The 57671-nt window shown below is 50.3% G+C and carries 40 protein-coding genes and 2 pseudogenes (2 of these 42 running past the window's edge); 29 read left to right on the top strand and 13 right to left on the bottom strand.

Translation table 11 applies throughout. The features are described from left to right. The 4 genes in view from ABWH99_RS15560 to ABWH99_RS15545 are tightly spaced (at most 51 nt apart) and all read right to left on the bottom strand, a layout consistent with a single transcriptional unit that may run on beyond the window. A protein-coding gene (locus ABWH99_RS15560; protein ID WP_375582769.1) for a tail fiber domain-containing protein crosses the window boundary here: on the bottom strand, nucleotides 1-437 show its 5' end (the start). Its footprint begins 1057 nt before the window's first position; the window shows 437 of its 1494 coding nt (coding positions 1-437); it begins with the start codon at nucleotides 435-437; its stop codon lies off the left edge, out of view. Nucleotides 438-488: 51 nt separating this feature from the next. Then, nucleotides 489-2915 (bottom strand): LamG-like jellyroll fold domain-containing protein, encoded by a 2427-nt coding sequence (locus ABWH99_RS15555; protein ID WP_375582768.1) that lies wholly within the window; start codon nucleotides 2913-2915, stop codon nucleotides 489-491. After that, entirely contained in the window at nucleotides 2858-6985 is a 4128-nt protein-coding gene (locus ABWH99_RS15550) for a hypothetical protein (RefSeq protein WP_375582767.1), read from the bottom strand. The genes ABWH99_RS15555 and ABWH99_RS15550 overlap by 58 nt, the downstream gene beginning before the upstream one ends. A gap of 13 nt (nucleotides 6986-6998) precedes the next feature. Next, the gene (locus ABWH99_RS15545; RefSeq protein ID WP_375582766.1) at nucleotides 6999-7127 is read right to left on the bottom strand and encodes a hypothetical protein; all 129 of its coding nucleotides are present in this window, start codon (nucleotides 7125-7127) and stop codon (nucleotides 6999-7001) included. Nucleotides 7128-7852: 725 nt separating this feature from the next. Here ABWH99_RS15545 and ABWH99_RS15540 point away from each other — a divergent pair. From ABWH99_RS15540 to ABWH99_RS15520, 5 genes are all read left to right on the top strand, one after another. Beyond that, the gene (locus ABWH99_RS15540; RefSeq protein WP_375582765.1) at nucleotides 7853-8452 is read left to right on the top strand and encodes a YdeI family protein; all 600 of its coding nucleotides are present in this window, start codon (nucleotides 7853-7855) and stop codon (nucleotides 8450-8452) included. Nucleotides 8453-9096: 644 nt separating this feature from the next. After that, the gene (locus tag ABWH99_RS15535; protein ID WP_375582764.1) at nucleotides 9097-9849 is read left to right on the top strand and encodes a hypothetical protein; all 753 of its coding nucleotides are present in this window, start codon (nucleotides 9097-9099) and stop codon (nucleotides 9847-9849) included. After that, nucleotides 9810-11150 (top strand): mechanosensitive ion channel domain-containing protein, encoded by a 1341-nt coding sequence (locus ABWH99_RS15530; RefSeq protein WP_375582763.1) that lies wholly within the window; start codon nucleotides 9810-9812, stop codon nucleotides 11148-11150. Before ABWH99_RS15535 ends, ABWH99_RS15530 begins: the two co-directional genes overlap by 40 nt. Before the next feature lie 176 nt (nucleotides 11151-11326). After that, a complete protein-coding gene (locus ABWH99_RS15525; protein ID WP_375582762.1) occupies nucleotides 11327-12658 on the top strand; it encodes a PQQ-dependent sugar dehydrogenase in 1332 nt (443 codons plus the stop codon). Nucleotides 12659-13053: 395 nt separating this feature from the next. Continuing rightward, nucleotides 13054-13524 carry an RHS repeat domain-containing protein gene (locus ABWH99_RS15520; protein WP_375582761.1) on the top strand — a complete coding sequence of 157 codons (471 nt, stop codon included), beginning with the start codon at nucleotides 13054-13056 and terminating at the stop codon, nucleotides 13522-13524. A 190-nt stretch (nucleotides 13525-13714) separates the two neighbouring features. Here the strand turns inward: ABWH99_RS15520 and araD1 are convergent, their stop codons facing one another. Continuing rightward, nucleotides 13715-14677: an AraD1 family protein gene (araD1, locus tag ABWH99_RS15515; RefSeq protein WP_375582760.1), complete on the bottom strand. Its 963-nt coding sequence runs from the start codon at nucleotides 14675-14677 to the stop codon at nucleotides 13715-13717. Nucleotides 14678-14897: 220 nt separating this feature from the next. After that, complete coding sequence (locus ABWH99_RS15510) at nucleotides 14898-17822, bottom strand: PVC-type heme-binding CxxCH protein (RefSeq protein WP_375582759.1); 2925 nt, start codon at nucleotides 17820-17822, stop codon at nucleotides 14898-14900. A gap of 296 nt (nucleotides 17823-18118) precedes the next feature. On the opposite strand from ABWH99_RS15510, the gene ABWH99_RS15505 reads away from it, so the two are divergent. The 11 genes from ABWH99_RS15505 to ABWH99_RS15455 all read left to right on the top strand — a co-directional run bounded on the left by ABWH99_RS15505 (nucleotide 18119) and on the right by ABWH99_RS15455 (nucleotide 29494). Continuing rightward, nucleotides 18119-19522 carry a Gfo/Idh/MocA family protein gene (locus tag ABWH99_RS15505; protein ID WP_375582758.1) on the top strand — a complete coding sequence of 468 codons (1404 nt, stop codon included), beginning with the start codon at nucleotides 18119-18121 and terminating at the stop codon, nucleotides 19520-19522. 7 nt (nucleotides 19523-19529) lie between these two features. Beyond that, a complete protein-coding gene (locus tag ABWH99_RS15500) occupies nucleotides 19530-20522 on the top strand; it encodes a sugar phosphate isomerase/epimerase family protein (protein WP_375582757.1) in 993 nt (330 codons plus the stop codon). Between the two features lie 137 nt (nucleotides 20523-20659). Next, a complete protein-coding gene (locus ABWH99_RS15495; protein WP_375582756.1) occupies nucleotides 20660-21511 on the top strand; it encodes a sugar phosphate isomerase/epimerase family protein in 852 nt (283 codons plus the stop codon). Between the two features lie 192 nt (nucleotides 21512-21703). Continuing rightward, nucleotides 21704-21862 carry a hypothetical protein gene (locus ABWH99_RS15490; protein WP_375582755.1) on the top strand — a complete coding sequence of 53 codons (159 nt, stop codon included), beginning with the start codon at nucleotides 21704-21706 and terminating at the stop codon, nucleotides 21860-21862. A gap of 236 nt (nucleotides 21863-22098) precedes the next feature. After that, the gene (locus ABWH99_RS15485; RefSeq protein WP_375586585.1) at nucleotides 22099-22302 is read left to right on the top strand and encodes a hypothetical protein; all 204 of its coding nucleotides are present in this window, start codon (nucleotides 22099-22101) and stop codon (nucleotides 22300-22302) included. Nucleotides 22303-22487: 185 nt separating this feature from the next. Then, complete coding sequence (locus ABWH99_RS15480) at nucleotides 22488-23546, top strand: putative zinc-binding metallopeptidase (protein ID WP_375582754.1); 1059 nt, start codon at nucleotides 22488-22490, stop codon at nucleotides 23544-23546. 243 nt (nucleotides 23547-23789) lie between these two features. Beyond that, a complete protein-coding gene (locus tag ABWH99_RS15475) occupies nucleotides 23790-24650 on the top strand; it encodes an alpha/beta hydrolase (RefSeq protein ID WP_375582753.1) in 861 nt (286 codons plus the stop codon). 241 nt (nucleotides 24651-24891) lie between these two features. After that, on the top strand, nucleotides 24892-26223 hold the full coding sequence (locus ABWH99_RS15470; protein ID WP_375582752.1) for a hypothetical protein: 1332 nt from the start codon (nucleotides 24892-24894) through the stop codon (nucleotides 26221-26223). Nucleotides 26224-26236: 13 nt separating this feature from the next. Further along, complete coding sequence (locus ABWH99_RS15465; protein WP_375582751.1) at nucleotides 26237-27835, top strand: BCCT family transporter; 1599 nt, start codon at nucleotides 26237-26239, stop codon at nucleotides 27833-27835. Next, a complete protein-coding gene (locus ABWH99_RS15460; RefSeq protein WP_375582750.1) occupies nucleotides 27835-28695 on the top strand; it encodes a universal stress protein in 861 nt (286 codons plus the stop codon). Before ABWH99_RS15465 ends, ABWH99_RS15460 begins: the two co-directional genes overlap by 1 nt. A gap of 61 nt (nucleotides 28696-28756) precedes the next feature. Continuing rightward, the gene (locus ABWH99_RS15455; protein ID WP_375582749.1) at nucleotides 28757-29494 is read left to right on the top strand and encodes an NYN domain-containing protein; all 738 of its coding nucleotides are present in this window, start codon (nucleotides 28757-28759) and stop codon (nucleotides 29492-29494) included. On the opposite strand, the gene ABWH99_RS15450 is transcribed toward ABWH99_RS15455, so the two are convergent. Continuing rightward, nucleotides 29473-30894: an ATP-binding protein gene (locus ABWH99_RS15450; protein ID WP_375582748.1), complete on the bottom strand. Its 1422-nt coding sequence runs from the start codon at nucleotides 30892-30894 to the stop codon at nucleotides 29473-29475. The two genes, ABWH99_RS15455 and ABWH99_RS15450, sit on opposite strands and share 22 nt — an antisense overlap. A 220-nt stretch (nucleotides 30895-31114) precedes the next feature. Here ABWH99_RS15450 and ABWH99_RS15445 point away from each other — a divergent pair, with 220 nt between their 5' ends. The 11 genes and pseudogenes from ABWH99_RS15445 to argJ all read left to right on the top strand — a co-directional run bounded on the left by ABWH99_RS15445 (nucleotide 31115) and on the right by argJ (nucleotide 45351). After that, on the top strand, nucleotides 31115-32392 hold the full coding sequence (locus ABWH99_RS15445) for a DUF445 domain-containing protein (RefSeq protein ID WP_375582747.1): 1278 nt from the start codon (nucleotides 31115-31117) through the stop codon (nucleotides 32390-32392). A 291-nt stretch (nucleotides 32393-32683) separates the two neighbouring features. Then, nucleotides 32684-33661, top strand: a complete 978-nt coding sequence (locus ABWH99_RS15440; RefSeq protein ID WP_375582746.1) for an endonuclease/exonuclease/phosphatase family protein — start codon at nucleotides 32684-32686, stop codon at nucleotides 33659-33661. 50 nt (nucleotides 33662-33711) lie between these two features. Continuing rightward, nucleotides 33712-35142, top strand: coding sequence for a Ca2+-dependent phosphoinositide-specific phospholipase C (locus ABWH99_RS15435; RefSeq protein WP_375582745.1), 1431 nt, complete (start codon nucleotides 33712-33714; stop codon nucleotides 35140-35142). A 43-nt stretch (nucleotides 35143-35185) separates the two neighbouring features. Next, nucleotides 35186-37188 (top strand): annotated as a pseudogene (locus ABWH99_RS15430) (alpha-amylase family glycosyl hydrolase). A gap of 110 nt (nucleotides 37189-37298) precedes the next feature. Then, nucleotides 37299-38645, top strand: a complete 1347-nt coding sequence (gene trkA, locus ABWH99_RS15425) for a Trk system potassium transporter TrkA (RefSeq protein ID WP_375582744.1) — start codon at nucleotides 37299-37301, stop codon at nucleotides 38643-38645. Nucleotides 38646-38647: 2 nt separating this feature from the next. Continuing rightward, nucleotides 38648-40099, top strand: a complete 1452-nt coding sequence (locus ABWH99_RS15420) for a TrkH family potassium uptake protein (RefSeq protein WP_375582743.1) — start codon at nucleotides 38648-38650, stop codon at nucleotides 40097-40099. An 18-nt stretch (nucleotides 40100-40117) separates the two neighbouring features. Then, complete coding sequence (locus ABWH99_RS15415) at nucleotides 40118-40879, top strand: PhzF family phenazine biosynthesis protein (protein WP_375582742.1); 762 nt, start codon at nucleotides 40118-40120, stop codon at nucleotides 40877-40879. Between the two features lie 181 nt (nucleotides 40880-41060). Continuing rightward, nucleotides 41061-41885, top strand: a complete 825-nt coding sequence (argB, locus tag ABWH99_RS15410) for an acetylglutamate kinase (RefSeq protein WP_375582741.1) — start codon at nucleotides 41061-41063, stop codon at nucleotides 41883-41885. Between the two features lie 2 nt (nucleotides 41886-41887). After that, a complete protein-coding gene (locus ABWH99_RS15405) occupies nucleotides 41888-43090 on the top strand; it encodes an aspartate aminotransferase family protein (RefSeq protein ID WP_375582740.1) in 1203 nt (400 codons plus the stop codon). Next, nucleotides 43080-44126 (top strand): N-acetyl-gamma-glutamyl-phosphate reductase, encoded by a 1047-nt coding sequence (gene argC, locus ABWH99_RS15400; RefSeq protein WP_375582739.1) that lies wholly within the window; start codon nucleotides 43080-43082, stop codon nucleotides 44124-44126. Before ABWH99_RS15405 ends, argC begins: the two co-directional genes overlap by 11 nt. Nucleotides 44127-44139: 13 nt before the next feature. After that, nucleotides 44140-45351 (top strand): annotated as a pseudogene (gene argJ / locus ABWH99_RS15395) (bifunctional glutamate N-acetyltransferase/amino-acid acetyltransferase ArgJ). A 61-nt stretch (nucleotides 45352-45412) separates the two neighbouring features. Here argJ and ABWH99_RS15390 read toward each other — a convergent pair. After that, nucleotides 45413-45955 (bottom strand): hypothetical protein, encoded by a 543-nt coding sequence (locus tag ABWH99_RS15390; protein ID WP_375582738.1) that lies wholly within the window; start codon nucleotides 45953-45955, stop codon nucleotides 45413-45415. Nucleotides 45956-46143: 188 nt separating this feature from the next. On the opposite strand from ABWH99_RS15390, the gene ABWH99_RS15385 reads away from it, so the two are divergent. Then, a complete protein-coding gene (locus tag ABWH99_RS15385; protein ID WP_375582737.1) occupies nucleotides 46144-47892 on the top strand; it encodes a c-type cytochrome in 1749 nt (582 codons plus the stop codon). 13 nt (nucleotides 47893-47905) lie between these two features. After that, the gene (locus tag ABWH99_RS15380) at nucleotides 47906-49396 is read left to right on the top strand and encodes a sulfatase (RefSeq protein WP_375582736.1); all 1491 of its coding nucleotides are present in this window, start codon (nucleotides 47906-47908) and stop codon (nucleotides 49394-49396) included. An 835-nt stretch (nucleotides 49397-50231) separates the two neighbouring features. On the opposite strand, the gene ABWH99_RS15375 is transcribed toward ABWH99_RS15380, so the two are convergent. The 5 genes from ABWH99_RS15375 to ABWH99_RS15355 form a co-directional block, all read right to left on the bottom strand. After that, a complete protein-coding gene (locus ABWH99_RS15375) occupies nucleotides 50232-50885 on the bottom strand; it encodes a DUF2911 domain-containing protein (protein WP_375582735.1) in 654 nt (217 codons plus the stop codon). A gap of 159 nt (nucleotides 50886-51044) precedes the next feature. After that, entirely contained in the window at nucleotides 51045-54206 is a 3162-nt protein-coding gene (locus ABWH99_RS15370; RefSeq protein WP_375582734.1) for an AsmA-like C-terminal region-containing protein, read from the bottom strand. 199 nt (nucleotides 54207-54405) lie between these two features. Next, nucleotides 54406-55254, bottom strand: coding sequence for a DUF2490 domain-containing protein (locus ABWH99_RS15365; protein WP_375582733.1), 849 nt, complete (start codon nucleotides 55252-55254; stop codon nucleotides 54406-54408). Nucleotides 55255-55347: 93 nt separating this feature from the next. After that, nucleotides 55348-57315, bottom strand: coding sequence for a hypothetical protein (locus ABWH99_RS15360; RefSeq protein WP_375582732.1), 1968 nt, complete (start codon nucleotides 57313-57315; stop codon nucleotides 55348-55350). Nucleotides 57316-57411: 96 nt separating this feature from the next. Further along, a protein-coding gene (locus tag ABWH99_RS15355; protein WP_375582731.1) for an arginine decarboxylase crosses the window boundary here: on the bottom strand, nucleotides 57412-57671 show its 3' portion. The gene runs 1132 nt beyond the window's last position; only the last 260 of its 1392 coding nucleotides appear in the window; the start codon falls outside the window, past its right edge — the gene reads right to left on this strand; the stop codon is at nucleotides 57412-57414.

The raw sequence follows: 57671 nt of genomic DNA, 5'->3' as shown, positions 1-57671 counted from the left end.
TCCACCTCTAGTTTTTCGGCCGGGGAGGTAATGCCGATGCCGACGTTTCCACCTGGGCCATAATTTCCGGCCAGCGTCAGGGCAGGAACGTTGGTATAGTAGTTGGAGGGTGCATACAGGTGTACCTGTCCCCGATTCCCATCTCCCAGGTAGTTGGTTTGAAATTCAATGAATTTCCGGTTACCGATCCCCCAGGGCCCGTAGTTGACCGAAACCGAATTGCCCGGCTCCAGGGATACATTGCCATTGGCCTTTATATCGCCCACAATATCCAACTTAGCGGTTGGATTGCTGGTGCCTATCCCGATTTTATCAGTTGGATTGATGGCGAGCGTCAATCCGGCATCACCAGCCACGGCGCTGCTGAGGTCATTCCATTCGGTAAGGGCCAGGCCGTCACCGGATTTTTTGTCTGCTTGCTTTTTGTAAAGTGCCATTTTGCATCAATTATGTTTTGTTAAAAAGAACGGTTCCATCTCCTTCACCGGTCAGGCTTGACCGATATTGAAATACAGCGCCAGGTAGTAGCTGATCTGCTGCTTGTACCTTTTGAATTCCGGGAGTTGGGTATCAATGATTGTTTCGATTTTTGCAAAGAAGGTGCCTGGGTCCGAGATCTTGGCCAGGTAAGGCTCGAATTTTTTGATCAGCATGTAATTGCTTTCGATGCCCGATACCCGCATGGTTTTTTCCAGGGAAGGGGGTGCCTCGGGTCGGAACTCCGGCAAGATACGGCTCACGTAGGTGACCCGGTGCAGGATGCGCCAGCAAGGCTTGGCCTTGTCAATATTCCCGCGGGCCTGCCGAAGGGCCTGGGCGTTGGGGTCGGCGCTTTCGTCCAGCCATATCGGGTCGATGACCTTGGTAAACAAGTCCAGGAAATTTTTGCCTTTTGGCTCCAGATAGAAGCTCATGAAGCGATAGGCATCTACCACACCCGGCTTGATAAGTCCCTTCGCCAGGCTGCGTCCGTCTACACCTCCGTATTTGTAGCGCGGGGAGGTGGGTATGCCGACCTTGATATCCAGCCCGAAAGAAGTGCTCGATTTTTTGGTTTTGGATTTGGTGAGGGTAAAGCTGGAGCCGCTGGAGAACATGGTTTTTTGTTCAAAGGAGCCGCCCCCCTCGACGCCCATCGCCGCCCCTAAGCCTCCGCCCAGTGCCAGGCTGGTCTCATTGGCAAAGGTCTCCTGCTGGGTTTCTGCCACCTCGGTGGACTCCGCATAAAAGCCCCCTTCTACTGTCCAGACGTAGGTATTGACCAGGTTGCGCTGGCTACCCATTTTGGCCAGATCGTCTTTCAATTGGGTGTTGTTGTAGCCAACCTGGGTGGCGAGCTGGCCGGCGATCTGATTAAACCCGGAAGCAAACATGGGTCCCCAAACGGGAATGATGGTGCTGAGTTGAGCGATGCCCGTGGTTGCCGCCGCCGCATTGAAGTGGGCGTTGGTTTTGGCCACATCGAATGAGTCCTCGAAGTACGCCTTCAGTTCCATTTTTTCCCGCTCGATCTGTTTCTTCAGTTGGTAGGCTTCGCGCGGCTTGAAATAGCTGTACTGTCCATAGGCCCCTTGCGCCTGGGGATAGTGGCTGTCGGTGGTTTCACCAAACTTTCCATCCAGGCTGCCCTGCTTGGTGTACAGCGGATTGATGGGGAAGGGTACAATGTTGACATCTTCAGGAATATCGGGATTGGGCCGCCAGAAAATGCTGACCAGGGCATGGTTGTGCGCCAGCCGCAACAGGTAAATATCCGCGGTTTTTGATTTGACCAGGGCATAGCCGGTATTGCCCGGCTTGTAGTACCGTTTGTCGCCCGGTTCGCCGTTGTCATAGCCCGACATGGCAGCGCTCAGCGAGCGTTCGGTATTCACGCTGGTACCACGTTCGAAGCTTTGGGCCCGCTTGCCGGAGGTCTGCCAGTTGGAGGCGACCGCCAACTGCACGTCCAAATCGAAGGACAGGCCAAAACCCAGGGGAGCGATCAGTGTGCTGATACCAATCCCGGTTTTTGCTTCGCTTTCCACCGCGACATTCCACCCGGCTTCCTTGGAGGTGCTGTAATTGTAAGCGACTTCCTCTGCCTGCTTGAATCTGGCAGCGTTTTCCAATTTAAATGCGTAGGTATCCACATCGGCATCTTTGCTCACCGGAAAGTTTTCGGCAGGTACCGGGGGTGGCCCTTCGAGAAAGCCCATGACCTGCGGGGCAAACTGCGCCTGACTGTACCACTGACTTACCAGGTTGCCGACTTTGTAACCGGTCATGCGGTTCCATGCGCCATCCGCATCGATGAAGGAATAGCAGCGTTTCAGGATTCCGTTTAATGTGCCATCGTCGTTTAGCTGTACATCCCCATATTCCACCATGCCCGGTCGGGCATGTATGTACCCGTTGTAGTCGGTGAGCACGCCGGTAAGCGCCGACCGGACCTGGGGGATCTCCGTGGCGATCGGCGCGGTAGAAAGCACTTCTTTGAGCATATCGGGGTTATGGGGCGTCAATTGGATGCTGTTTACACTGGCATCCTGTACTTTTCCTTCGGTTTGGCTCATCGGTGTATCAAACGTATAGTTGGCGAGCAATTGCTCCCATTCACCTTTTAAGCGCCCGAAGGCATTGTCTGTGATCTGCTCGTTGGTCCGGGGTACGTTCCATATTCTGATTTCTTCCAGGCTGCCTTTGAAATGGCGGTCATACCCGGTGCCTGTTTTGATGCCCCCGATGCTGAATTGGGAGAGACCGGATGCCGGGCTGGCTGTGGGTGCCTCGTGTGCTTCGGGCGTTCCATCCACATAGAACCGAAATTGGCCAGCCTGGTTGGTTTGGGGACTGTCGGTCCAGGCTCCCCCTTCCGCTACACCGTGATTTTCGCTGATCTCATCGTACAGGTACTTGCCTTTGCCTTCTTCCATGCGCCAGTGCGATAGCAGCCCCGCTTTGTTTTCCGGCAGGGAAAAGGCTTCTCCTTTACTCGTGGAAAGGGCGCGGTTCCAGATGCGCACACTGGCAAAGGTGCCCTTGAATCCCTTGCCCCCATCACGAAATCCTGGTAGGCCTCTACCTTTTTCACCGCGATTGCCGTTGCTGAGGTCCACTTTTGCGTGGTTCCCTCCTCCGTGGTGACCAGGAGTGTATGGTAATATTTCGGATTGGCCTCTGAGGATGCCGAACCGTTTCCAAAAACGTTGCCCAGCATGTCTGCCTGTGAAAATGCCATTTTGCTTTCCATCTGGTCTTGCTTTTCAGCCATGCCTTTCAGGAGCTCATCGGTGTCTTTGTCTGCTCCTTCGTACCATTTATCCGTTGAGGCAGGCCCTCCGGAAGCTGTACCCTGATCGCTGCCGGTAATGGGGTATTCTGCTTTCGTGGGTTCGGTCTGAGGCTTATTTCTAGATCGGATCAGGGTGATTTTGTAAAACCGATTGAGCGCGCTTAGCTTGCCGGGGCTGCTTCTTTGGTACCAATACCCATCGACCCGCTTGTAGTTGGTAGGGTCGGCTTGTTGGTCGCTTGTAGGGGTAGCGTTCATTTTGATCCATTCCGACAATACATTATCTCCTCCCCAATCGAAGAGGAGTTCCCGGTTGGCATTGACCGATAAACCGTATTCGCGCTGTTTTTCGAGAAGCAATCCTGCAGCGTCAACCTTCACCAGTGCCTCTAGTGTGAATTCATCGCTGAGCTGTAGGGAACTGTCATTTCCACAGTCGATGAACGCCTTGTTGCCGGGGCCCAGCTGATAGCCCCAGTATTTTTCATGGGTAAATGCCAGGTGGCGCCAGGGTTCCTTGCCTTCCTGTTGAAACGCGAAGGCATTTTTGCTGACATATTTTTTGCCGCCAAGCGTGGCAAAGCATTGGTAGCGTTCCCCCCCACTGACGGTTTCAATCCCCAAGGAATACGAGGCACTGCCTCTTTCAAAGTAGATCAGGCTTGCCGGATGGTCCAGACTTCTGGAAGGCTTGACCCAGGCCTCTACACTCAGCCCTTTCTCGGTGGGCTGCAATACCTCCAGTTGCTTTTCTTCTGCCGTACTTAGCGCGGCTCCATTGGCGGCCGATTTGGGTGCCAGCTCCAGCGCCAGGCTCGCCTCCCAATCCTCCCATTGGCCGATTGCATTGTTGATGGAATACTGGTAGTGGAAGGCAGCGTCAATTTCCGTTTTGGGGCTCGTGTTTTCGTCGTACTCAATTCCGGCCTTAAACAGGTAGCTTCTGGCCTTTTCCCATTTTGAAGCGCTGGATCCGCCGAGCTGGGCTGGGGTGCAGGTGAAATGTTTGCTGAAATCGTACAGCAGGTTTGCGGAGAGGCCGGCTTCCAGGCGATCGATTTGCTGGGTATTCGTATCCAGTACCTCAAAGGTGACGGTGCGCACATTTGCCACATCCAGTAGCAGGGCAATCAGGGATTGTTTGAGTCGTGCGCGTCGGGCTTTTTTATCCGCCTCGTTGCCTACGCTTACTAGTTCCAGGTCTAATCCGTCGATGCCCTCGTCTTTCAACAGCTCGTTGAGGGCCTCCGGCGTACCGGATAGCGCCGCAGCTTTCAGGTTGCCCAGTGCCGGCTGTCCGGTGACTTCCCCTATCAGTCCTTGATTTTTCAAATAATCCCACAGGGCATTGACGTCTTTTTCCTCCGTGACTAATCCGGATAGGTAGGATTTATAAAAAATGTCGGCGGCCACTCTGGGCTTTCCGCTTAGAGAGAATGACTTTCCGGCAATACGTAGCACGGGGTTTTCGGCTAGATAGGCGGATAGTTGCCGCAGCGTAGGCTCGTGCGTTTTCCCATCCGCTATATGTGCTGCGGAAGCATCGCTAACCCGAAATAGGAGGTTGTTTTTCGCCGTGCTGCGGAGCTTGAGGGTACCTTTGCTCCCCGTTGGTTTGAGGTAGGCGGCCCTGGGGTCGGTGGCGTTGCCCAGCGGTTCCAGCGTACCCAGGGGGAGTTCACCATTTCCATTCAAAATGGCGGCGATTTGATTGAAGGGCCGGGGAAGGTTGCGCCATTGTTCTACCTCTTGCTTGTTGTCCTTTGAGGTCATGGTCAGCGTACAGACATTGCTGCCCGTAGCCGTTGTTGCCGCGACTTCAATGGCCATGTCCCGGTCGAGGCGCGGCTCCAATGCCAGGGTAGGGGAGACGAGCTTCGATTCGCTATCGGTGATGGATATGCTTTTGCTCCCGGTAGGATTGAAGTACAGTACAAAAAAATTATTCTTTCTACCCTTGAAGTACAGGTTCACTCTTCCCAGGGAATCGTCAAACAAAAAGGGATCGGTTGCTTCGGCTGCATCCGAGTAGCCCTGGCTTTCGCTGATCTCCGCACTGGTGTAGGCAAATTTCAACACGCCACCACTGGTGCCCAGGCCGTTCGGATCAATATCGAGCAGCCGCATGCGCTGCGGGTGCTGCCAGGCTAACCGGTTGTTGTTTTCATCCCGGGGGATTTGTTCCAGGGTATTGTAAGGGTTTTCGTCCAGGGCCTGAACGTTGATATCCGGCATATTGACCGCATCCACGGTGACGCGGCTGAGGTGGCCGGAAGCCGCCGCTGCAAAATTCAGGGCGCCAATGTATTTGTTTTCATGTTTATCCGCAAGCCCCATGGCGAGCATTACGCAGGCCTTGTTTTTCATGGGTTTGCCATCCGCTCCGATTTCCTGCTGGTAGTAATAGCAGGAGGTCAACCCATGGCGGATGTGGTAAGGCGAGGAATGAGGAGCCAATTCATCGCCCGGTCCATGAAAGGAATATTTTTGCTGAAGCACCCCATTTCGCAAATAGTCGGAGGTAATGCTGCTGCCATCTGCCTCGTACTCGATCAACGGCCACTCGGATGCCGATTCCAGTTTGAAATCGTCTTTGCTGACGCCGGTGCGTACCGTGTACACGATCTCGCTCAAGGCATCCCTGAGTACCAGCCGTGCAAACTCAGGCAGGTTGATGTAGTCAAAAGCGCTGGTTTTCGATAAGTCGTTGGAGATCTCTTCATCGCTTTTTCCTTCGGTCACTTTCGCTTGAATCGTAGAAATGAAACCGCCATCGAGCCCATACTTTTCCATGAATTCGGCCACTACGGCCTGGGAATCGCTGGTGTCAAACACGATGCTGTAATCAAATCTGAGGTTGAAGCTATTTACCCTATCAGTGGCAGCATCGCTGGTGAAAATCTGCCACCGTTGTTCTTCCGAATCCGCTCCGGGTATCAGGAGTACCGAAAAATTCCCGTTGGATAGGTTATTGGCAAAAGCCAACTCACGCGTTGGCTCGTAAAAGGGGTTCCCTTCCACGTCTACGGCAGCGAGGGTGTCTTTTCGGGATTCGGGCGCTGTTTTATGGCGGCTGCGCTGGTAGCGTATTTCCCGGCTCAGCTTCAGTACCGTCCCACTGAGAATGAAACGATCTACCAGCAGGGTATTATTTACAATGGCGGGGCTTTCGTTGTCGGGGTGGTCCGCTCCGATCGACTGACGAAAGGTGTAAATATATTTGCCATCGGAAAGCACTTGAAAAGGGGCCTTCGCCCCGAGCCTGGCTGTACTGGAGTAAAAAGCGTCGGTCTTGTCGAGCAGTGCCCGGTCCGATACTACCTTTCCCTCGGTGTCTAGCGGTTTCCCTTCGCTATCATAGCCCGCGATGATCTTTTCGTTATTGCTGTTGTACCGATCTATCTGGAAATTGGGCACTACGCCATACCCTACCTGCATGATTTCCGAGGGAAAGGGTAAACAGCTTGCCCCCATTCCCTCGAAGGCAACCGGCGACCAAAAATTTTTATCGTTGTTCCGATCAATCCCCTCGGGTGTCTGGTTGCGCTGTTCGCTGCTCGCCATATTCAGTACGCTGTAAAAAATGCGCCCATCTTGCCTCATGGCAAAGGATACGGGAATGCCCTGATGGGACACCATACCGGTGTGCAGGTACAGGTGTGTTTCCTGCCTGGTCATGTTCTTGTTGATCAGTGGGGAAGTTTGAGGCATAGCGTCTATCTTTTTAGTAGCGTTTTTCAATTTCGGCAGCGGAGCCGGCAGCGGAGATGGTGCCGGATACGCGCAATGCCGCGGTAAAGCTTTTTTCGAATCGGGTAGCCCTTTCTCGAAAATTGCCCCATGTACCGGTCATTCGTTTCACACCAAGCGCTTCCACACGCCAAGCTCCTTGCCGAATAGCGATAAACGGGTGGGTGATTTCATGTAGACTGGCCGGGGTGATCGCCGGTTTGCACCCAAGATGTTGGTTTACTTCCACCGGGCAGCGATCTGTTGTCTACGTTTTTTGGCTGGTAATCTTTCGTTGACAGCGGCCTAACTCTCCCTGTCAGGAGACCTGCAACGAATGGTGTGCGTTTGCCCTGGTGCCTGACCCTTTGCTCTTCCGTATTTCCTGATCCGGTACCAGGAAAAACGATCGAAAGAACCCCATCTGCATGCTACCCCCGGCGTTGGGCTAAATTTCCAATTACGGAAAAGTAACTCGTTGACTCTTAAAACTGAATATACCAGGTTTTTTTTAAAATCGGTCATAAAACGTTCACGAACAGGTATATTTTTTTAATCCCGCGAAGAAGCTTGGTTAAGCCGCTGCTACCCTTCGTAATCAAAAAGAAAGAGGGTAGGCTACCCGATTCTCAAAATTACCTGTGTCCCGAAGATGCACGCGTAGATCAGGCCGCACCGGGTAGAAGCCAAACGGCAGCACCCAGGCAGATCAAGGGTTAAAAACAACCTTAGCCGTTTTCTAACGGTATTTTTTCCGAAATTTGAGATCGTTGAGGCATCGATTCATTTTTTTTCGTAGATTGAATCTGCCCTGAAGGGCGCGAGTAGATACCCTTCGAGCCGAGGAAAATGGAAACGTACCATGGGATTCAGACATTTCAGGCCAAAGACCGATTGGAATGGCGAGAATGGTTGGCGAGGAATCACCGATCCGAAAAATCCGTTTGGCTGATTATTTACAAAAAGGGAAGCGGCCTACCCACCGTGCAATATCCCGAAGCGGTCGATGAAGCATTGTGTTTTGGATGGATAGATAGCAAGCCCAACAAACGAGACGAAAAAAGCTACTACCAATTCTTTGCCAAAAGAAATCCCAAGAGTAATTGGAGTAGGGTAAACAAGGAAAAAGTTGCGCAGCTCATCAAACAAGGGCTTATGCAATCCGCCGGTTTCGAGGCAATAGAAATTGCCAGACAAAACGGGACCTGGACCGAGTTGGATGAAGTAGAAAACCTGATCCTTCCAGATGACCTGCGAGATGCACTGTCAAAAAATAAGACAGCAGGGGATACCTGGGAGGCCTTTCCGCCTTCATCCAAAAGGGGAATTTTGGAATGGATTTTACAGGCAAAAAAGCCTGAAACGAGACAAAGGCGAATCAACGAGACGGTATCCCTTGCCGAAAAAGGTATCCGGGCAAATCACTTCAACCAACCGAAAAGGAAATAAGGGCACCGACACACCGTGGATGGTTCCGGATACGGATAAACCTGCGTCAGCGAAAAGGGATCCTTTCACCTCCACCGACCGGAAAGCCGAATGTCAACTACCTTTACTTCCGGGTCAAGCCCCTGTTTAGGTATTTCGAAACCGGCAAGAAGCCTATGGCCGTACCGGCTACAGCAAACGAAGCCAATTGCCCTAAAAAACGATCCGGTAGTATAGTGAAGCAAAAGGCCCGTCAAGCCGTAAGACTTGCCACACTTTCGCGGGAGCTACCGCAGGCAAACGGGAGACCGATGGAAATCGGCAGCTGGGCATGGACACAAGCTGTTCGGTAACGGGGACCGGGCGGGATACATCTACTGAACATCCGCCAGGAGGGGTAATTGGGTACATTGATACTTTTTTTAGTACATTAGTCGGTAGCCGGCAGACAAAGAAGGTGTTCGGAAGCAGTCTTAGGTTTTGATGGGCATGCCATGAACGATATGGAACCAAAAAAGCAGGAATAGCAGATGAAATAGAGTCTGCCTGAGACAGGCATGGTGCAGGCGGCACAGGGAGAAATGACTACCAACCATGCGAGATTCCCCGTCCGACTGCTGTCATCCGGGCAGACAGGTGACCGCTAAAAAACAAACAATAAACACATGAAAAGACAGGTAGGAAACCCACCGATGCGACACATGGACCCAGGTGTAGGGGTTCAACGTGCGGTACATGCTGACGAAACCGATCCAAAATGGAACCATCGGCACCTGGCCGGTGTCGGATGTAGGCAACTACTTACCTTAGGGATACCTGCCATTAGGGTACTTTTTTTATCCTTGCTGACGATTCCGATCGTGTCCCTGACCTGTTTCTCACAGAAACTTGATGCTTCTTATGGAAACATTGTTGGGAATGATTCTACCAGCCTTGAAATGCTGATCATGATCAAACAGGCACTCGAAAGGGACCGCGTGAAATTGTACGAGCTACGTAACGACAGCTCAAAGTTGGAACCGCTTTTTCAAAAAAACTCGGAGCTGTTTGTGCGGCTGGATATGCAGTTGGATACGGTGGTGCAGGCGGATAGTGCGCCAGAGCAACTGGAAATATTACAAATTGAACGCGAAAGTGCAAAAAGGAAAATTGACCTCCTGCTGGAATACCGGCGGTCCATCAATCAGGGGATTGGAATCATCGAACGAAAGATTCTAAGTATGGAAGAAGCCGCCGACCTGGTGGCAAAAGGGGAGAACGCCACGATTACAGCGATTGGTTTGCAAAAGGATTTAGCGGATGAGCCAAACCCAGCGTCGGAGAGCATCAGGAACTACGATTCAGCCAATGCGGGTCCAAACAATCTGGAAGAATACAGTTGGCAGATAGTAAAAGCAAAAAGGGAATTGGCATTGTAAAGGCCAGATTTGATTACACCAAAAAGGGTTGGTTGCTCATCGATCAACTTCATAATCAAAACGAGGATCACCTCACGGTTGCCCGTGCGCTTTTTGCCACCGGAAACAATCAGTTGACACAATTGTCGGCAGAGGTGGAGATGCTTTCCGCCAAACTTGACAGCCTGGATGATGCGGATTCCACCCATTCGTTTCGAGAGTATTTGCAAGGCAAATTGCAAGGGACGCAGGAATTTGCCACCACTATCAGGAGTTCCCTGGCCTCGGATTCCGCTCAGATTGCCTACCTGGAATCTCGGATTCAGCGCCTTGCCGGATTTCAGCAGGAAATGACCAGCTACATGAGTGAGGTAGCGCGGCAGATAGAAAGCCAAAATCAAAAATTGGAGTTTCTCCGAAGCCCCATCGCTCCCAATAACCTGTATTCGTTTCTTATCAACCGAGGCCCACGCATCGTATTGGGCGCGGTATTCCTTGTCCTGATTTGGATCCTTGCCCGGTGGTTGGTGTATCGGATTTTAACCTATACGATCAAAACGAAAGCGTCGGAGGAACGGGCGGAACGTGTGGATACGCTCAACCGGGCAATCAGAAGCGGTTTGACGGTCGTATTTACGATTTTTGGTGCCATGGCACTGTTATCCGAGTTTGGCATTGACATATCGGTGCTTCTGGGAGGGGCAGCGGTATTTTCCATTGCCATTGCATTTGGGGCACAGAGTCTGGTTAAAGACTATTTTTCCGGATTTATGATCCTTTCGGAAAATCAATACCGGGTAGGCAATGTGTTAAAAATCAATGGAATATCGGGAATGGTGGAAGACATTAGTCTTCGGACCACCATTTTGCGGGATCTACAGGGAGCGGCTCATTTTATTCCTCATGGAGAAATAACCATTGTTAGCAATCTGACGCATTTGTGGTCCAGGGTTGAACTGAATATCGGAATCGCGTATAAGGAAAACGTCGATCAGGTTATGGATGTAATCATGGAGACGGCAAAAAAGATGCGGGAGGAGCCGGAATACAAGTGGCTCATCACCGACGATCCGGAGATGCTTGGGGTGGATGATTTTGCGGATTCTGCCGTAGTGATCAAAGCGCTGGTAAAAACCCGTCCCCTGAAGCAGTGGCAGGTAAAAAGGGAATTGCTTCGCCGCCTCAAAAATCGCTTTGACGAACTGGGCATTGAAATACCGTTTCCGCACCGCACGGTCTATCACCGAGATCTTACGTTCGTAAATCCACAAAGCGAAAAGTTGAATCAAACGCAAGGGAATGAAGGGTCGGAGCTACCCTAAGGGTTGTACGGAATAACCGATACCGATCAATGGATGCCGCAAGAAATCATCCGGACCAACGGGGGTGCCGGGTGTTTGGTTCCGGTCAGCCCCAAAATAGCCCGGGAAAAGGAATAAAGTTTGTAACGAAGCGGTATTCCCTGTATATTTAATGTTCATTCCAAACCGAAAAAACCATGCAAAAAACGAATCATACCCACTATTCCTTTCTCAGTGTGCTGATGCTTTTGCTGGCCGTTGCCTGCGGCAGCCCTGGCGAGCAATCGTCAGCACCTACGCCCTATTTCACTGCCGACGAAGATCAGGGTGGATTGAATCTGGGTTCCGGGCTTCAGGCCTACGTGGTCGCCGAAGACCTGGGACGTGGCCGGCACCTGGCCGTCAATGAAAATGGCGACATCTACATGAACCTGCGGGAAGCCACCGATGAAGGGGGTATTGTAGCCCTGCGGGACACCGACGGCGATGGCCGGGCGGACGATATCCAATACTTTGGTGATTTTGGCGGCACCGGAATGGCCTTTTACAAGGGCAATCTGTATGCCTCGAACGACAGTACCGTGTTCCGGTTTACCTTTTCGGGAGATAACCTGATTCCGGACAATGCCGCTTCACCCGATACGATCGTTTCCGGTCTGCCCGTGCAGACCTCCCATGCGGTAAAGCCCTTTACCTTTGACGAGCAGGGCTACCTTTACCTAAACGTAGGCGCGCCTTCCAATGCCTGTCAGGAACAGGACCGTACCAAAGGTTCTCCGGCGATGGATCCTTGTCCGCTATTGGAGCGGCAGGGAGGCATCTGGCGCTTTGAAGCCGAAAAGGTCGGACAAACCCAGTTGGAACACGGGTACCGGTTTTCCATCGGGATCCGTAATGCGGTGGCCCTGGACTACAACTCGGCGGATGGCCACGTGTATGCGGTGCAGCACGGACGGGACATGTTGCATGCGCTGTTTCCGGAGATGTATTCCGAAGAGGAGAGTGCGGAGCAACCCGCCGAAGAAATGTTTCGGCTAAGCGACGGAGCCGATTTTGGCTGGCCCTATTGCTATTACGATCCGTCTCAGGACAAGCGGCTGACCGCTCCGGAATACGGAGGGGATCGACAGCAAGCCGATCGTTGCGAAGGGACGGAGGACCCCGTCATGACCTTTCCTGCCCACTGGGCGCCCAATGACCTGCTGTTTTATACCGGTGATCAGTTACCGGAGAGTTACAAGGGTACGGCTTTGGTAGCATTTCACGGTTCCTGGAACCGGGCTCCTCTGGAGCAGAAAGGGTACTTTGTCGCCGCTGTTCCGTTCGAAAATGGATCGCCAACCGGGAGCTACGAAGCCTTTGCGGAAGGGTTTGCCGGGGTAGCGACGATCGAAGCACCCAGCGATGCCCAGCATCGGCCTACGGGCCTGGCACAGGCACCGGATGGTACCGTGCTTATTTCCGATTCGGTGAGCGGAAAAATCTGGCGGGTATTCTACCAGGAGGACGAATCCATGGCCATGAATTAGAGCCGGATGACCGGCTTGGGAAACCGGGTATCTCCGGTTAAAAAATCCTATCCTGCCGGCTTCCTCTTTGAGGAGGCCGGCATTTTTGATACAAGGGCTGGTTTCCAGTGGTCGAAAGGGTGGATTCGCCGTCCCTCTGCTATTTCGTATAAAAGTCCGAGTCTATCCAGTACCAGGGGCTGCTGAATGAGACCGAACAACAGGCCTGCTTTGATGACGTTAGCGTACGGAATGCGCTTCCAACGATAGTTCAGGCGACCCATGGAGCCTTTCCCGAGTGGCGCAGCGAATCGGGAATCCCTGGGGATTGGAGTTGACCGGGATGGGGTTTCAGGATCGGGGAGGACCGAGCGTTAAGAAACAGTCCGGTAGGACTAATTTAGGGAGGGGCCCGGTTGCAGCGTTGGACGAATAAGTACCGCTACAACGGGAAGGAGCTAATGGAGGACAAGGGGCATCAGTATTATGATTATGGGGCGAGAATGTATGATCCGGTTATCGGGAGATTTCAGGGAATGGACAAGCTTTCGGACATGTTTACCTCTGTGAGTCCGAGGGTGTATGGGTTTAACAATCCTTTGAAATTCAACGATCCAACTGGCCTTTCCCGAGGATGCGAGGAGTGTGTGGACCTCAACGAAGTTGTGGTTTATGCCACGAGGCTGCCAAGGGTTGCCCCGGATTATAGTTCTCTGATGCGAGATCTAGGCAGAAGCAGCAGTCCCATTTATCGGAATATCAGCTTTACCGCAAAGAACGAGGGTTTATCCCAGGGGTATATGGCTGGAATTTTGACCGGGTGTATAGGTAGTTTTTTGTTTTCCTGGCTTTTGAGCATCAGGCCCCTTAAAAACAAGGCTACGTAATTATTCCATAGAGTAAACTATCCTAATCTCCAATTACCCGTAGGCAGGGTGAAATATGGTGATGACTCCAGGTGACAGGTAACTGCGGGGAAAATGGGTTGACACGATTGAAGATCTGAACAGGCGTCCAAACCTGCTTGGAGACCCAGGCAGAAGGAATGGTATAGGTTTGACATTAGTTGTAATGTACCTACAACTGATTCAATGGATTGACCAAGGGTTTTCCAAATTCGGGAATGCGTATTTCAAATCGATCCCCGTCTTGCACCTCGATTCCGTCGGCAAAGCTTGCCACGGCGGTTCCAAAATAGTGTACATGCACATCCCCCGGCTGTCTGAAAAGCTCGTATTTAAAATGATGGTATTCCAGATTTTCCATATTGTGACTCATATTGGCATTTCCGGTCAGAAATTCCTTTTCCCAGATCACCGCATTCCCCCTTTTTATGGAACTAAGCCCTTGTAAGTGATCCGGTAATTCGCTGATCAGCATTTCCGGACCGTAGGCACTTTGCCGAAGTTTGGAATGGGCCAGATAGAGGTAATTGATCTTTTCCATCTTGTGATCCGAAAATTCGTTTCCGATGGCAAAACCTGCCCGAAAGGGCTTGCCATCCGGATCGATGACGTATAGTCCGGCCAGTTCGGGCTCCTCTCCTCCATCCAGCGCGAAGGTCGGGGAAACCAGGGGATGTCCGGAAGGAACCACACACAGGCCGTTGCCCTTGTAAAACCACTCGGGCTGTACGCCGGGTTCACCCCGGTTCATTTTGCCCCTCTCCAATCCCATCTGAAACATTTTCATGGAATCGGTCAATTCATCGGGATCACTGCTGGCCAGTTTTTTGTGCATCTTGTCCCGCGAGGCAGCCGAGCCCAGGTGGGTAAGCCCGGTACCGGTAATCCAACAACGGTAGGGATCCGGATGGGTAAGCGGAAGTAGGATTTGCTTGTTGGCTATCAGGGGCTCGTAGGCGAGCTTTTGGGTACTGACCAAATCTTCGACCAATTCAACGAGGGATTTGCCCGTTTCAAAGGCCTTCTGTGCCAGGGCATAGGTGCTTGGCACCTCGTTTACGATCCGCAGCTGATCCCCGTCGACCAGACCTACCCGGGTGCTGTTGTCCGTATTTTTAAATTGTACAATTCTCAAGAGTAACTGGTTTTACATGAATAAAAGGGAAAAGATAATAGGCTCCGTTAGATAAGGCAAAGGACATCTAAATGGAATTTTCGACGCGGAGGAACGGCATCTTCTACTACGAGACTTTCCGGTCACCCAACGCCCGGCTGCCCGAAACGTTATTTTTACTATTCAGCCCGATCCGTCTGCTTCCTGAGCCTGCCAGGTTCCAATCTCCCATCAATCTCATTCAACTCCCCTCGGAGTTTAACCCCTCCAAATAAGCCGTAAGATGGGCCACATCTGCTTCGTCCATGTTTAGTTCCGCCGGTTCCGGCATGATGCTACGGCCAAATCTTTTACGGAAGGCGATCGCTTCGGAAGGGATATTGTAGGCTTCGTTTTGCATTCCCTCCAATACCACGATCGGCCCGTCTGCCTGAAGAAAACCTGCAGCCACCGTTTCGTCTTTGAGGGTCACCATCCACATTTCATACCCAAAAGCTACGCCTGCACTCGGATGGATAATGGCATCCAATAAGCCTTGCTGATCAAGTTTGGCGCCGATCATGCTGAGGTCCGGTCCAATATTCCGGCCTTCATTGCCGATCCGGTGACAGGTAGCGCACTTGCCTTGGTAGACCAGCTTTCCCTTTGCAGGATCTCCTTCCAAAGCGACGATGTCCGGTACGGACAGGGAGGCTGGTTTGTTCAGACGAGTGAAATAGTCTTCGGCCAATACGCGGGTGGCTTGCTCCGGATTCTGAAAGATGGCCGAGCTAATTTCAGCCATTATTTCCTCTGAAAGCACCTTTTTCTCTGCGAGGGCCAGCAGCATGATGCCTCCGATACGATCCGCAGCCATGGCTTTTGCTGCCTTGACTTTTTCGCTTTTTGGGGCGGAGCTACTTTCCAGCGTGGCTTTCCATGCCAGCATTTCTTTCTGAATTTCCGGGCTGATCGTGGCCTGCATTTCCGGAATCTGCATGCTGAAGGCATTCCATTCGTTGTTTCTTCGGTACCGTAGCCACCAAAGCGCCCGTTCATTGATCCCCAGCACCTCCGAGGCGGCAATTTCCTGCATGGCATCGACGGCTCGCTGGTCTGGAATAAAGCCCAGTGCGGCTACCGACTGCTGCCGCTCCGCGGCTGACAGTTCGAGCGAGAGCGCCCTTTCTTTTAAACTTTCAATTGCCTGGCTGGGGTGCAGGCGCCATATCAGGTCGGCATATCCAGGTTTCCAGGAAAGGGGATCCCCTCCCAACTTTTGCTGCAATACCGGGAAAATTGTTTCTTCTTTTCCCTCCATGGCCAGGCCCAACGCTTCTACGTAATAGCGATCGCCCCCTTCGTACTGGGAGGCCAGCGTAATCACGATGTCTTCTACCTGGTTCTGAGGGAGGTCCCGGAGGGCCAGCGCCACTTCCCGTCGAACCGCCGCGGAGGGATCGCTGCTCAGCTGACGGGCATGGGGTAAGAAATCGGACTTCGCCTGACGCAGCGCCCGGAAAGCCGTTATGCGCAGATGGGAATTATCGGCTTTCAACTGGCGCTCCACCGCTGTAATCCCTTCCGGCCCCATTGTTGCCAGCAGCCAAATGGCTCGTGCCCGATGGTAGGGGTTTTCGTCGGTCAAAATTTTCTTCACGGCTTCCACCGCTGCAGGTCCTTTTCCGGCCAATAAAGCAAAACCGGCGTTTCGTACGTTGACGGCGGGATTCAATAATGCGGCTATCTGCCCCTCCGTCGTGGAGAGGTCAATTTTAGGTTTGGGTAATGGCTTTCCTTTGGGCGTAATCCGATAGATACGTCCGTAGCCGGTGCTGTCGATCATCCGGTGCCCACCTACCATGCCATCGTACCAGTCGGCCACGTAGATCGCTCCATCGGTGCCCACAACCACATCACTGGGGCGAAACCATTTTGTTTTATCTTCTCCAGTGGTCCGGCTTTGGGCGGCTTCCACCTCTTCATCGCTTAGAGAACTGATCAGGTTGTGGCGTTTTAAGCGGAATCCGGCGCCCATTGGCTCGGGTTGGTAGGCGAGGATCACGTTGCGGCCGGCCTCACCGGCCAAAAGCGTGCCCCGGTACTTTTTACCCAACAAGTCACTTTCGTAAAAGGCTACACCCGTAGGCGATCCGGCACCGGTACTGTCTCCCATGGGAATGACTCCGGGATCATCCTGGTGCCAATGTGCCTTCACGGTGGACTGTCCGGGACGTCGGTCCGCCTGCCACCGTCGCGACCCATCGGGATTGAAATACCCCATATTGCCCCCTTCCATCAGCCAGGACACACGCACCCCTTTGTTGCCATCGTCGTCGTTGTCATTTTGCCACATGTTTCCGTAGGAGTCAAGAGCCAACTCGTAGGAATTCCTAAAATTGTGGCCGAGCACTTTCATTCCTGTGCCGTCCGGATTGATCCGCAGGGCGATACCGCCCACCCAGACTTTACCGTCGTCACTGACCATTCCGGGACGGTTGTCTTTCATGTGCGGGGAACCACCGTTGTACAGACTACCCGAGCGGAGCGTCCAGCCACTTTTGTCGGTGACGATGTGTGGTCCGGCATTCCCAGCATTAAAGTAATACTTCCCATCGGGACCGGCCACGACCGCATGCAGCCCGTGGTCGTGGTCCAATCCACCAAAGCCTGTCAAAAACACCTCTTTTTTGTCGGGAATATCGTCCCCGTTTTCGTCGGTGTAAATGATGATGGAAGGTCCGCTGGAAACAATCACCTGGTCACCAATAACCGAAATTCCGAGTGGAGCCGTCAGATCTTCGTCCTGCACAAACACTTTTGAACGATCCGCTTTGCCATCTCCATCCGTATCCTCCAGGATTACCACCCGATCTCCCTTTTCGTGGTGATTGAATTTTTCCGGGTCGTTCCGAAACAAGCGGTAGTTCAGGGCTTCGGTGACCCAGATTCTGCCTTTGCTGTCCACGTCCATATTCGTAGGATTAAAAAACTGGGGAGATTCTGCCCACAAGGTAGCTTCCAGGTCGCCCGGCAAATACAGTCCGGTGCTGTCTGAAAAATAGCGTTCCTCCAGAGAAAAGGGCGGCGGCGGGTCCTCATTTTGGCAACTCAGGGAAAATCCGACAATGCAGCCGCTCAATAGCTGTGCAAGCATTTTTTTGCCTTGATACAGTGTGGATTTCATCAAGCTTTCGGATGTTTTAGGAGAATTCATGGTATTTTATTATTCTTGTAGTGTCTTCTTTTGATCAGTTACTTCTTTTCAGAAGATGTTAAAAGTAGGAAAAAATGAATAAAACGAAAAGACTATTTTCGTTTGCCGGGTTAGTTTGGCCGAAGCGGAACGGAAAACGTTTAGCCAGTATCCCTGCTGCCGATTTTCCTGGTAAAAATGCACGGTAGAAAAAAGCTAGTTCCAGGCAAATGCGTTAACTCCAAAGAAGTACGCACCCCTTGATTACCAGATAAAGAGCATCTTTTATGACAAAACGCAGAGAGTTTTTGAAGAAAACCGCCCTGAGTTCCGCGGGAATCACCATGGCCGGTTTCGGATTCAGTGCTAAGAGTTACGCATCGATCATGGGTTCCAATGACCGGATTCACCTCGCGCAGATCGGAATCCGAAACCAGGGGACCGTCCATATCAACAATTATTGCAGCCTGAAGAACAGCCATAATGTGGTGCTTAAGGTACTTTGCGATGCCGACGAAGCGCTTTTTGATTCCAAAGCAAAAATTGTTGCCGAAAAAACGGGTTCCAGGCCGGAGTTGGAATGGGATTTACGCAAGGTGCTGGAAGACAAGGAAATCGATGCCGTTTCCATGGCTACCCCCAATCATTGGCATGCGCTGGCTACGGTTTGGGCCTGTCAGGCAGGAAAGCATGTTTATGTGGAAAAGCCAGCTTCCCACACGCTATGGGAAGGCAGGAAAATGGTCGAGGCAGCCCAGAAAAGCGGCTTGACGGTGCAGGTAGGATTGACTAACCGGGCATTTAGGAACGTACAGGAAGCCATCCGTTTTCTCCACGAAGGAGGAATCGGAAAGGTATACATGGCCCGTGCACTTACCTACAAATTACGCAATTCCTACGGGACAGCAAAGGACAGCATGCCTCCGGATTCCCTGCATTATGACCTTTGGCTGGGACCGGCTCCTTACAGACCCTACAACGAGAAGCGCAGCCATTACAACTGGCATTGGTTCTGGGACACCGGCAATGGGGACTCCGGAAATACCGGTACGCATCAATTGGATATCGCCCGATGGGGACTTCAGAAGTACGAGCATCCGGAAACCGTTTATTCCAGAGGAGGAATTTACGGGTTTGATCAGGATGGGTGCCTGCCGGACAATTGCACACCGGGCACCCTGGTTTATGGAGACGTAGAAACCTACGGACATGATCCTTCCATGCAGGAAACCCCGAATGTACAAACGGCGCTTTTCAACTATGCCGATGGGACGATGCTGGAATACGAGGCTCGCGGCAGGTACACCAACCACGAGGGTAGTGAGGGCAGGGAGGTAGGAAACCTCTTTTATGGATCGGAAGGCTGGCTGGAAATTGCCGGCACTTCCTGGAGGGCATTTCACCACCGGGAAACGAAACCCTTTGCTGGTTCAAGTGAAGCCGATTCGGGGCAGGAGGGCACGCTTTTTTCCAACTTTCTGGAATCCATTCGGTCCGGGGATACGAACCACCTCCAATGTTCCATGCAGGAAGGGTTTTATTCTTCCGCACTTCCCCTTCTGGCGAATATTTCCTACCGGGTGAAACGCGAACTGAGGTTCCTGGGAGATAGCGAGCAGTTTGCCAACGACCCAGAAGCCAATACCTACCTGTCCAAAATTTACAGAGAACCGTTCACTTTTCCCAAATAAGCTACACATGAAAAAACACATTGTTGGTACCCTTCTTTCGGTTTTTGTCGCATTGCATGCTTTTGGCCAGGCTGTACCCACGGGTAATCCGGCGGATTTTAAACTAAAAACCTGTCTGCATTCCATTGGTTATTCCGGACTGTGGCGGGGACAGGCTGTTCTTACGGTGGACGAATTTCTGGTAAAAGCAAAGGAGTTGGGGTACGATGGAGTAATGCTGATGGCAAAGGCTCCCCACCTCTCCCTGCTGGAATACGATAAGGAAGCCCGGGAGCGACTCAAGCGCAGGATTGCCGAGTTGGATTTAACCCTGGTAGGCCTTGCCGGATACTCTGATTTTACGGCGGGGATGGATAAGCCCGGAATTCCTCATACTGAAATTCAGGCGGCCTATATCGGGCAGTTGGCGGAATTGGCCAGAGACCTGGGAACCAGCATGATCCGCATCTTCACCGGATACGAACGTCCGGGGATTCCCTACGATAAACAATACGCCACGGTGGTGGAAGGTATTCGCATGGCAGGTAAGGAAGCCCAAAAATATGGCGTCACCCTGGCCATTCAAAATCACCACGATATTGCCATCCACCACGATGCCATGTACTGGTTGCTCAACGAAGTCAACCTGCCCAATGTCATGTCCGGCTGGGATGCCTGGTCGCCTACTTTAGAAGGGCTTAGCAAGGAGGAGATCAGAAATTCCGTGCGGAAGATGCAGCCTTTTCTGGTAAATACCATTCTGGCAGATTACATCCCCTTACCCAGGTACCAGTACGAGCATGCGCTTACCAACTACCGTTCGGAAAAACCCGTGATGCGGGCCACGGCAATGGGTGAGGGGATCATCGATTACGAGAACTTTATCGGTGCCTTGAAAGAGATCGGTTATCAGGGGTATCTGGTGTACGAGATGTGCGAAGTACTCGAAGGGGGAGGTAGCATAGAAAACCTGGATGCCACGGCAAGGAAATTTCTGGACTATGTAGAGCAATTTGAATGAACCCAAAACAATTGCGGGAGAAACCTGCGGCCCATTTCGGTAGGCAGTCCGATGAAAAGTAACCCAAAGGTGTTTTTTCAGGATAGCAGCCAATGGATATACCATCGTTACCTTCATTTACCCAACCCATTTACTACATGAAACATCTGTTTATTCGTATACTCCTCGTCGCCGGAACCCTTTCGGCCTGTACGCCGGGCAATCGACCCGTTTTCGACGACATGCCTGGTATGGTTTCCTATACCTACCGGGATAGCTTCTCCAAAGATGTGGCCGCTACTTTGGATACCTTGCAGGCCATGGGCATCAAAGACATGGAATTTTCCAACCTTTTCGGAACGACGGCAGCGGAAATCCGGCAACTGCTCGATGAAAGGGACATGTTTTGCTCGTCTTTTGGTGTGGGTTATACTGATTTAGTCAATAAAACGCAGGAAGTGGCAGCAAATGCGAAAACGCTTGGTGCCAAGTACGTGCGGGTGGCCTGGATACCTCATGAGGCACCTTTTGACCTTTCCGACGCTGAAAAAGCGGTTGCGGATTTTAACAGGGCGGGAAAAATATTAAAAGAAGAACATGACCTGACCTTTTGCTACCATAACCACGGGTACGAATTTTATCCCCATGGAGAAGGGACGCTCTTCGATTACATGATGGAGCAGACCGATCCGGCTTACGTAAGTTTCGAAATAGACATACTTTGGACCTTCTTTCCGGGCCAAGACCCCGCAGCCTTGATCCGGAAATATCCCGATCGCTTTAAATTGATGCATCTCAAGGATCTTAAGAAAGGCGTGGAAGGAAACATGTCTGGCGGGACACCTAAAGAAAACGACGTCGTTTTAGGCACCGGGCAATTGGACCTACCGGCTATCCTGAAAGCGGCAAAGGCATCTGGGATTGAACATTATTACATAGAGGACGAAAGTCCGGTTTATTACCAGCAGGTACCAAAATCTATCGCCTATTTGCAGGGTTTGAGCGAGTAACGAACTTACCACACATGTGAAAATCCATAATGCCGGGTGGAACTCACCTAAAATGAGCATGGTACCAAATCGGATTTCCTAAGGTGGCGGGATTTGAAGGTGCTGATGTACAGTATACGCGGAGTTTAACCGTGAAGGATTGTTTTTAGTCGTTTAATTGGCTAGCCCTAAAAAGGTAAACTATTGAATGTCATGGCAACCGAAGTAGTGAAGCGCTGGATTAATGTGGACGAATACAATAAGATGGCGGAAGTAGGGATTCTAAAGGCAGAGGATTCGGTGGAACTTACTCACGGAGAAATTTTTCAAATGAGTCCCATAGGAAGCAGACATGCAGCGATAGTTGATTGACTTACCAAGGTAATGATTCAACTTTTTGATGGAGAAGCGATTGTAAGCGTTCAACATCCAATTCGATTTGATCCTAAGCGTGAGACAGAGCCGGATATCTCCCTACCGAAATACAGGTCGGATTATTATTCTACCGCGCATCCGAAACCTTCGGATGTGCTCGGAATTATTGAAGTGGTTGGTTCTTCCATCCGTTTTGACAGGGAAGTGAAAGCTCCCTCTATGCTGCACACCCGATTCCGGAATACTGGATCATTCATCCGGACAGCGATCAAATCGACTATTTTTCCAAACCTCAAGGAGAAAGCTACACCGAAACCCGGGTATTTGGGCCGGGAGCCCAGGTATGGCTACTGGGTAAAAAATTCGCTGTAAACGAGCTACTCATTTTGCCACGAAGGAACAGGACGTACACCTGTAGCCTCTGGAGGCTGCTGTGATGTTAGGGGAATGCCGCTCGGTTTTTTCTGAAACAAGCCGTTTTTTTTGGTTTGGTGGACTGCCTTATTCAGCGAACGATGGCGATATGGTTTTTTTAGATCCCGAATGACTATCCGTACCTCTTTTTTTTTAAAGATCAGAGTTTTGTGGTTCAAAAATTGCTGTAGGTTTTCAAATTCAAAACATGAAGCTATTCCAATGCGGCAACTGCCGACAGTCTGCTTATTTTGAAAACACCCATTGCTCGCATTGCCGGACCCTGCTGGGCTTTGACTCCGAGCGGCTGAAATTGCTAGCCTTGCAGGCTGGAAAAGACGGCTTGTGTAGCAAAAGCGATCCGGAACGGGCCTATCGCTATTGCGACAATGAGGGTATGGGCGTGTGCAACTGGTTGATTCCACAACCTTCGTCGGAACGTTTTTGCAGGGCCTGTTCGCTGAATCGGGTGATTCCAGATCTTTCCAACCCGGCCTATAAACAACGCTGGGCCACCATCGAACAGGCCAAACATCGCCTGGTTTATTCCTTGCTGCGTTGGAATCTTCCATTTTTTCCAAAAGCAGGGCTTTCAGGAAGCGGGCTGGCCTTTGATTTTAAAGCCAGCCAAAATCAGGAAACCGTATTCACCGGCCATGCCTCCGGGATCATTACAATGAACATCGCAGAGGCAGACGATGTGGAACGCGCCATGGCAAAAAAGCAAATGGACGAAGTGTACCGCACCGTATTGGGACATTTCAGGCACGAGACGGGACACTATTATTGGGAAGTATTGGGGGCGGGGACTCGTTGGCAAGAGCGCTTTCGCGAGCTGTTTGGAGACGAGCGGGAGCCCTATAAACAGGCTTTGGAATCCCATTACCGAAACGGTTCTCCCGCAGGTTGGCAGGATAAATTTATTTCGGCCTATGCCAGCGCGCATCCATGGGAGGATTGGGCAGAGACCTGGGCCCATTACCTGCACCTGGTAGATACCCTGGAAACGGCCCATTCCTTTGGCTTGATCCTCGGTCCCCGTCTGAACGAAGCAGCGGCAAGCAATGTCGCTCTGAAGCTGGAAGATGGCTATTCTTGTTCCGATTTTTCGAAGCTGCTTCGGCAATGGGTACCCTTGTCTCTGGCGCTGAACAGCTTGAACCGAAGCATGGGACTACCAGACAGTTATCCCTTTGTCATCAGCGAGCCAGTGGCCAAAAAAATGGAATTTGTGCACGAGTTTATCCGCTACCAGGGGGAGAGATAGCGATCCATTCTTCGGTAGCGGCAGCGGGTTCTGGTTCCAGGAATCTCCCGTTCTTTTCTTGTTTCGATCATTCTTTTTGATGGAAGCTGCAGCGGACGCGGCTCATTGATTGATGGAAATTTGGTTTTCCATACCGAAAGAAACGGCAAATGAAAAAAAATAGGTTCCGATGTGGATGATAATCCCGGGCAGGTATTATCTTTAGTTTTTGAATGGTATTTTTTGGGTGTTGATTGTAGGGGTATGAAAGCGAATTATTTTCATAGGTTAATTCTGGCCATCGGTGGTGTTTTGATTTCCTGTTTACCACAGGAAGGGGATTTGGATCCCCCGACGGTACTTCCCGCTAAAAGCCTTACCAACGAGTCGTACGGAGCCCACCCCCGGCAGGTGGTTGATTTGTACCTTCCCGCAAACCGGCATGAAAATACACCCACCTTGATTTTGGTTCACGGGGGAGGCTGGATCGAGGGCGACAAATCGGATATGCATCCGTTTCGGGATTTTCTTCGCGAACAGTTTCCCTATCTGGCAGTGGCCAACCTCAATTACCGCTTAGCGGATGCGGCCCATTCTCCTTATCCCATGCAACTTGACGATATTCAGGCCTTGGTCACCCATTTGGAGGAGCACCGGGAGGAATACCGATTGGGACCTCGAATAGGTTTTTTGGGGGTAAGTGCGGGCGGACACCTTTCCTTGCTTTGGAGTTATACCCGGGATACCAAAGGTAGCGTACAAATGGTTTGCAGCATGGTAGGCCCCACCGACTTGCTGGATGAATCTTACCGCAGTTCCAGCGATCCAACGCTTCGGGAGATGCTGGATGTTTTCGGTGAAAACGAAGCGCTATTGACAGCCGCCAGTCCGGTATACCAGCTGCGTTCTGGGGCGCCTCCCACCTTGCTATTTTATGGAGGACAGGATCCGCTGGTCCCCAATTCTCAAGGAATGGGATTTCGGGATAGGTTGTCTGCACTTGGCGTGACCCACGAGTTTCATTTTTATCCCAATGAGGGACATGGTTGGTTGGGTTTGAATCTGCTGGACAGCCTCGTGAAGCTAAAATCCTTCGTAGAAAAGCACCTTCCGGACGGCAGATAAATCCTCGTCCATACACTTGTTTGGTTGGCCGGTTCGGTACAGCCCCCGCGTTTCCATAGGCAGCCTATCGCTTTTTTTGGACAAATGCATGGGTGAAAAAAGGATTTACTGGCCTAATAAATTATATATTAACTTTTTAAAATACCTGTAAATTGAATTTAAACAATAACATATATGGTATTTTTTTCTTACTTAAGTAAATTTTCTTAGCTTTGAACTTCTTGAATCAAACAAAAGGCGCATGCCCTATTTGCTATTGGTGGCTTTCCTTTTCGGTAGTCACAGACAAGCGGAGGCAACGAAAGACAGTGTAAAAAATATCAAGGAAAAACAGGTGATACGGATCGGTCAGGACTATGGTACCGAAAAGAGTAGCCTGGAATTGCCGGTAAGCAGCTTCGAAGAAACCTTATCGCGAGATACAACCTGGTTGAAAATTGGTGGGGCGTTTCGACTAAACAACGTCTATGCCCACTACGAAGGACAGACCTTCCCCTTGGGCACCTTTTTGCGAAACGAATGGACCTGGGATACCTGGCGGGTCAATGTTGACGCCTACAGTGAGGGCATCGAGCTTTCGTTTGAATACCGGTTTTATCCCACATTCAACACCCACTTTCTCAAATACGGCTGGCTGGGGTACCGGTTGACCAAAGACACGCAGCTAAAAGCGGGAATTACTCAGGTTCCTTTTGGTTTGCTCACCTATGCTTCCCACAGCTGGTGGTTTCAGTTGCCGTATTACCTTGGATTGGAGGACGATCACCAAATGGGGGTTCACTTCTCCCGGGAAAGGGCTGGATGGCGGTGGGACGCGGCCTATTTTCTTCTGGCAGAGCCCCGCGGGACCAATGAAGCGACATTTGGTGCCTTTTCTACCGCCAGGTACTCCTATGACGTCGTACCGATCCCTGGGAATGCCAATATTGAGCGGCACCAGGTGAACCTTCGGGCTGCCCGTAAGTGGTCGGGGCAGGAGCTCGGACTCTCCCTGCAGCGCCATGAATTGTACAATTTGCAAACCGGCCACAAGGGCTCCCAATGGGCCGCTTCTGTACACCAGGAAGGCAACTGGGGACCCTGGAATCTCAAAGCTGCTGCGATTTATTATGCGTACGTGGATGTGAGAGACGATTCGGGAGAAATACTGGATGTGGTGCAAATGGGGGCCTACGGCTTTGGCACCTACGATGTGGCCAGCAGCGGTGCCCTTTACCTGTTGGGACTTGCGTACGATATACCGTTGCGCTGGGGTCCGGTGCGATCCATTCAACTGTACAACGACTATACCCTTATGCAAAAGTTTACGGAAGTAGACGGAGGTTCTGCTTTTACCTTTCGAAATTCCCAGCAAAACGTCTTTGGCGCATTGGTTTCGGCAGGGCAGGTCTACACGTATTTTGACCTGGCCATGGGCTACAATCATCCCTGGATCACCGACACCTTTGGTGGAAACGCTCTCGGAAGCGGCAGGGGGGTAGATTTTCGACAGCCGGTGTCTGACCTGAATCCTACCGATACGGACCCGGGTTGGAATACCCGACTAAACATAAATATTGGCTACTATTTCTAATAAAAATACCCTTATGAAAAACAAGTATTTTGACATACACGCACCGGTTTTCTGGCCCTCGGTGGTTTTAATCGTCCTGTTTATCTCCGTGACGCTTTGGGTGGGAGAACCGATGGAAGAAGTTTTTGCCTCCAGTAAGACCTTTATCACCGATAAAGCAGGTTGGCTGTTCATTATCGCGGTCAATGCCTTTATCGTATTCTGTTTCTACCTGGGATTCAGTAAGTACGGTTCCATCCGGCTGGGAGGAAAAAATGCCGAACCGGAGTTTTCTACCGGTGCCTGGTTTGCCATGCTGTTCAGCGCGGGTATGGGGATCGGGCTTTTATTTTGGGGGGTAGCCGAACCGGTCTATCACTACGCCATCCCTCCCTTCGGAGAGGCCTACACGCTGGCTGCTGCCGAAAGAGCCATGAACCTCACCTTTTTGCACTGGGGTTTCCATGCCTGGGCCATCTACGCAGTGGTGGGCCTGTCCCTGGCGTTTTTTGCCTACAATCGCAAATTACCGCTTACCATCCGTTCGGTATTTTATCCCCTGCTTGGAGAACGGATGAACGGATGGATGGGCAACGTGATTGATGTATTGGCGGTACTGGCGACTCTATTTGGACTGGCGACCTCCCTGGGATTGGGGGTGCAGCAGGTAAGTGGGGGCTTGTTTTACCTCTTTGGGATCCCCAATACCGTGACCGTACAGGTCATGCTGATCGCAGGGATCACCTTAATCGCGACCATCTCGGTCGTTTCCGGGATCGACAAGGGCGTGAAATTTCTCAGCCAGTGGAATGTACGGATTGCTGCCATCTTGTTGCTATTTGTCTTAATTGTCGGACCCACGCTTTTTATCTTTCGTTCGTTTGTCCAAAACATGGGAAATTACCTGGGAAGCATCCTGGAAGTGTCCACCTGGACCGAAGCGTACCGCGACAATGGCTGGCAGGGAGACTGGACCGTTTTTTACTGGGCCTGGTGGATTTCCTGGTCTCCTTTTGTAGGAATGTTTATCGCCCGGGTTTCCAGAGGACGTACCATCCAGGAATTTATCTTTGGTGTATTGCTGGTACCGACCCTGTTAACGTTTTTGTGGCTAACAGCTCTGGGGGGAACGGCCATATTTCTCGACATGGAGGAAGGAGCCCTGACGGGCGGCCATGTTTTGGCGGAAACGATTACCGGTGATGTATCCATTTCTATGTTTGTTTTTTTGGAAAATTTCCCCTTCAGCGGGATAGGGGCGATCATTGGTATCCTGTTGGTGACCAGTTTCTTTGTGACATCTTCCGACTCCGGTTCCCTGGTGATCGATAGCATCACCGCGGGAGGCAAATTAGACGCGCCGGTGGGGCAGCGTATTTTCTGGGCCACTACCGAAGGGGCAGTTGCAGCGGTATTGCTGATCGGGGGAGGCCTTACCGCGCTTCAGACGGCGGCCATTACGACGGGATTGCCGTTTTTGCTCATCCTGGTCGTTATGTGTTATTCCTTGTACAAGGGCTTGGGTCGGGAACATGCGCGAGTGAAACAATTTGACAAGGACTTGGACCGGGCGTCCTACGAAAAACGATTGTCGGACGTGATTATGAAAAAACTCAAAAAACAAAAAAGCTGATGCGTAAACTTAGAAATATCGGATTATTTATAGACCTGTCCGATCTGGACGTGCTGTTGCTGCAGTACATTAAAAAATTGGATGAAGTCTTTCATTTTGAACGACTAACACTGATTCATTTTGTGGCGCTCGAGGAAGTTTCCAAAGAAATAGGCGATATGTTGCCCTATTTGGATAAATCCCTGGATGAAATTCTGGAGGAAGAGGTACTGGAAAAAGTAGTGGAAGTATTTGGCGAGCAAAAAAGCAGCATTCAGGCGAAAATCTACTCCGGCGGGCAATTGGATCAACTGGTGGAATGGGTGGATGCGCAGAAATTTGACCTGGTACTTTTGGGAAAAAAATCGGTTCACGGAGGTACCGGGGTGTTCAGTAGCAAAGTTTTGCGCCTGACCGCTTCGGATACCCTGTTTATTCCAGAGACCTCCAAGCCAAGTATCGGGCAAATCGTGTTGCCATTGGATTTTTCGGACTATACCGAAGGCGTGGTGTCGATGGCCAAATCTCTGGCCGGACACACGGGGGCAAGGTTGCTACCCGTTCACGTGTTGAAGGTGGGCAGGCAGTACTTTCCCTACATTCGGAAGCCCTCTGAATTTCATGATACGCTTCACAAAAAGGCAATTTCCCACTACCAGAAGTTGAAGAAAAAGGAAGGACTTCCCGACACCCTGGAAATCATACAAGGGCAGGACGAGCCGGTGAGCCGGAGCATTTACGATTATGCCATTCGGAAAGGGGCCGATTTAATTGTACTCGGAAACAAGGGCAAAACCGATGACGATACCCTATTGATAGGTTCCGTGGCGGAACGTATGATCGCTTCTGACAAACACCTTCCGGTATTGATCGTGAAATAATGATTTTTTACAAAAAAAAATTTATAGCTTCGTTCCCTAAACAGATCAGTTTCGGAGGCCTATGCAAGCGGAAATAAAAATTGCCGTATTGATTGATGCGGACAATGTTCCATCCAATCAAATCAAGGAAATGATGGAAGAGGTCGCCAAGTACGGCAATCCGACCATCAAACGCATCTACGGAGACTGGACCAAGCCCCAGCTAAATAAGTGGAAAAACGTGTTGTTAGAAAATGCGATCAACCCCATTCAGCAGTACGGATATACTTCCGGCAAAAATGCCACGGATTCGGCGATGATCATAGACGCGATGGACATTCTTTATACCGGTCGGGTAGATGGGTTTTGCCTGGTATCCAGCGACAGTGATTTTACCAAGCTGGCGACGCGCCTGCGGGAAGCAGGCTTATTGGTAATCGGCATGGGAGAAAAGAAAACTCCTGATCCCTTTATTGTCGCCTGCGATAAATTCATTTACCTGGAAATTTTGCAGAAAGAAACCGAGGGGCAGGAGGATAGCAAAGAAAAAGGCAAACCCAGACCGCAGGTGGACAAAATCAATCCCAAGTTGATTCAATTGATTTCTTCCACCATTTCGGATCTGGCCGATGATGATGGCTGGGCGTTCATGGGAGACGTGGGTAATCTGCTTCAAAAAAAACAGCCCAACTTTGATTCTCGAAATTACGGATTCCAAAAACTGACTCCGTTGATCGGTTCCATCAATAAATTTGAGATCGAACAACGGGAGAACCAAAAAGGAAAATATAAATTGATTTACGTGCGTAACAAAGCCTGAGATTTTGGGTTGGAGGCATGTTTGGGAACGGTAAAATAAAAGGTAGTCCCCTGTCCCGCCCGGGATTGGAGCCAGATTTTTCCTTCCATGCTTTCCACAATCTTTTTCACAATAGCCAACCCCATGCCGGTACCGTCGTATGCATCCTTTTGGTGGAGGCGTTGAAAAATTACGAATATTCGTTCGAAGTACTCCTGCTCGATGCCAATACCATTGTCCCTGATCCAAAAAAGCCATGTTTCTTCCTGCTCTTCGCAACTCAGGTGTATCTCCGGAGGGATGCCGCGTTTGGCGTATTTAAGGGCGTTGCTGACGAGGTTTTGCAGGACCAGGAAAAGAAAACTATGGTGACTGATTATGGTTGGAAGGGGACCATGGGTGATCGTGGCGTCAAGCCGTCGGATTTCTGGTGAAAGGGTATGTATCACCTCGTCAAACAGACGCTGCACATCTACCTCTTCGATGGGGTCGGTGCCGGGGTGAATGCGGGAGTACTTCAATAAGTCCAGGATCAATTGCCGCATGCGGGTAGCGCCGTCTACCGCGTGCCGGATATACGTTTTTCCCTTTGCATCCAGTTGGTCCGAATACCGTTTTTCCAATAGTGACATGAAGCCGGTGACCATTCGCAGCGGTTCCTGCAAATCATGCGAGGCCACATAGGTAAAATGCTCCAGGTCGGTGTTTTTTGATTTCACCTCGGACAGCGATCTTTTCAGGGCTTCCTGTTGCTCCTCCAGTTTTCTTCTGAGCAGGTATTGCTCCCGCAGACTTTCCTGCAGCCCTTTGAATAGTTTTGGGATCAATACGACAAACACGGCATTGAGAAAAATCAGATTGGAAGAAATGGCAATCCAGGTCTGAAGGTCAATGGGCGAAGAAAAACGGCCGTCAAGGGGGATGCGGAGGTAGATCACGCCGCCAAAAAGCAGGCAAGCGGCCAAATTCAAATAAAAGCCCGTCCATGCGGCATTTTCGGGGAAGACCAGGATCATAAAAACCGAAACCGCTAGTAGATAAAGCAGCCCCGGACCGTAATTCCCCAGGTAGTAGATTAGGATCAGACCGATGGCATAGATGATGCCAATGAACACCCATTTTCGGACCGCAAGTGGGATACCGCGGACATGCGCGATCAGTAGTAAGCCTACCACGGCCAAAATATCGGCAATGAGTAGTCCGGTGAGAGAGGTCAGGTAGGAGAGATAAACCCCCGGAATCAAGGCAATGCTGCAGAGGGGAATGATAAATAAAAGGGTGGTGACGAATAGGTAATTTTTCCAGTAGTCCAATGGATCTTCGCCTGGCACAGATTCAAAGCAGGTGGAAAAAACATGCCGGCGATACCTTTCAATGAAAGTTTTAGGCGAATCTTCTTCAATGGCGCGCTGTTTTTCCATAGTAACGAGTAGCTGTTTCTGCCTGCTAAAAAAGTGGCACCTTCCGGTTTTTTCCGGCTTCAAAACTAAGCAATAAATTTTGTTTCTCCATGATTCCGATCTGCACGGCACAAGGAAATCCCTCCATGTTCCGCCAAATTTTTAGAAGAAATCCCTCAATTTCCGAAGGTTTGGCCGTTGTTGGGCACATTTTTGTACCTTGTCTAAAAAAATACATCCATTGAAAAGTACGATCGGAACCCTGTCTCTTCTGGTGGCCATTGTTGGTTTCCTTTCCCTGGAGACAGGTATTCATTTTGGTTGGTTGGAAGGCCCTTTCTGGCGCATTCTGGCAACGGGATTCGAAGCCGGTACAATTGGGGGCCTGGCCGATTGGTTTGCGGTAAGCGCCTTGTTTTACGAGATACCCATCCCCTTTGTGCGGAAGCACACCAATATTATCGTCAAAAACCGGGAAAAACTGACGGAAGGGATTGTGGAACTGGTCACCACCAAATGGCTTTCACCACAGGTGCTTCGCGAACGGCTACAGGGGCTATCCATCACCGACTCGCTCCTGCACTCCCTGGATGAACCGGCCCAGCTTCAACGCCTGATGGATTTCCTGCGCTGGCTGCTTCTCCGCATTTCCGGAGAGCTGGACCCTCCGAAACTGGCGATTTTAATTCAGAAAATCAGTAATGAGCAGCTGAGAGAATGGGATATTGCGAGCCCCTTAGGCACCTGGATAGAGGAAACGATCCGGGAAAAACGACACCATGGATTGGTACAAATGGCCTTGGGACAATTTTCGCTCTCGCTTCGGGATCCTGAAACCAGGGAATTGCTGCTAAGGAAACTGAGCAATGCGCTGAAGCAGTACGCTCAGCGAGACTGGGTGAAAAAATCCGCGGTTTGGTTGGGAAAAAAAACCGGAGGAATTGATCCGGAATTACTCACGGACCGGTTGCTCGACCTTGCATTATTGTTGATGGAGGAGGTAAGAAATGATCCGAACCATCCGCTTCGGGAAAAGCTGGATCAGTACCTGCTGGAATTTGCGGCTAATTTGAAAAATGGAGACGAGCAAGCCGCTTCCTATTTGGAACGCTTGAAGCAAAACTTGCTACGCAACCCACAGTCGCGTTCCCTGATTCAGCAGCTACTGGATCGGCTAAAGGAAGGTTTTCAAGACCAATTGAAAGACCATGACCGGCCCCTGATGAAATTCATTCACCGGCAACTGATTCGCTTTCTGGACGAATTGCGCAAAGACCCCGCTAGCCGCGAACAATTCGACCGATGGATAGGGTCCACGGTGACGATGCTGGTAGACCGGTACCATCACGAATTGGGCGCCATGGTACGAAGCAGCCTGGGAAGGCTGGACGACAAAGGAATCATGCTTCAGATCAAGGATAAAGTTGGAAAGGACCTTCAATACATCCGGCTCAACGGGGCGGTGGTAGGAGGCCTTGTGGGCATTGGCATTGCTTTGATCCGCTGGTTGCTCCTGTGAGCGCGGACGACAGCTCTTTTTTTTGCAAAGCGGTGGGATAGTAGCTGAAAAGCTCATGATTTGTTGCCACAGGTTTTAATCCCGAGTAAAATAACCTATTTTTAAGGTAGGTATTTCGGAACGATCGGGTAGTCAGGATGTGTAGCCATCCCCTGGATTTGCGGTAGATCCCTTCCTGCGTTGCAAACCAACGTCCGCCTGTTTCGTTTGAAAGCCCTCGTGTTTTGATTCCGATAGTCCGGTAGTTCGCTACCGAAAGTCGATTTTAGCAGTGATACCATCTTTTCGCATATGAGCCAGAAAGTCGCAAAAATCGAGGAATTACCCCCGGCAGAAGTGGAGGAAGAAATTCGTGCCTTGAACCAGGTACTGGACGAGGCATTGCCTTTCAAGAAATTGGACCACAATATTTTGATTGCCACCTGGAACATTCGTGCTTTTGGGGGGCTTACCGAAAAATGGGAAGCGGAGGATCATGACTCACCCAAACGGGACCTTCACTCCCTGCTGGCCATTGCGCAGATTATTTCCCGATTTGATATCATCGCCATACAGGAGCTAAAGGGGAGTCTCAAGGCCTTTCGCCACATGCTAAAGGTTTTGGGCGATCATTGGAGCTTTATCCTGACCGATGTTTCGGGAGGGGATGAGGGGAACTCCGAAAGGCTGGCATTTTTATTCGATACCCGAAAAGTTAAATTGTCCGGCCTGGCCTGTGAATTGGTGGTACCCAACGAAAAAGTCACTGGAATTAAGGAAGGCGCCTTTTCCCGGCAGTTCGCGCGCACGCCCTACGCCGTGGGTTTCCGGGTGGAGAACAAAACCTTTGTCCTTGTAAGCATGCACGTGCTCTATGGAGAATCCCCCACTGACCGGGAAGGGGAGTTAAAAGCCATCGCCGAATGGATGAGAGATTGGGCCCGCGACATGCATTCCTTTGATCAAAGCCTGGTACTGCTGGGAGATTTCAATATTGACCGAATTGGCGACCCCAGGTACGAAGCATTCGTGTCGACCGGTTTGAAAGTTCCAGAGGATTTATGGCAGGTTCGCCGAACCTTGATCGACCATCAGACCAAGTTTTATTCCCAGATTGCCTGGTTTGAAAACCACGAGCAAATTCCCCAATTGTCCATTCAATACCTGCACGGAGGGGTGTTCGATTTTGGCCCGTATCTGCTCAAAAATCGTGATTTATCGGCGTTTCAGATGAGTTGGCGAATATCCGATCATTTGCCGCTTTGGGCGGAGTTTTCAACGAAGAGCTAACTTTTTGATAAGTTTCGGTATCTTTACGTAGTGTTAACGCATTTGAATGTATGGTCAGACAGTTTTTTCTTATCGGCATCTTGTTGGCTTGTATTGCCTGCGGCAAAAAACCTCCAACGGAAACAGCACCCATAAAAATCAACCAGATCCAACTGATCGGCAGCCACAACAGTTACAAGCTACCGGTTGCTGCAGGGATCATGAAACAGTTGCAATCGGAAAATGCCGAATTGGCGGCCGGGCTGGATTACAGTCACCCGCCCGTGTTGGAGCAATTATCGCTGGGCTTACGGCTACTGGAGTTGGACCTGTACCACGATCCGGAGGGGGGACGATTTAGCCAACCGCTGGGACTAGCCTTCCTGGAGACAGCGGCGCTGGATAGTGCAAAGAAAGCCGCGTTTGATCGGCCTGGATTTAAGGTTTTTCACGTGCAAGATATCGATTTCAATAGCCACCACCCCTTGTTGGTCGATTACCTGGAGGAATTGAAACAATGGTCACAACTGCAGCCCAACCACCTGCCTGTGTTTATCACGGTGAACGCCAAGGATGAAAATTACCCGGAACGAGGTTTAACCGAAGTACTGTCCTTTGATACCCAGGCCTTTCGGGAACTGGACGAGACGCTTCGGGAAGTATTGGGTGCAGAGAATCTGCTTACCCCAAAAGAGGTCATGGGCTCGCATCCTGACCTGAAAGCGGCCCTGACCGAATCCGGCTGGCCCTCGTTAGCGGAAGCCCGAGGGAAATTTATTTGGATACTGGACGAGAAAGGTGAGAAAATGGAGGCCTACCTATCCGGAGCAGAGGAGCCGGTGTTCTTTGTGACTGCCCCGGAATCGCATCCCATGTCGGGCATCCACATTCTTAACGACCCAATCGAGCAGCAGGAGGAGATCCGATCGCTGGTGAACAAGGGGTATCTGGTACGGACACGAGCGGATGCGGATACCCGCGAAGCGAGAACCAACGATACCCTGCGGAGGAAAATGGCCTTTGAAAGCGGGGCACAGTTGATCAGTACGGATTATTACCTCCCCGATGAACGTTTTGAGGGGAGCTACCAGGTGGCCTTTTCGGATGGCGTGTACGGGCGCTATCATCCGTTTTTAACAGAAACCGAGAAGGCAGCAACGGAACTTCCGGAAGCACCTGCCAGCGAAGTCGTGGTGTTGGATGCACAAACGTTTCAATTCGGCAGGACGCACGGTAGTCCTTTGGTGCTGGACGTACGCACCCAGGCGGAAGTAGACGAGGGTATTATTCCCGGTGCGGTACACATCGATTTTATGCAAGCCGATTTTGCGGATAAGGCAAAAAAACTAAAGAAGGAAGATCCCGTATTCATCTATTGCAAAGTGGGCGGCAGAAGTGCCCGTGCGGCAGAGCTAATGAGAGGTATGGGCTTTGAAAAAGTATACCATCTCGAGGGAGGAATTGACGGCTGGACCGCGGCCGGCTTTCCGGTAGTCCGGTAGAGACGAAATGCCTTTCACGAGCAGTGATTTTTGATAAGCGAGTATGAAATTAAAGATAGTTCAGGAAGATCCCTGGTTGGAAGCGTACAAAGAGGAAATTTACCAACGCTGGGTACGTTTTCAGTTGTCCAGGGACGAATTGCTAAACGTGGCGGGGAGTCTTTCTGACTTTGCCAATGGACACCGCTATTTTGGGATTAATTTTGATACAAAAAGGCAGGGCTGGGTGTACAGGGAATGGGCCCCGGAAGCCGATGCCTTGTACCTGATTGGTGATTTTAATTCCTGGGATCGACGTTCCCATCCCATGCAAAAAGACCAATGGGGTGTTTGGGAAATTTTTCTTCCCTTTGAGGCCTACAAGGATCGATTGGTTCACAAAAGCCTGGTAAAGGTACATGTGAAGGGCGGTACCACTTCGCGGGATCGCATTCCGGCATACATTCGCCGGGTGGTGCAGGACGAGGAAACCAAGGATTTTTCCGGACAGCTGTGGTTTCCGGACAAGCCTTTTTCCTGGGGGGATCAGGACTTTTCCCCGAGGTATCCCGAAGAAGGTCCGTTGATTTACGAATGCCACGTGGGTATGGGGCAGGAAGAAGAGGGTGTTGGCAGCTACATCGATTTTGCAGACAACGTCCTGCCAAAGGTAAAGAAGTTGGGCTACAATGCCATTCAGCTGATGGCGGTGATGGAACATCCCTATTACGGCTCCTTTGGCTACCACGTGTCCAATTTTTTCTGTCCGTCTAGTAGGTTTGGTACGCCCGAAGACCTGAAATACCTGGTCAATTCGGCCCACGCGCTGGGGATTGCGGTGATCATGGACGTGGTTCATTCCCATGCAGTACAGAACGTATCCGAGGGGCTGAATTCCTTCGATGGATCCGATCATCAGTACTTTCACGCCGGGCCCCGGGGCTATCACGAAGTTTGGGATTCCAAATTGTTTGACTATGGAAAATGGGAGGTAAAGCGCTTTTTATTATCCAACCTGAAATACTGGCTGGAAGAATTTCATTTTGACGGTTTCCGTTTCGATGGGGTCACTTCCATGCTTTATTTTCACCATGGCCTGATTACTTTTGATCACTTTGAAAAGTATTTTCACAAAGATGTGGATTGGGATGCCATCATTTATTTGCAATTGGCCAATGCACTGATCAAGGAAGTTAAGCCGGGAGCCCTCTCCATCGCGGAAGAAGTGAGCGGTATGCCCGGCCTATGCCGGCAGCCAGAAGAAGGAGGCATCGGATTTGACTACCGCATGGCCATGGGCATTCCTGATTTCTACATCAAGATGCTGAAGGAAAAGCCCGATGAAAGCTGGGATATTCTGGAGTTTTGGAAGGAATTAAGCGATCGCCGATACAAGGAAAAAACGATCGCCTATGCCGAGTCCCATGACCAGGCCCTGGTAGGAGATAAATCCATTGCGTTTTGGCTGATGGATAAGGAGATGTATTTTCACATGCAGGTAGAGGATTCGAATATTATCATCGACCGGGGAATCGCCCTGCACAAGCTTTTTCGTTTGTTTACCAGTAGTTTGGGGGGGAGGGCTATCTCAACTTCATGGGCAATGAATTTGGCCATCCGGAATGGATCGATTTTCCCCGTGCGGGCAATAACTGGAGTTACCAATACGCCCGCAGGCAATGGAGTCTTGCCGAAGATCCCCAACTAAAATACCAGTACCTACTGCGCTGGGACCATGCGATGATTCGCCTACTGAAAAAATACACCATTTTGCCCGCAGCATTTGCCGAGCAACTGCATGCAGACCCGGCGAATAAAGTCCTGATCTACCAACGGGCTGGACTGATCTTTGCGTTTTCCTTTCATCCCCAGGCATCCATTCCGGACTACCAGTTCCGCGCGCCGGGCATGGGTCAGTACGAGCTGGTCCTCAATTCGGATGATTCGGAATACGGAGGATTCGGAAGGATCGAAGGAACGAAAACCTATTTTACCGATCAAAACCAACGTTTGAGTATTTACATGACCAACCGCACGGCGCTGGTGTTTGCACGGGTAGATGAATAAATGCCAATTTTTATTTGGCAGAAATTGTAATTTTAGTGAAATCGGGAAATAACTATTGGTGTTTCTTGTTTTTTGCTTAATATTACGGGTAAATTCTTGAAAGTTAGCCTATGGCCAGGAATATCGTGATTGCGGGAGCAGGGGATATGGGATATCACTTAGCAGAGCAGTTGTGCTACGAGAACAAAAACATCATTCTGATTGATTTAGACAAAGATGTGCTGGACAATATCGGCTCCAGGCTGGACGTGATGACCATTGAGGGGGACTCGGCTTCCATTGAAATTCTGAAAAAGGCCAATATACACAATGCGGAATTGATGCTTGCGGTGACCACCTCCGAGAAAACCAATATCTGCGCTGCGGTACTGGCCAAGCAACTCGGTGCAAAAAAAGTCATCGCCCGGGTGAGGAATCACGATTACCTTTACCCCGAAAACAAGGTGTATTTTGAAAACCTGGGAATCGACTCCATCATTTCTCCTTCGTTACTCTGTAGCAAGGAAATCTCCCGACTGATGAAACGCTCCACTTTTTCTGACGTTATTGAGTTTGAAGGCGGCAAATTGAGTGTGGTGGGAATCACGTTGGAACACGATTCGCCCTTGGTAAACAAACGGCTATCCGACACCACCACCGATCCGATATTCGAAGATATCCGGATCATCGCCCTGGTCCGGGACCACCGTACGCTGATACCCAGGGGCGATACCTACCTTCGTAACAACGACCACGTATTTTTTATTTCCAATAATAAATCCGTAGATACAGTCAAGGATTTGGTCCGCCACAAGGGCAAAGAAATCCACAATGTCATGCTCATCGGAGGAGATGATCTGGCCTATTCTACCGCCCGGGAGTTGGAACACGAGTACGGCGTTACGCTGGTACACAACGATAAAGAGCGGTGCAAATGGCTGGCCGAGAGGCTGGATACGGCCCTGGTCATTCATGGCGATTATAAAAACATAAACTTGTTGATCGAAGAAGGACTGGAGACCATGGATGGCTTTTTGGCCTTGACAAACAGTTCGGAAACCAATATCATTACCAGTCTGAGTGCAAAGAATCACGGGGTATACAAAACCATTGCACACGTTGACACCCGGGAGTACATTCATATTTCTCACAGCATTGGTGTGGATTCCCTGATCAATAAAAAATTGGTGGCTGCCAACCACGTCAGTCGTTACCTGACCAAAGGAAAGGTCGAAGCGGTTTCGGGCATTCATGGGGTAGAGGCTGAGTTTGTACAGTACCTGGTAAGCAAAAACAACCGACTTACCCGGCGAAACCTTCGGTCCCTTCATTTTCCAAACTCGGCCATTGTGGCAGGTGTGATTCGGGGGGAAGAGGTATTCATTCCGGACGGGGAATTCCAGTTGCAACTGAATGACAAAGCCATCGTGTTTGGCCTGCCCGAGGCAAAGCCGATTCTGGAAAAACTATTTAATTAATCATGATTCATTACAAGGCCATTTTAAAGGTAATGGGCGGATTGATGATGCTATTGGGAATTCTGATGTTTCCTAGCATTGCTTTCTCGTATTATTACCAAAGTGGGGACCAAATCACCCTGATCGGATCGGCCTTGATATGCCTGGCAGTCGGAGGGACTTTTTTTTATTCCTTTGCCAAGCAGGACCAGAATATCCGAAAACGGGAGGGTTACATGATTGTGGCCTCGAGTTGGGTTGTTATGTCGGTTTTCGGCATGATGCCCTATATTTTTAGCGGCAGTATTCCGGTTGTTTCCGACGCCATATTTGAAACAGTATCCGGATTCACCACCACAGGCGCCTCCATCCTCACCGACATCGAACAGTTGCCAGCTGGTATTTTGCTGTGGCGCAGCATGACCCAATGGATTGGAGGCCTGGGGATCATTGTGCTGACCGTTGCCATTTTTCCCCTGTTAGGTATTGGAGGGATTGAGCTCTTTGTAGCCGAGTCTCCGGGTCCCACTTCGGACAAGGTACACCCCCGGATTCGGGAAACGGCGAAGCGCCTTTGGCTCATTTATTTTGGATTGACACTCGCCCTGGTGCTACTCTACTACCTGCTGGGAATGAGCTTTTTTGACGCGATGAATCATGCCCTGACCACCATGTCTACGGGTGGATTTTCCACGAAGAACGCAAGCATGGCTTATTTTGATAGCGCCTCTATCCAGTATACGGCCATTCTCTTTATGTTTCTGGCAGGAACCAATTTCACCTTGCTCTACTTTGCTTTCAAGGGTAGATTTCGGCGAATTTGGGCCAGTGACGAGTTTCGGGCCTATAGCATTTCGTTGATAGTGTTGGTCACGGGTATTGCCTTTTCCATCTACTACCTGGTGCCGGGAGACATGGAAGCGACCTTCCGGGATGCCATGTTTCAGGTAGTATCGCTGGTAACCACTACCGGCTACGTCACCGCAGACTATACGGCCTACAGCAACGGGCTGACCATTGTTTTCTTCATGTTGTTATTCATGGGCGCCTGTGCAGGGTCTACCAGTGGCGGCATAAAGTTTATCCGTCACCTGACATTTGTAAAGAATTCCACGCTGGAATTTAAGCGAATCGTACACCCCAGGGCAGTGGTACCCCTAAAAATCAATGGCGAGCGCGTGACGGGAAAGATCATCACCCACATCATGAATTTCCTGTTGTTGTACCTGATGATCTTTGTGTTGGGATCCATTGTGATGTCCATCGCCGGGTACGACCTGATAACATCGTTTGGAGCGGTGGCTACCTCCCTGGGGAACGTGGGGCCCGCCATCGGCAGGGTGGGGCCGGTGGATAATTTTGCTTTTTTCTCCCCGTTTGCGAAATTATTTCTCAGCTTTCTCATGTTATTGGGGAGATTGGAGTTATTTACCATTCTCGTGCTCTTTACGCCCTACTTCTGGCGAGCCAATTAATCCCATACCGTTCGACCCATGCATCCACCCATAATTGCCGTTTTTACCGCCCCGGAACTCGATTTTCGGGGAAACCCAGCCGCTGTGGTACGTTTAGAAAAACCACTGGAGCCGGAAGAAATGCTGGCCCAGGCGAAGAAAATCGGCATGCCGGCCACCTCGTTTTTGTTGGAAGATGCAGCGGGGAATTACCGGGTGCGTTGGTTTGCGCCAGATGCAGAAATCTCACTGTGTGGCCACGGTGCTGCCGCTGCGGGCATTTTCCTGGCCCGGCAGAAGCAAACCGATACCGTCCTGCTGCAGTACAGCGGAGGGGAGGTCTTGGTGCACCTGGATGGAAACCGGTTTCAGATGCGCCTGGATGCCATTCCTTTGAGAGGGCAGGTGGCAGTACCGGCTGCCATTAAAGAGGGACTCTCTATCCCGGTTTTGGAAATGTACCAAACGGACAACAAACACGTGATTTTGACCGATTCGGAACGATCGGTCAAGGAAATGATACCCGATTTTGACCGGCTGCGTCAGTCTGAGATTTTTGGCTACGCGGTTACCGCAAAAGGGGAGGCGGTAGATTTTGTGAGCCGTACGCTTGTCCCGCACGTACAGCAACTGGAAGATCAGGCTACAGGTTCCTCTCATGCACTGTTGGTTCCCTTCTGGGCAAAGAAGCTGGGCAAAAACCAGCTGGTAGCCCATCAATTAAGTCCCCGAGGGGGGCGCTTTTTTGCCGAGATGGAGGAGGATACGGTAGTCCTTGCCGGGACCTTTGCCTTCGAGTAAGGCGGCCTGACAGCTTGGCAGCCCCCGGAGATCCGTTTGACTATTTGAATATTCGATGGGAATATTTGGTGTAAATCCTATTTCCTGTTTTTTTCCATATTTTTTTCGTTCGCTGGTACAATTATTGCTTTTTTATTTCGCAAGGTTTTTTTAATTCAAAAGTCGACAAACGAAATAGAAGATGCAATACCGAAGAATTCTCATCAAGTACGGTGGGAATGCAATGATCAATGAAGCACTAAAGGAAGCAATTTCACAGAAAATCAAGAGCCTGCAAGAGCAAGGCACAGAGGTGATTCTGGTTCATGGGGGAGGTCCATTTATCAACCAGTCCCTGGAGGAAGCGGGAATAAAAACCGAATTTTTTGACGGCCATCGACACACCAGTACAGAGGCCTTGCGCTGTATCGAAAAGACCTTGAAAGGAGAAGTAAACAGCTCCCTTGTCAACCTGCTTAACAGGCAGGGTTTAAAAGCCGTGGGGCTTTCGGGAAAGGACGGGCAGCTGGCCATTGCCGAAAAAAGATGGCACCTCGTCAAAAATGAATCCGGCACCGAGACCCGGCAGGACCTGGGTCAGGTAGGGGATTTAAAAGTGGTACAGCCCCTTTTGCTAAACCTATTGCTGGAGAATGGTTTTACCCCGGTGGTCACCTGCATAGCCTCGGATGCAGCAGGCAACGATTACAACATCAATGGAGATGTTTTTGCAGGAAAGATTGCCGCATCCCTGCAGGTAGATGCATACATCGTACTCACCGATGTGGACGGTCTGTATCGGGAGTATCCGGATCCGGCGTCCATTCTGAAAACACTGTCGATAACAGAGGTAGCGGCGTACATGGGCACCGTCATTCAGGGTGGGATGATACCTAAGATTGAATCTTGCCTGACTGCCCTGAAAGGGGGCGTTAAAAAAGCCGTGATCCTAAATGGCACTCAACCCAATCAAATTACGGACTACATCATTAAACAACAATCCATAGGAACAACCATAACTCATTGAACATGCAAATTTCCAACGAATATTTATATGAGGAGGACAAGAAATATTATTTACCAACATTCAAGCGTTTTCCGCTGGCTCTGATCAAAGGAAAAGGAAGCCGTGTATGGGATGCAAACGGGAAGGAGTACATCGACATGTTGGCCGGTATTGCGGTCAATAACCTGGGCCACTGCCATCCCAAGGTCGTGCGGGCCATTCAGGAACAAGCCGGTGAGCTGATCCACATTTCCAACTTTTTTGTCAGCCCGCCTCAGGTCGCCCTTAGCAAGCTGTTGGTCGATCTGAGTCGGATGCAGCACGTATTCCTCACCAATAGCGGTGCGGAGTCCGTGGAAGGGGCCATTAAGATTGCCCGCAAGTACGCGTTTAAACAGGGAAAGGGCGGAGCGATCATTTCCATGAAAAACTCCTTTCATGGCCGTACCCTGGGCACCATCGCCACAGGCCAGGCAAAATACCAAAAAGGATTTGCGCCCATTCCAACGGGATTTTCCCAAGTGGAATTCAATTCACTGGAGGCGCTGGAAGCGGCCATCACGCCGGAAACGGCCGCGGTACTATTGGAGCCCATACAAGGGGAAGGAGGCATTGTTCCCGCAGATAAAACCTATCTGAAGGCCGTGAGAAAGCTTTGTGACGAAAAGGGGGTACTGTTGATTTTTGATGAAATTCAATGTGGTATCGGTAGAACCGGTAACTTTTTTGCCAAGGATTACTACGAGGTGCAGCCGGATATCCTTACCCTTGCCAAAGGTTTGGGCGGGGGCATGCCCATCGGCGCTGTATTGTGTAACAAAAAAGTGGGGGATGCCATCGATTTTGGGGATCACGGCACCACCTTTGGTGGAAATCCCCTGGCCTCAGCTGCGGCCCTTGCGACCATTACAACCATCCTGGAAGAAAACCTGACTCTTGCCGCGCAGGAAAAAGGAGACTGGCTAATGGGAATCCTCCGGTCCTGGATCAGGGAGCATCCGATGATCCGGGAAGTAAGAGGTTTGGGATTAATGATTGGGGTGCAATTGGACCGACCGGCCGCCCCCCTTGTCAAAGCACTTATGGACGAAGGAATCATTGCCAATGCTACTGCCGAATCGGTATTGCGGCTGGTTCCCCCCTTAACGATTCCCGAAGAAGACCTGGTACAGGTTCTGGATAAATTAAAAGCAATCCTAATTTCAATCGAAAAAAATGAGCACTAAAAAATACCGGGTTGGGATAGTGGGTGCTTCCGGCTATACCGGCTCGGAACTGGCCCGCATTCTGATCCACCACCCTCAATCCGACCTTGTCGCCATCACCTCGGAATCCCATCGCGGGAAGCGTTTTTCAGACCTTCATCAGCAGTTTTCCGGAATTCTGGATACGACCCTGATTGGCTCGGACGAGCTGGATATACAGAACCTGGACGTGCTGTTTTTGGCACTTCCCCACGGAGTATCGATGGAATTTGTGAAAAGATGGATGAATTCCGGGGTTAAATTGATTGATTTATCTGGCGATTTCCGACTTTCCAGTCCGACGGTATACGAAGAATGGTACAAAAAGGACCATACCTTTCCCGAAGGTTTTGAAACGGCCGTCTACGGGATGCCCGAGTTGCACGCGGAGGCCATTCGAAAAGCTCGTCTGGTGGCGAACCCGGGTTGTTACCCGACGGCTTCAATTTTAAGTCTGGCGCCGGTCTTTCATTCCGGCGTAGCAGTCGATCCGAATGGTGCCATCGTTGATGCCAAGTCCGGGACTACCGGAGCAGGGGTAAAAGCCAGTAATACCACGCATTTTTCAAATGTCAACGATAATTTCAAGGCCTATGGCATTGGTAACCATCGGCATACGGTTGAAATCCAGGAACAGCTTTCGTTTTTAGTGAAAAAATCAGTTAATTTACAGTTTACCCCCCATTTATTACCGGTAGATCGGGGGATTTTGGCTACCTCGTATATCCAACTAACGGGAGGCATGACACAGCAAAAACTGAATGCCCTGTATCGGGACTTTTACCACGACCAACCCTTTGTTCGCATCCGGAAGGAAGCACCGGCCATTAAGGAAGTGCGAGGGAGTAACTTTGCAGACCTGTTTCCGTTTTGGGATTCCCGGACAAACCGGGCGATTATCGTTGCTGCCATCGACAACCTGGTAAAGGGGGCCGCCGGCCAGGCAGTGCATAACATGAATCTCATGTTGGGGCTGGACGAATCCATGGGGTTATTACAGGTTCCCCTGCAACCATAAACGAAACGAAACCATGATCAAAAATATTACCAGTGTAAAAGGAATTAAATGCTGGGGTGCCCATTCCGGCATCAAATCCATGCGACGGGACCTGGCGTTGATTTTTTCGGAAGTACCTGCCGCTGCAGCGGCCACACTCACACAAAACAAAGTACAGGCCGAGCCCATAAAAGTTACCAAAAGAAATCTGAAAAATAATCGGGCTCAGGTGATCGTATGCAATGCAGGAAATGCCAATGCCTGCACCGGAGAACAGGGAAGAAAGGGAGCGGAAGCGATGGCCGATACCGTGGCGGAGGCGCTTTCCATTTCTCCGGACGATGTCATCGTGGCCTCGACCGGATTGATTGGTGAGCCTTTTCCTACCGAAGACGTCATCGAAGGAATCAAAACGACGGTACCCAAGTTGTCCGACGATGCCAAAGCAGGCTCTTTTCTTGCCAACGCCATTTTGACCACGGATACCTTTGCTAAGGAAGGATTTGTAGATTTTGAATGGGAAGGCAAAACGATCGCCATTGGGGGAGTGGCCAAGGGATCGGGCATGATTCATCCGAACATGGCGACCATGCTTTGCTTTTTGGCTTCAGATATCGCCATTGATGAGAAATTGCTTCAATCCACTCTGAAGTATTGCGTGGACCGCTCCTTCAACATGATCACTGTGGATGGGGATACTTCCACCAATGACATGGTAGCAATACTGGCTAACGGAATGGCAGGAAACACCAAAATCACCAGCGAAAATGATCCGTTGTATCCGCTATTTAAGGAAAAATTACTGGAGCTGCTGGTCCATCTGGCGAAATTAATCGTCTCGGATGGGGAGGGAGCCTCCAAATTTGTGGAGTATAAGGTTTCCAGAGCCATCTCAGAAAACGTGGCCATGAAGATGGTGCGGGCAATCTCGGATTCCACATTGGTAAAAACCGCCATGTTCGGCCGGGATCCAAATTGGGGTTGAATTATTGCCGCCTGTGGAAATGCCGGAATCAGCTTTAATTATAAAAAAGCCAACCTGTACCTGGGCGATGCGAACAATCAGGTTTTGGTGTTAAAGCGCGGAACACCTACCAAATTTGATAAAAATTACATGAAAAAATTGCTCCGGGAGTCACATATCAAAATTAACCTGGAACTCAATACCGGAAAACAGGAAGCAACGGGTTGGGGGGCGGACCTCACCACGGATTACGTGATGTTTAACTCGGTCTATACGACCTAGCGAAGAAGCCCAGCTGCATGCAGACAGTCGAAGTTCCCCATTGGTCTTCGACTGTTTTTTTTTAGTAGCGTCCGAAAGGAAGCACATAGGCCGCTCGGATGCCCAGTAAACCCAGGTGAAAGGGGGAGGGTCCGGCGTGCTGGTACCGAAGGCTGAATTCCACTTGTTCCCATCGGTATCCCATCTCCAGGGCAAATGCCAACTCTATCTGCCTTTCGGTGTAGGTATTGGGCGAATTTTTAAATCGGTTGGCAACCAATGCCCCACCTATCTGCGGTTCAAAGAAAAATGGCATAAAATTCAGGCGGTATCCTGCAAGCAATGGGGCCAGATGCAAACTAAGGTTTTCCCCATTTGCCAGGGGAATGGAAGAATCAATGGGGAAATACAGGTAATTTCCCGTAAGCGACCATTGCCCCCGTGGTCCGGCAGCAACCAAACCCTTGATGGAAGCTCCAAAACCCGCCGGGAATTGCGCCTGGTAAAATTCGTTCAGCGTAATACCTGCGTCAAAGCCTATATTTACCTGGCTTTGGGGTACCTGCGCGAAACTCTGCCAAGTCAGAAGTAGAAAAAATATGCCGAAGAAGATGTGTTTGATCATGTCCGAAGCATTAGTTGAGGAAAACAACCTTACAAATTCGAAGATAGTAAAAAAAAACGAGCGATCGAACCTGCGGCTTTTGGGATTTGGCCCTGCGGTTTTTGCGGTATTTTATTTCCAAAATCCGAGCGCGAAAAAAAGTATTTTCGAAAAAATGTATAAATTAAGGCGTTTTGTTGTGAAGACCCATGCATCAGACCTGGAATAACCGTATCCTATCGCTTGTTTTCGCGGGAGCTCTTTTGGGTTCCTGCGCTACCAAAGAAGACCATTCCGAAGGAGAATGGACCGTTCCGGAACCTGCCGCGGCAATGGCCAACCCGTTGCAGAAAGGGCCGGATCACCTTCGGGAAGGACAGGTCGTGTACCGCTTGTATTGCGAAACCTGCCACGGTACCACCGGACTGGGAGACGGGCCCGCAGGCCAGGCCCTGGGAGGTCATCCGGCCAATCTGCAGTCCGAAGTCATCCAATCCCAAACCGACGGAACTTTGTTTTTTAAGCTGTCGGTGGGAAGAGGCGTCATGCCTGCTTTTCAGGAGGTATTGACCGAAACCCAACGTTGGCAGTTGGTACATCATCTCCGGAGCTTGAAAAACACAAGGATGGAAGGGGACTCCGCAACCTTGCCTCAGGCCCTTGTTCCGGGCATTTCCATTAGCAGATGGGCCCGAGTGGCACCTCGGGCGGTGCGTATCTGGACGTCTCAGGACGGGCATTATTTATGGTACGCTACCTTGCCGGGAGAGGTGTACCGTTTGTCCACCGATCGATCCCGGGCGCCGGAGAAAATGCTGGATGTGTCCGATCATGGAATTCCCCGGCTGCAGGGGGCCACCTGGTGGAAAGACCGGCTGTTTCTCAGTGGAAACGTACGTGTAAACGATAACAAGGGCACCAAGGGTCGATTGGTGCGGGTTGGTTGGGATGCGGAAGGAAAACCGAACGTGGAAGTGGTGTTCACCACCGAAGTCTATGGCACCACCAATACCCCTTTCGATCATGGATGGTCTGCATTGCAGATAAGTGCCGACGAAGAACACCTATTCGTGGTCAGCGGAAGTCGCACCGACCATGGGGAGGTGCAGGATAACCTCGGTGCCTATCCAAATGCCCGGGATGCCGCCCTGACTTCGAAAATTTTCAGAATTCCACTGCACAGCAAGGACCTTTCTTTACCAAATGACCTGGATAGCCTGAAAGCCATGGGCGTTCTTTTTGCCGAAGGGGTTCGCAATGCATACGATTTGGCACTGGATCAGGAGGGAAGGCTGATCGCGGTCGTAAATTCGGGCGATTACGATCAAAACGAAGACATGATCTGGGTACGGGAAGGACACCATTATGGATATCCCTGGACGATGGGTGGCATGGAAACACCGCAGCAGTTTCCGGACTGGGTACCCGACCCGGATACGGACCCCTTCCTCAATCCGGGAGCCGCTGCCTGGCCAAATGATTTTCACAACGACCCGGACTTTCCAAGGGTCCCGGAAGGCATTCGGTTTACGCCTGGCTTTCTGAATTTTGGGCCGGATGCGGATAAATTCAGGGACAAGAAAACCGGTCTGGTCCGGGATGCCTCCGATCTGGGAATTGGGATGACCACCTTTACCCCACATTCCTCTCCATTGGGTCTGGTCTTTGATACCGAAGAGCGATTGCCCGGCAGGTTTAAAGGCAAGGCACTCGTACTGCGGTATACCAATGGACAGCGTTCGGCATTGATGCAGCCCTTTACCCCACATGGAGAGGATTTGTTGCTGTTGGACCTGGAACTCGATGGTTCCGGATCGAATTTTTTACTCAATACCTACCGGGTGGCCGAAGGCTTTACCCAACCGGTGGATGCCGTCCTGCTGGGAAAATCCCTGTACGTCATCGAATACGGAGGCAGAGAAAAAGGGGGAAACCTATGGAACATTTCATTTGAATAAACAACCAAATCGCATGAGGCAAATTTGCTGGAAAGTACTGTCCTTTTTTCTCCTGCTGGGAGCTCCGGTTTATGGACAAGCCACCGATCGTCCAAACGTGCTATTCATCGCCATCGACGACCTGAATGATTGGATTGGCGCCTTGAACGGACATCCGCAGGTAAAAACCCCAAATATTGACCGACTGGCAAAAATGGGGGTTTTGTTTGCCAATGCCCATACGCAGGCCACGCTTTGTAATCCCTCCCGGGTTAGTATCCTCACAGGTCTGCGTCCTGAGACTACCGGGATATACAACCTGGCTCCCCACCACCGGGACGTGGCAATAACCCGGGATGTGGTGACGCTCCCGCAATACTTTGAATCCCAGGGATACCGGACCCTATCCAACGGGAAGATTTTCCACAGCATCGGTACCACGCCCGAAAAGCGCGCCGAATTTCAGGAATGGGGTTCGATAGGTGGAGGGACAGCGGGCCACCCTCCGCAGAAACTGGTGGGCGATACCCACATGGGCAACCATCCCCTGTTGGATTGGGGCGTATATCCCGAAACCGGGGATAGCGTGCGAAACGATTACAAGGTAGCTACCTGGGCAGAGGAAAAACTGGCCCTCCTCAAAGAGCAATCCGACCGGCCTTTTTTCCTCGCAGTCGGCTTTTGGTTGCCTCATGTCCCCTTATTCGCCACCCGCAAGTGGTTCGACCTGTATCCGGAAGAGGAGCCCTTGTATTTACCTCCTGCACCTCCGGATGACCGGGACGATGTGCCTCCCTTTGCCTGGTACCTGCATTGGTACCTGCCGGAAGTTCGGCTTTCCTGGCTACAGGAACACCATCAATGGGAAAGCAAGGTGCGTTCGTACCTGGCCACCATCAGTTTTACCGATGCCCAGGTTGGTCGGGTGCTCGATGCATTGGAGCGAAATGGGCTGACCGAAAATACCATCGTAGTACTTTGGTCGGATCACGGCTTTCACCTGGGAGAAAAAGGAATAACCGGGAAAAATACCTTATGGGAACGGTCGACTCATGTGCCCTTGCTATTTGCCGGGAAAGGAATACCGGGAGGCGGCGTATGTCGGCAACCGGTCGAGCTGCTGGACATATATCCTACCTTGCTCGAGTTGGCGGGATTGCCGGAAAAAAGTGGATTGGAAGGCGTTTCATTGGTACCCCAGCTACAAAACCCGGATACTCCTCGGGAAAGGCCCGCCATTACCACCCACAACCCGGGTAACCACAGTGTTCGATCCTTACGATGGAGGTACATTCGCTATGCCGATGGATCCGAAGAATTGTACGATCACCTACAGGATCCTCACGAACACCACAATTTGGCGGGTAGGAAAGCCTATCGGGAAATCAAGGAGGACCATGCTCGCTGGCTGCGCGCGAAGGATGCCCCCCATGCGCCCGGAAGCAAGCACCGAAAACTGGAAAAAAAGAACGGTCACTGGTACTGGGAAGAGCAGCTAATCGTAGCGGAGGAATTGATAAAGTAGGCGAATGCTTGCATGCCCATTCGATGTTTTTCTACGAAACGCTGGAGCGCATCACGTAAAATTTCCGTGTTGTAGTGCCTGAACCTGGTTTTTTAAATAAAATTTCACTCATATTTTTTAGTTAAAATAAATTTTTCATAAAATCAGCTATTCCTTTTGTAAAATAATTTTTTTCTCTACCTTTGTAGAGTCAACAGGAAATTCCTGGATCTGTAGCACCTCACCAGAGGCTCAGGAGTCGGTTAAAACCGGCGAAGGTTCAAATCCTTCTGTTACAGCTTGGTTATTTTGGGTTTATTGTTAATTGACTTAAGCTATGAAATTTTATTTCATAGCTTATTTTTTTTAGGGGAGGAATGGGATCCATTCGGAAAAGGGATCCAGTAGAAATATTGTTTGATTCGCTTTTGCAGGCAGCCAGGACCGCCAGCACGGGTTCGATACGCTGATTTTTAATCGACCTGCTCCGGCAAAAACCACCGGTAATTCCATGATCCAGGTAAAGGATTTCGGATGCGGTAATTTTTTGCTTACCCACGATTTCAAAGGAACCCTACTGGCAAAGACCTATCCAACCTGCTCGGGATCGATCGGTCGGCTTAGCAAGGTCAATCAGCAAATTTTTGGTAATAATCGCCTGAAGATGGCAGGAACGAATTTTTTTCTGGAGAAGGCTATGTTTAAAAGGTTGAAAGACCGATTACAGGGAAGCCTCCGGCGCTGCACGGATCAGCTTGACCTGGATGGGAGGAGCCAACTGGGAATACGGGTGCAAGTACAGAGGGACACATCGACTTGGAAATCAATCTGTAGTGGAATTCCTCCCGGGGCCTTCTTACAGGTCTTCGATGGGCAATTCCAGTCGGATTTTGTCCCAGCTCATGCTTAGCAGGCCCGTTTTATCTCCTGTTGGTTCAATTGCATAGGTGAGTCGTTGAACGGTGTCTGCCAACAGGACAGGATCTGTTTCAACTCGCAACAAATCTTCATTCGGATCGTATTCCTCTGCCAGATGCTGGTCGTAGTTCTTATTTAGGATAAGCGTCCATTTTTCTCGCCCGGGAATTGTAAAAAAGCCATACCAACCAGGCTGTATTGATTTATCCTGAATACGAACCTCGTCCGAAAAGTGGATGGCAGTGGCCCAATGAGAACCGCTTACCCAGACCTGGTCATAGGACACCAGCCCGTTCCAGATCACCCGGCCTCTAACACCAGGAGATCCATAGTTTACGGTGACGTGAACGTCACCAATAGTCCCCAGGGCCTCTCTTCTTGCGCTGCCCTTAAAGGTATCTGGCAGGTAGCCCTGATTGACACTGTCTGCATAGGTATCCCTGAAGATCAGGTGTTCCTTTTCTAGCTCCGTCAGGCTATCCGTTTCTTCCAGAGTGGGCTGTACCCCGGCATCGCCTTGATTTTTTTCGTTGGGTTGACAGGAGATCGCAACTAAACAGGACAGCAGTAGGGAGGGGAAAATACGTTTCATGACGAATAGGCTTGGTTCAGGTGTTAGGTATCTACCGAATCGTGAAGTTACAAATTATGCCCCATACCCACAATGGTCTCCCAAGACAAATTGGATGTTAATCCTAACCTACCGCGGCGGTGCCTACAAGTCCAACGGGAGCCGGTGTTTTTGGTCGATTCAGCGATTTTTTTTGTCCTTCCCCAAACGGAATTCGTAGTCCTCTGGCGTTCCTGTTACGTTGATATTGATAAACCGGGTACGCCGGTCCGGATCCCGGTAGATGATTTCGTCTTCCTGCTCCGGGTCAATGGCTTTCGGGTCGTTCCCCGCAAATAGCGAGCGTATGCCAGCCTGCGTGACCAAGCCCAGCGGGATCCGGATAAAATAGTCCATGTTTAGGTCCAGACCTTGCATACCCGATAATTCGATAAATCCCAGGCTGGAATTGACGGTCATTTTGGGAATATGGAGGATCCCATTTTTCAGGTCAAAGGTGTTTTCAAGTGTATCAAACCGGACCAGATTTAGGTTTTTATCCTTAAAATAAGAGGACATGGCCTGGAACGGGGTGAAATTTACCAGGCTACCCTCCTGCACGCTGAGCTCCATATGTGCTTCACTCTGTTCAATGATGGGGGTGAGGTCGGGATGTACCAGAAATTTGCTGGTGATAGTCCCGCTGATTTTCCCGTGCAAGTTTTCGTTGATTAAATAATCCTGCCCAAAATTTTCAAATTTTACCATCAATCGATCCAGGTCAAGTCTGTCAGCGCGCATGGTGCTGTGAAAGTAGATGTGGCTGGGGTCTGAGCCGTTGAAATATCCCATCATGCCCAGACTTCCCTCCGCCGTCCGCAGCGACAAGGTATCCACGTAGAGGTAATGGTCCTCGGTGGTGCGAAAGGAAGTAGTTACCTTTTCCAACGCGTAGGTATGGTAGGTAAGTTTTCCGATAGCTACCTCAAAGTCCATGGCTGAAAAAGGAAGATCAAAAACGTTAAAAGCCGCGTCGTGTGCCACTTTGGCGGTGTCGTCGGGATGATAATTTAGCAGCGCATCCAGGTCCAGGGCATCCGCTTGCAAAGAAAAGAAGTTCGGACGGGTTTTTTCCGTACTGTCGGCTCCCGAAAAATAGTTCATGTCAACCGTGAAATCACTCTCACCTAGCTGTCCGCTTAAATTCTCCACGAGTGTATTACCGTTTTCATAACGTATTCTACCCGCAAAGTTCTCCAATTTTAGCGGATGATGCCGCAGTTTACCTCCCAGTTGCGAAAGGGTAAGGTCTGCGGATCGAAAAACGGTGTCGTAATGAAGCGCAAGGCTTCCGGAAAAGAAGAGCTCTGAAAGAGCTTCCTCCCGGTACGATTCGGGCAGGTAATTTTCCCCCTTGTACGTGAGCAGATCTTTGATTTTTAGCAGGTTGGATTCGAAGGAAAAATTAAAATGACTGGTTCCTGTTTTTACCTGCTGAAACCACTTGGTATAGGGATAAAGGCTTCCCGAAAAATGAAAATCGCTGCCGTCAATTTCTCCGGAAAACCGATCCACCTGAACGGAACTGTCGGTCAGCGTGAGGGAAACGTCGAAATCATGAAAGGCATGGGGGTACTGGTTCAGTTTGGCGTTGAGGTCTTCCACCACCACACGGCCTTTTGGCAGGTAACGGAAATTGCGAAGGTCCCTGGCATTGGCTTCCATGAGCAGGCCAAGGCGGAAATCGAAGATTTCCTCGTTGAAAGGCGCAACGCCGGCCGTATCAGGAGCTAACACATGTGCGAGTGAAATCCGATCCGATTCGCTTTTGAGTCGAACCGTTACTTCTTTGTCCAAACCATGAAAAAGGGCAGGGAGGTCACTGACAGTTCCGGAGAAAGAAAAGTCCGAATCCCCCATTTTAAAGGATAAATGCTGCAGGTCGATCCTGCCTTCCTGCATTCTGGCCAGCCCATTGCCATCGGTTACCGGATGGGGGTGTCCGGGGATAAGAAAGGAAAGATTCTCGATGCGAAGCTCGCTGTCAATGCCATCTTTTAGCTTGGCCATCCCCAACGCGGGGGCCTCACTCCCGATGATTTCGTCCAGGTCCATGTCCAGAATAACCTTCCCCTTTAGCTTTTCCAGACCTTCCACTTCAAAAAAAGCACCGATAAACGCCAGGTCCAGGTCGGCGTGAAGCTGCATGTTGATGTAGGGATCTTCAAAATCCCGAATGATCAATCCCCCTTCAAATGCACCCTCTTCCGGCCTGGCATAAAAACGCTGCAGCCGGATTTCAGAAGTCTTGAGGCTACGTTCTTTGCCATTGGTGTAGAAGCCGGAAAAGTTGAGTTCATCGATCCGCTTGTTTTGCCTGGTATTAAGAAAATACGCATTTTCGCAGCCGAATTCTACGGCAATGGCAGGTGAATTTCCGCCGGCCGCTTTGCCAAGAATGGTCCCAAGAAAATAGATATGTCCCTCGTTCTGGTAATTTCGCAGGGCTTCCGTAACCTCTTTTGGGGCAAAAGCGGTAAAAATACTGAAATCGGGCTTTTCTCCATACAGTTTTAAATCGGTGTTCAGATCATCGTCTATATCAATTTGTCCTTCCAGGGTAAAGAGTCCCTCGTCCAGCTGCATTCGGGAAGGAAGTACCTTAAGTCGATTGGAAGCCAGGTCGTAGTCGATTTCCCAATCCAGCCGCACCTTTTTGTCCGAAAAAAAAGTCGGTTCATTTTTTTCCAGCAGGTTTACTAGCAAATCTCCCTCAACACCAAGCAGGAGCCGTTCCTGGTCCAATTTCATGCGTGAATAGAGGGCATCAACCTGTGTTTGTACAGTCCTGTCGCCCAACTCGTCGGTATAGGACAGGATAAAGTCCTTTACCACCAATTGCTTCAGGTCAACGGAGAAGGCCTCCGAGGGTTTCTCGGGTTGAGAGGCAGTCGGAATAGTTTTCGCCCGCAACAGGTTCAGTTCGCCCTCTTTGTTTTGTATGACCGTTAATTGGCCCGATTGGATTTGAATGCGTTTGACCCGGTAGCGCCCAAGCAGTATATCCAAGAGGTTGAACCCAATGTATACATCCTGTGCCTCGTAGAGGGGTAGGGCTTCCTTTGATTTATTTTCAAAGAATTTCACTTCTTTTAAATCCACAGACAGGTAAGGAAAATTGGCAAAAGGGGAAAGGTGTACCTGCCCCACTTCGAGCTGCCCCACAAATTGCTCGTTAATGGAGGAAATCGCCCGTTGGGTGAGCAATTCCTGATTCGTATACAATCCATAAAGGCCCGCGACCATTGCAAGCAATGGCAGCCCCAACACCGTCGCTATTCCAACCAGCTTTTTTCTTCGCATCTCCCAAACAGGTTGTTTCAAAAATCGTAACAAGTTACGTCAAAAAAAGATACGTTTTTTCAGAGATTCATAAAAAATAAACCAGATACCGGTCGCAGGGCTGCTTTTTGGATAGCTGTGCAGCTGCGGCCCGAGGGTAAGGCAGGCTGTCTTCCCCTTATTCCAGGCTGCTGCGTAGCCGGCTATCGATACCGTCCGCTTACAGTACCGGCTTGATTTCACGGGCCTTCACTTGTTTCTTCGCTTTGGTAAAATCCAGGTTATGGTAGATGCTGAAGCGGATGATGTCCCGATTGTTTAAATCGAAGCCTCGTTCCCTTTGTTGAATGCTTTTCATGTAGCCTGCCTGGAGTTGAAATTTTTCATTGATCACGTAGCCCAGGCCCAAAAAAAGCCGATTGTCTTCGAAATAGTTGTACACGATAGATTTACCAGCCTGAATAAAGATTTCGTTGTAACCCGAAAAGAACAGGGTTTTGTCTTGCAATTTTGGTTTGTTTAAAGGAATGTAGCTGGTAATCTTGTACCGCATGCGGTGGGTCAATTCAAAAGGAGAACCGACCAAATAGTCTCTTTTCCAGCGCTGTTCGGTACGGATTTGATGGTAGATTTTTACCCGACCCATGGTTTGGACGAACAGGAATTGCTGCCAGAAACGAAATTGGTTGATTACTTTGTCGATTTGCTCCTGGCTGGTGTACAGGTCCTCCGGTGCCCAATAAAAAGGCGTGACAATTCCTCCGGTAACTTCCAGCTTTTCATTGATCAGGTAGGACAGGCCGAAGCGCAGGTAAATCTGGGCCATGTTTTGTACCAATCGATCCCTCCGGCGCATGTGGTATTCTCCGTAATAAAACAATTTTTGGCCTATTTTGTATTTCGTGTACACGCCCAACCATAATCCTGATTGTCTGTTGTATTCCTTTTCAGGTAAGGACGTTCCCTCAGCCTGGGATTCCATAAACTGCCCGAATGAGCGGCTGCTCATCAGGAATAGGAAAACCATGATGAGAATTAAAAGTGGGTAGTTTTTTCTGCTCGCGTTCATTCTATTTTTTTAGCAGGCAACACAGGGTCTTTTTTTTCTACAGGAATGGGTTTATTGGGATATATCGAGCGCCCGAATTGTCGGGGATATCCGCTAGAGGTCCAATAGGGAACGAATGCGTCCCGGGTTTTTGGTTCTTCCCAGCTTACGTTCCAGGCTTTTCGTGGAGCGTTCCCGGAGATCAATTAGTTTTCGCTGGAGTAGCTCGATTTGATTCAGATGGTTTTTCATCTGCCGGTAGTTTTTTTCTTCCGCCAATTCCTCAAGATAATGGAGTAGGAGGGTATTCATCCCCGCTTCGAACAGCCTGGGTTTTGCCCGGGCCTGATACCGGGTATAGGTAAAGGGGTCGAAGGTTTCCTCTTTGTACAAGGCATCGATTTCGCTGTTTCTGGAAAACACCGCAGCGATTTCCGGATAGCGTGTTTGAAGCTCGGTGAAATAATCGAGCAATTCTTCGCCGCGGGTTACTTTTTCATCGGTCTCCTTTGCGGTTGCATAGTCGGACAGCTTTTCCTGAAGGTTTTTGTGCAGGAAATTGTCGGTAAACTTGTCAAAAAATTGACGTTCGGTGGGGGAAGTCGCCGGGTGGTTGTGGTACAAGGAGTCGACCAGCGACTGTTTTTCACGGAGGCTCTCCTCGATTGTTGCCAGGGCATGACTGATGCGTATGGATTGGAGTTCTTTCCTGGTATACCGGGCCATGGCGTTAGCAAAAGCAATTTCCTCCTCCAAATGGCTGTCAACCCGTTTTAAAAAGCTCTGTGGGTTAGCATAGTCCACCTCCCGGGGAATGATTTTGCTACGTTCCTGATCCTGATACGAATAGTTGATAAGGTCCAGGGGGGACAGGAATCCGACACCCCTAGCAGTGAAATTGCTCAAATCGTAAAACCGGAGGTCCCCGGTACGAATCAGCTCCATCAATTCCTCCATCTGTTCCACTTTTTTTAGCCGGTTGGTAAAAAAGGCCTGCGCATAAGCCAGCGAGTCACTTTTGTCTTTGTTCAGTGCGAGGGCATGCATGTGTGCATATTTCGTAGTGCTGTCCTTAAAGGTCAGGTACTTTTCGCTTATCGATGCCAACAATTCCTCGGTTTCCTTGTACAGGCTGTATTCAAATCGTTTGGTTCGAATGGGGTAGGAGGCTTGTTCCGACTCTTCGGTATCGTATTGGAGTAGCTTGGAGATAAAAGAATGAATGAATTGGTTTCCGGATTTTTGAATGTGGATTGGCAAGCTGTTTGACGGAAATCCGTCGTTGTAAACCAATCCGAAATCCCGGTCGGCTATTTTAAAGGCCGTCTGCGGCCCCTCTTCAAGCTTTTGTAGCCTTTCTATGGTTTCATGAAAAATCACTTCATTGACCCGGACCCCTGTTTTCAGGTTACGTTTGGTAATGCCCAAAAGAAAGCCTCTCTCGTAATTCCGAACTTCGGAGATCAATTTTCCGTCTTCCAGGTACACCATGGACCACTCACCGTCCAGGTAGCCCTGATCGTTGATTTCGCCTCGGATCAATTGGGTGAAATCACCCTCAAATGCTCGGTAATCGATGTTTTTGGTAATTTTTCCTTCAGAAAAGAGAATCCCGTTTGCCTCGGCTTTTGGTTGGATTTTCCCGTCTATAAATTTTTCCTCCCTGAACCTCCAAAGGCCGGTTTTCACACCGTCCGTATAGTTGGCTTCCACGTATCGCTTGTCGCTCGTCAGGCTGCTGACAAGTTCAAAATTGACCACGTCCTGCAGCTCCACCCGGTGCGTTTCCTGCTCAAATATCCAGGTACCCGAGCGCTGGTTCTGGATGTATTCGCCGGTAACCTGAAACTTATGCAGAATGGTTGGGTCCGACCGGTCTTTTTCCAGGTGGTCAAAGCGGAAAAAGCCGTCCCGCACCGGGTTTTTCTCGTCACCTGGGAGCACCTCAAAGGTAGCGGTGCCTTCTTTGCCCTGGAAAGTGTAGGGACCGTCAAACACACTTCGTACCTGAGCCATTCCCGGCTCTCCGGACAAAAGAAAAATAAAAAAAAGAATCAAGCTTCTGGTCATTTCCGTTCTCATGCAAGTAGGACGATAGCCTGTCTAGCTGAAGCAATAGCAGGTTGAACTTCTTCAGGCAAATTGCCTGCCAAAAAAAGAGGGCAGAAGCCCTCCGTTTTATTTGTACCCCAGGATTTGCATCATGTCTTTGCTTTCCTGTTCCGGGGCAAATAGCCAGTGCCGGATGCTGCCGTCGCTTTGCCGGTCGATGATAACATGTTTGGGTGCAGGGATGAGGCAGTGCTGAATGCCTCCGTAGCCACCCAGGGACTCCTGATAGGCCCCGGTATGGAAAAAACCAATGTATTGTTGGTTTCCTTTTTCCAGTTTGGGGAGGTAGATGTTAAACTGATGGGCCTCTGAGTTGTAGTAATCCA

The organism is Cyclobacterium xiamenense, assembly GCF_042140265.1.
GTDB lineage: Bacteria > Bacteroidota > Bacteroidia > Cytophagales > Cyclobacteriaceae > Cyclobacterium > Cyclobacterium xiamenense_A.
Note: the sequence above shows the minus strand (reverse complement) of the source record. Positions and strands in the feature narration are given on the sequence as shown.

What these genes read in the sequence shown, in the direction of transcription:
- ABWH99_RS15440 (WP_375582746.1), top strand. Translation starts at nt 32,684, where the DNA reads ATGAGCCAGAAAGTCGCAAAAATCGAGGAATTACCCCCGGCAGAAGTG.
- ABWH99_RS15375 (WP_375582735.1), bottom strand. Translation starts at nt 50,885, where the DNA reads ATGAAACGTATTTTCCCCTCCCTACTGCTGTCCTGTTTAGTTGCGATC.
- ABWH99_RS15450 (WP_375582748.1), bottom strand. Translation starts at nt 30,894, where the DNA reads ATGGAAAAACAGCGCGCCATTGAAGAAGATTCGCCTAAAACTTTCATT.
- trkA (WP_375582744.1), top strand. Translation starts at nt 37,299, where the DNA reads ATGGCCAGGAATATCGTGATTGCGGGAGCAGGGGATATGGGATATCAC.
- ABWH99_RS15505 (WP_375582758.1), top strand. Translation starts at nt 18,119, where the DNA reads ATGACAAAACGCAGAGAGTTTTTGAAGAAAACCGCCCTGAGTTCCGCG.
- ABWH99_RS15540 (WP_375582765.1), top strand. Translation starts at nt 7,853, where the DNA reads ATGGAAACGTACCATGGGATTCAGACATTTCAGGCCAAAGACCGATTG.
- ABWH99_RS15510 (WP_375582759.1), bottom strand. Translation starts at nt 17,822, where the DNA reads ATGAAATCCACACTGTATCAAGGCAAAAAAATGCTTGCACAGCTATTG.
- argB (WP_375582741.1), top strand. Translation starts at nt 41,061, where the DNA reads ATGCAATACCGAAGAATTCTCATCAAGTACGGTGGGAATGCAATGATC.
- ABWH99_RS15500 (WP_375582757.1), top strand. Translation starts at nt 19,530, where the DNA reads ATGAAAAAACACATTGTTGGTACCCTTCTTTCGGTTTTTGTCGCATTG.
- ABWH99_RS15370 (WP_375582734.1), bottom strand. Translation starts at nt 54,206, where the DNA reads ATGCGAAGAAAAAAGCTGGTTGGAATAGCGACGGTGTTGGGGCTGCCA.
- ABWH99_RS15475 (WP_375582753.1), top strand. Translation starts at nt 23,790, where the DNA reads ATGAAAGCGAATTATTTTCATAGGTTAATTCTGGCCATCGGTGGTGTT.
- ABWH99_RS15415 (WP_375582742.1), top strand. Translation starts at nt 40,118, where the DNA reads ATGCATCCACCCATAATTGCCGTTTTTACCGCCCCGGAACTCGATTTT.
- ABWH99_RS15555 (WP_375582768.1), bottom strand. Translation starts at nt 2,915, where the DNA reads ATGGAAGAAGGCAAAGGCAAGTACCTGTACGATGAGATCAGCGAAAAT.
- ABWH99_RS15490 (WP_375582755.1), top strand. Translation starts at nt 21,704, where the DNA reads ATGGCAACCGAAGTAGTGAAGCGCTGGATTAATGTGGACGAATACAAT.
- ABWH99_RS15365 (WP_375582733.1), bottom strand. Translation starts at nt 55,254, where the DNA reads ATGAACGCGAGCAGAAAAAACTACCCACTTTTAATTCTCATCATGGTT.
- ABWH99_RS15385 (WP_375582737.1), top strand. Translation starts at nt 46,144, where the DNA reads ATGCATCAGACCTGGAATAACCGTATCCTATCGCTTGTTTTCGCGGGA.
- ABWH99_RS15545 (WP_375582766.1), bottom strand. Translation starts at nt 7,127, where the DNA reads ATGACCGGTACATGGGGCAATTTTCGAGAAAGGGCTACCCGATTCGAA.
- ABWH99_RS15480 (WP_375582754.1), top strand. Translation starts at nt 22,488, where the DNA reads ATGAAGCTATTCCAATGCGGCAACTGCCGACAGTCTGCTTATTTTGAA.
- ABWH99_RS15470 (WP_375582752.1), top strand. Translation starts at nt 24,892, where the DNA reads ATGCCCTATTTGCTATTGGTGGCTTTCCTTTTCGGTAGTCACAGACAA.
- ABWH99_RS15535 (WP_375582764.1), top strand. Translation starts at nt 9,097, where the DNA reads ATGAAAAGACAGGTAGGAAACCCACCGATGCGACACATGGACCCAGGT.
- ABWH99_RS15465 (WP_375582751.1), top strand. Translation starts at nt 26,237, where the DNA reads ATGAAAAACAAGTATTTTGACATACACGCACCGGTTTTCTGGCCCTCG.
- ABWH99_RS15360 (WP_375582732.1), bottom strand. Translation starts at nt 57,315, where the DNA reads ATGAGAACGGAAATGACCAGAAGCTTGATTCTTTTTTTTATTTTTCTT.
- ABWH99_RS15495 (WP_375582756.1), top strand. Translation starts at nt 20,660, where the DNA reads ATGAAACATCTGTTTATTCGTATACTCCTCGTCGCCGGAACCCTTTCG.
- ABWH99_RS15455 (WP_375582749.1), top strand. Translation starts at nt 28,757, where the DNA reads ATGCAAGCGGAAATAAAAATTGCCGTATTGATTGATGCGGACAATGTT.
- ABWH99_RS15380 (WP_375582736.1), top strand. Translation starts at nt 47,906, where the DNA reads ATGAGGCAAATTTGCTGGAAAGTACTGTCCTTTTTTCTCCTGCTGGGA.
- ABWH99_RS15550 (WP_375582767.1), bottom strand. Translation starts at nt 6,985, where the DNA reads ATGCCTCAAACTTCCCCACTGATCAACAAGAACATGACCAGGCAGGAA.
- argC (WP_375582739.1), top strand. Translation starts at nt 43,080, where the DNA reads ATGAGCACTAAAAAATACCGGGTTGGGATAGTGGGTGCTTCCGGCTAT.
- ABWH99_RS15390 (WP_375582738.1), bottom strand. Translation starts at nt 45,955, where the DNA reads ATGATCAAACACATCTTCTTCGGCATATTTTTTCTACTTCTGACTTGG.
- ABWH99_RS15420 (WP_375582743.1), top strand. Translation starts at nt 38,648, where the DNA reads ATGATTCATTACAAGGCCATTTTAAAGGTAATGGGCGGATTGATGATG.
- ABWH99_RS15405 (WP_375582740.1), top strand. Translation starts at nt 41,888, where the DNA reads ATGCAAATTTCCAACGAATATTTATATGAGGAGGACAAGAAATATTAT.
- ABWH99_RS15460 (WP_375582750.1), top strand. Translation starts at nt 27,835, where the DNA reads ATGCGTAAACTTAGAAATATCGGATTATTTATAGACCTGTCCGATCTG.
- ABWH99_RS15525 (WP_375582762.1), top strand. Translation starts at nt 11,327, where the DNA reads ATGCAAAAAACGAATCATACCCACTATTCCTTTCTCAGTGTGCTGATG.
- ABWH99_RS15435 (WP_375582745.1), top strand. Translation starts at nt 33,712, where the DNA reads ATGGTCAGACAGTTTTTTCTTATCGGCATCTTGTTGGCTTGTATTGCC.